The 57671-nt window shown below is 40.8% G+C and carries 60 protein-coding genes and 1 pseudogene (2 of these 61 cut by a window edge); 51 read left to right on the forward strand and 10 right to left on the reverse strand.

The annotated features are described in order from the left end of the window. A protein-coding gene (locus G587_RS0108130) for a hypothetical protein (RefSeq protein ID WP_026491831.1) crosses the window boundary here: on the reverse strand, positions 1 to 224 show its beginning. 499 nt of this gene lie to the left of the window's left edge; 224 of the gene's 723 nt are visible here — the first part of the coding sequence; the start codon lies at positions 222 to 224; the stop codon falls past the left edge of the window. Between the two features lie 187 nt (positions 225 to 411). Here G587_RS0108130 and G587_RS0108135 point away from each other — a divergent pair, with 187 nt between their 5' ends. The 4 genes from G587_RS0108135 to G587_RS21965 all read left to right on the forward strand — a co-directional run bounded on the left by G587_RS0108135 (position 412) and on the right by G587_RS21965 (position 4227). After that, positions 412 to 1752 (forward strand): MATE family efflux transporter, encoded by a 1341-nt coding sequence (locus G587_RS0108135; protein WP_026491832.1) that lies wholly within the window; start codon positions 412 to 414, stop codon positions 1750 to 1752. Between the two features lie 216 nt (positions 1753 to 1968). Then, entirely contained in the window at positions 1969 to 2103 is a 135-nt protein-coding gene (locus tag G587_RS26480; protein WP_256379310.1) for a hypothetical protein, read from the forward strand. A gap of 19 nt (positions 2104 to 2122) precedes the next feature. Next, on the forward strand, positions 2123 to 3199 hold the full coding sequence (locus tag G587_RS0108145; protein WP_026491833.1) for a zinc finger Ran-binding domain-containing protein: 1077 nt from the start codon (positions 2123 to 2125) through the stop codon (positions 3197 to 3199). 5 nt (positions 3200 to 3204) lie between these two features. Beyond that, positions 3205 to 4227: a lysozyme inhibitor LprI family protein gene (locus tag G587_RS21965; RefSeq protein ID WP_196812538.1), complete on the forward strand. Its 1023-nt coding sequence runs from the start codon at positions 3205 to 3207 to the stop codon at positions 4225 to 4227. On the opposite strand, the gene G587_RS0108155 is transcribed toward G587_RS21965, so the two are convergent. Further along, positions 4228 to 5124, reverse strand: a complete 897-nt coding sequence (locus tag G587_RS0108155; RefSeq protein ID WP_035786124.1) for an alpha-hydroxy-acid oxidizing protein — start codon at positions 5122 to 5124, stop codon at positions 4228 to 4230. Between the two features lie 348 nt (positions 5125 to 5472). Between G587_RS0108155 and G587_RS24330 the strand changes: the two genes are divergently transcribed. The 10 genes from G587_RS24330 (at position 5473) to G587_RS0108205 (ending at position 16298) form a co-directional block, all read left to right on the forward strand. Next, positions 5473 to 6606, forward strand: a complete 1134-nt coding sequence (locus G587_RS24330; protein WP_081679382.1) for a helix-turn-helix domain-containing protein — start codon at positions 5473 to 5475, stop codon at positions 6604 to 6606. A gap of 85 nt (positions 6607 to 6691) precedes the next feature. Next, complete coding sequence (locus G587_RS0108165; RefSeq protein WP_026491835.1) at positions 6692 to 8038, forward strand: serpin family protein; 1347 nt, start codon at positions 6692 to 6694, stop codon at positions 8036 to 8038. A 63-nt stretch (positions 8039 to 8101) separates the two neighbouring features. Continuing rightward, positions 8102 to 9244 carry a glycerate kinase gene (locus G587_RS0108170; RefSeq protein WP_026491836.1) on the forward strand — a complete coding sequence of 381 codons (1143 nt, stop codon included), beginning with the start codon at positions 8102 to 8104 and terminating at the stop codon, positions 9242 to 9244. 15 nt (positions 9245 to 9259) lie between these two features. Continuing rightward, positions 9260 to 10165 carry a LysR family transcriptional regulator gene (locus G587_RS0108175; RefSeq protein WP_026491837.1) on the forward strand — a complete coding sequence of 302 codons (906 nt, stop codon included), beginning with the start codon at positions 9260 to 9262 and terminating at the stop codon, positions 10163 to 10165. Positions 10166 to 10256: 91 nt separating this feature from the next. Next, on the forward strand, positions 10257 to 11372 hold the full coding sequence (locus tag G587_RS0108180) for a 5-methyltetrahydropteroyltriglutamate--homocysteine S-methyltransferase (protein WP_026491838.1): 1116 nt from the start codon (positions 10257 to 10259) through the stop codon (positions 11370 to 11372). 171 nt (positions 11373 to 11543) lie between these two features. Then, a complete protein-coding gene (locus G587_RS0108185) occupies positions 11544 to 12035 on the forward strand; it encodes an NAD(P)H-dependent oxidoreductase (protein ID WP_026491839.1) in 492 nt (163 codons plus the stop codon). Further along, entirely contained in the window at positions 12032 to 12805 is a 774-nt protein-coding gene (locus G587_RS24335) for a hypothetical protein (protein ID WP_051200901.1), read from the forward strand. Before G587_RS0108185 ends, G587_RS24335 begins: the two co-directional genes overlap by 4 nt. Next, positions 12789 to 13154, forward strand: a complete 366-nt coding sequence (locus G587_RS0108195; protein ID WP_026491840.1) for a TIGR04076 family protein — start codon at positions 12789 to 12791, stop codon at positions 13152 to 13154. The genes G587_RS24335 and G587_RS0108195 overlap by 17 nt, the downstream gene beginning before the upstream one ends. A 511-nt stretch (positions 13155 to 13665) precedes the next feature. Next, complete coding sequence (locus tag G587_RS21980; RefSeq protein WP_051200902.1) at positions 13666 to 15093, forward strand: carbon starvation CstA family protein; 1428 nt, start codon at positions 13666 to 13668, stop codon at positions 15091 to 15093. Between the two features lie 212 nt (positions 15094 to 15305). Beyond that, positions 15306 to 16298 (forward strand): hypothetical protein, encoded by a 993-nt coding sequence (locus G587_RS0108205; RefSeq protein WP_026491841.1) that lies wholly within the window; start codon positions 15306 to 15308, stop codon positions 16296 to 16298. A gap of 82 nt (positions 16299 to 16380) precedes the next feature. Here G587_RS0108205 and G587_RS0108210 read toward each other — a convergent pair whose 3' ends face one another. Beyond that, complete coding sequence (locus G587_RS0108210; protein ID WP_026491842.1) at positions 16381 to 18639, reverse strand: ABC transporter substrate-binding protein; 2259 nt, start codon at positions 18637 to 18639, stop codon at positions 16381 to 16383. A gap of 237 nt (positions 18640 to 18876) precedes the next feature. On the opposite strand from G587_RS0108210, the gene G587_RS0108215 reads away from it, so the two are divergent. The 12 genes and pseudogenes from G587_RS0108215 (at position 18877) to G587_RS0108270 (ending at position 31863) form a co-directional block, all read left to right on the forward strand. Continuing rightward, positions 18877 to 20064, forward strand: coding sequence for a glycosyltransferase (locus tag G587_RS0108215; protein WP_026491843.1), 1188 nt, complete (start codon positions 18877 to 18879; stop codon positions 20062 to 20064). Continuing rightward, positions 20051 to 20731 carry an amino acid ABC transporter permease gene (locus tag G587_RS21985; protein ID WP_051200903.1) on the forward strand — a complete coding sequence of 227 codons (681 nt, stop codon included), beginning with the start codon at positions 20051 to 20053 and terminating at the stop codon, positions 20729 to 20731. The genes G587_RS0108215 and G587_RS21985 overlap by 14 nt, the downstream gene beginning before the upstream one ends. Next, positions 20728 to 21450 (forward strand): annotated as a pseudogene (locus tag G587_RS0108225) (amino acid ABC transporter ATP-binding protein); the annotation flags it as partial. The gene G587_RS21985 and the pseudogene G587_RS0108225, both read left to right, overlap by 4 nt. 484 nt (positions 21451 to 21934) lie before the next feature. Further along, the gene (locus G587_RS0108230; RefSeq protein ID WP_026491845.1) at positions 21935 to 23668 is read left to right on the forward strand and encodes a hypothetical protein; all 1734 of its coding nucleotides are present in this window, start codon (positions 21935 to 21937) and stop codon (positions 23666 to 23668) included. A 74-nt stretch (positions 23669 to 23742) separates the two neighbouring features. After that, positions 23743 to 26355: an ATP-binding protein gene (locus tag G587_RS24340; RefSeq protein ID WP_196812539.1), complete on the forward strand. Its 2613-nt coding sequence runs from the start codon at positions 23743 to 23745 to the stop codon at positions 26353 to 26355. A gap of 36 nt (positions 26356 to 26391) precedes the next feature. Next, positions 26392 to 27690: an ABC transporter substrate-binding protein gene (locus G587_RS0108240; RefSeq protein ID WP_081673359.1), complete on the forward strand. Its 1299-nt coding sequence runs from the start codon at positions 26392 to 26394 to the stop codon at positions 27688 to 27690. Positions 27691 to 27693: 3 nt separating this feature from the next. Further along, entirely contained in the window at positions 27694 to 28653 is a 960-nt protein-coding gene (locus G587_RS0108245; protein ID WP_026491847.1) for a nucleoside hydrolase, read from the forward strand. A 132-nt stretch (positions 28654 to 28785) separates the two neighbouring features. After that, entirely contained in the window at positions 28786 to 29700 is a 915-nt protein-coding gene (locus G587_RS0108250) for an ABC transporter ATP-binding protein (RefSeq protein ID WP_026491848.1), read from the forward strand. Beyond that, positions 29700 to 30611 (forward strand): ABC transporter permease, encoded by a 912-nt coding sequence (locus G587_RS0108255; protein ID WP_026491849.1) that lies wholly within the window; start codon positions 29700 to 29702, stop codon positions 30609 to 30611. The genes G587_RS0108250 and G587_RS0108255 overlap by 1 nt, the downstream gene beginning before the upstream one ends. Then, complete coding sequence (locus G587_RS0108260; protein ID WP_026491850.1) at positions 30611 to 31060, forward strand: LytTR family DNA-binding domain-containing protein; 450 nt, start codon at positions 30611 to 30613, stop codon at positions 31058 to 31060. Before G587_RS0108255 ends, G587_RS0108260 begins: the two co-directional genes overlap by 1 nt. 22 nt (positions 31061 to 31082) lie before the next feature. Next, a complete protein-coding gene (locus G587_RS0108265; RefSeq protein WP_026491851.1) occupies positions 31083 to 31508 on the forward strand; it encodes a DUF3021 family protein in 426 nt (141 codons plus the stop codon). Positions 31509 to 31674: 166 nt separating this feature from the next. Beyond that, positions 31675 to 31863, forward strand: coding sequence for a hypothetical protein (locus G587_RS0108270; protein ID WP_026491852.1), 189 nt, complete (start codon positions 31675 to 31677; stop codon positions 31861 to 31863). A 593-nt stretch (positions 31864 to 32456) separates the two neighbouring features. On the opposite strand, the gene G587_RS0108275 is transcribed toward G587_RS0108270, so the two are convergent. Next, positions 32457 to 32888, reverse strand: a complete 432-nt coding sequence (locus G587_RS0108275; RefSeq protein WP_026491853.1) for a hypothetical protein — start codon at positions 32886 to 32888, stop codon at positions 32457 to 32459. A gap of 492 nt (positions 32889 to 33380) precedes the next feature. Between G587_RS0108275 and G587_RS0108280 the strand changes: the two genes are divergently transcribed. The 4 genes from G587_RS0108280 (at position 33381) to G587_RS25835 (ending at position 36649) form a co-directional block, all read left to right on the forward strand. Next, the gene (locus G587_RS0108280; protein WP_155829457.1) at positions 33381 to 34211 is read left to right on the forward strand and encodes a leucine-rich repeat domain-containing protein; all 831 of its coding nucleotides are present in this window, start codon (positions 33381 to 33383) and stop codon (positions 34209 to 34211) included. A gap of 26 nt (positions 34212 to 34237) precedes the next feature. Further along, on the forward strand, positions 34238 to 35290 hold the full coding sequence (locus tag G587_RS0108285; protein ID WP_155829458.1) for a hypothetical protein: 1053 nt from the start codon (positions 34238 to 34240) through the stop codon (positions 35288 to 35290). Between the two features lie 237 nt (positions 35291 to 35527). Next, positions 35528 to 36340, forward strand: coding sequence for a CPBP family intramembrane glutamic endopeptidase (locus G587_RS21995; RefSeq protein ID WP_051200905.1), 813 nt, complete (start codon positions 35528 to 35530; stop codon positions 36338 to 36340). Between the two features lie 165 nt (positions 36341 to 36505). After that, complete coding sequence (locus tag G587_RS25835) at positions 36506 to 36649, forward strand: hypothetical protein (RefSeq protein ID WP_196808798.1); 144 nt, start codon at positions 36506 to 36508, stop codon at positions 36647 to 36649. Between the two features lie 281 nt (positions 36650 to 36930). Here G587_RS25835 and G587_RS0108305 read toward each other — a convergent pair whose 3' ends face one another. From G587_RS0108305 to G587_RS0108320, 4 genes are all read right to left on the reverse strand, one after another. Beyond that, entirely contained in the window at positions 36931 to 37581 is a 651-nt protein-coding gene (locus tag G587_RS0108305; RefSeq protein ID WP_026491856.1) for a prolipoprotein diacylglyceryl transferase family protein, read from the reverse strand. A gap of 5 nt (positions 37582 to 37586) precedes the next feature. Beyond that, entirely contained in the window at positions 37587 to 38126 is a 540-nt protein-coding gene (locus tag G587_RS0108310) for a hypothetical protein (protein WP_026491857.1), read from the reverse strand. A gap of 36 nt (positions 38127 to 38162) precedes the next feature. Then, positions 38163 to 38597, reverse strand: coding sequence for a hypothetical protein (locus tag G587_RS0108315; protein ID WP_026491858.1), 435 nt, complete (start codon positions 38595 to 38597; stop codon positions 38163 to 38165). 354 nt (positions 38598 to 38951) lie between these two features. Beyond that, on the reverse strand, positions 38952 to 39518 hold the full coding sequence (locus G587_RS0108320; RefSeq protein ID WP_026491859.1) for a redoxin domain-containing protein: 567 nt from the start codon (positions 39516 to 39518) through the stop codon (positions 38952 to 38954). Positions 39519 to 39690: 172 nt separating this feature from the next. Between G587_RS0108320 and G587_RS0108325 the strand changes: the two genes are divergently transcribed. The 11 genes from G587_RS0108325 to G587_RS0108380 all read left to right on the forward strand — a co-directional run bounded on the left by G587_RS0108325 (position 39691) and on the right by G587_RS0108380 (position 45898). After that, positions 39691 to 40950 carry a hypothetical protein gene (locus G587_RS0108325; RefSeq protein ID WP_026491860.1) on the forward strand — a complete coding sequence of 420 codons (1260 nt, stop codon included), beginning with the start codon at positions 39691 to 39693 and terminating at the stop codon, positions 40948 to 40950. Between the two features lie 247 nt (positions 40951 to 41197). Next, the gene (locus tag G587_RS0108335; protein WP_196812540.1) at positions 41198 to 41422 is read left to right on the forward strand and encodes a hypothetical protein; all 225 of its coding nucleotides are present in this window, start codon (positions 41198 to 41200) and stop codon (positions 41420 to 41422) included. Positions 41423 to 41432: 10 nt separating this feature from the next. Then, entirely contained in the window at positions 41433 to 41594 is a 162-nt protein-coding gene (locus G587_RS25400) for a hypothetical protein (RefSeq protein WP_155829459.1), read from the forward strand. Between the two features lie 16 nt (positions 41595 to 41610). Further along, a complete protein-coding gene (locus G587_RS0108345) occupies positions 41611 to 42000 on the forward strand; it encodes a DUF4342 domain-containing protein (RefSeq protein WP_026491862.1) in 390 nt (129 codons plus the stop codon). 262 nt (positions 42001 to 42262) lie between these two features. Beyond that, positions 42263 to 42577, forward strand: coding sequence for a PspC domain-containing protein (locus G587_RS22000; RefSeq protein WP_035786127.1), 315 nt, complete (start codon positions 42263 to 42265; stop codon positions 42575 to 42577). A 191-nt stretch (positions 42578 to 42768) separates the two neighbouring features. Further along, a complete protein-coding gene (locus G587_RS25405) occupies positions 42769 to 42942 on the forward strand; it encodes a hypothetical protein (RefSeq protein WP_155829460.1) in 174 nt (57 codons plus the stop codon). Between the two features lie 221 nt (positions 42943 to 43163). Beyond that, positions 43164 to 43469 carry an SdpI family protein gene (locus tag G587_RS0108360; RefSeq protein WP_242830054.1) on the forward strand — a complete coding sequence of 102 codons (306 nt, stop codon included), beginning with the start codon at positions 43164 to 43166 and terminating at the stop codon, positions 43467 to 43469. Positions 43470 to 43497: 28 nt separating this feature from the next. Further along, on the forward strand, positions 43498 to 43773 hold the full coding sequence (locus tag G587_RS0108365; protein ID WP_026491864.1) for a putative signal transducing protein: 276 nt from the start codon (positions 43498 to 43500) through the stop codon (positions 43771 to 43773). Continuing rightward, on the forward strand, positions 43760 to 44302 hold the full coding sequence (locus G587_RS0108370) for an RNA 2'-phosphotransferase (protein ID WP_026491865.1): 543 nt from the start codon (positions 43760 to 43762) through the stop codon (positions 44300 to 44302). The genes G587_RS0108365 and G587_RS0108370 overlap by 14 nt, the downstream gene beginning before the upstream one ends. 83 nt (positions 44303 to 44385) lie before the next feature. Continuing rightward, the gene (locus G587_RS22005) at positions 44386 to 45183 is read left to right on the forward strand and encodes an ATP-binding cassette domain-containing protein (protein WP_051200907.1); all 798 of its coding nucleotides are present in this window, start codon (positions 44386 to 44388) and stop codon (positions 45181 to 45183) included. Further along, complete coding sequence (locus G587_RS0108380; protein WP_026491866.1) at positions 45167 to 45898, forward strand: hypothetical protein; 732 nt, start codon at positions 45167 to 45169, stop codon at positions 45896 to 45898. Before G587_RS22005 ends, G587_RS0108380 begins: the two co-directional genes overlap by 17 nt. 82 nt (positions 45899 to 45980) lie before the next feature. On the opposite strand, the gene G587_RS0108385 is transcribed toward G587_RS0108380, so the two are convergent. Further along, the gene (locus tag G587_RS0108385; RefSeq protein WP_026491867.1) at positions 45981 to 46265 is read right to left on the reverse strand and encodes a hypothetical protein; all 285 of its coding nucleotides are present in this window, start codon (positions 46263 to 46265) and stop codon (positions 45981 to 45983) included. 445 nt (positions 46266 to 46710) lie between these two features. Between G587_RS0108385 and vapB the strand changes: the two genes are divergently transcribed. The 3 genes from vapB to G587_RS25410 all read left to right on the forward strand — a co-directional run bounded on the left by vapB (position 46711) and on the right by G587_RS25410 (position 47936). Then, positions 46711 to 46941: a type II toxin-antitoxin system antitoxin VapB gene (gene vapB / locus G587_RS0108390; protein ID WP_026491868.1), complete on the forward strand. Its 231-nt coding sequence runs from the start codon at positions 46711 to 46713 to the stop codon at positions 46939 to 46941. Beyond that, positions 46938 to 47351 carry a type II toxin-antitoxin system tRNA(fMet)-specific endonuclease VapC gene (gene vapC / locus G587_RS0108395; RefSeq protein WP_026491869.1) on the forward strand — a complete coding sequence of 138 codons (414 nt, stop codon included), beginning with the start codon at positions 46938 to 46940 and terminating at the stop codon, positions 47349 to 47351. The genes vapB and vapC overlap by 4 nt, the downstream gene beginning before the upstream one ends. A gap of 417 nt (positions 47352 to 47768) precedes the next feature. Further along, a complete protein-coding gene (locus G587_RS25410) occupies positions 47769 to 47936 on the forward strand; it encodes a hypothetical protein (RefSeq protein ID WP_155829461.1) in 168 nt (55 codons plus the stop codon). Positions 47937 to 47979: 43 nt separating this feature from the next. Here G587_RS25410 and G587_RS0108405 read toward each other — a convergent pair whose 3' ends face one another. Continuing rightward, positions 47980 to 48849 carry a CPBP family glutamic-type intramembrane protease gene (locus G587_RS0108405; protein ID WP_026491870.1) on the reverse strand — a complete coding sequence of 290 codons (870 nt, stop codon included), beginning with the start codon at positions 48847 to 48849 and terminating at the stop codon, positions 47980 to 47982. 239 nt (positions 48850 to 49088) lie between these two features. Between G587_RS0108405 and G587_RS0108410 the strand changes: the two genes are divergently transcribed. From G587_RS0108410 to G587_RS0108440, 7 genes are all read left to right on the forward strand, one after another. Further along, positions 49089 to 50348 (forward strand): hypothetical protein, encoded by a 1260-nt coding sequence (locus G587_RS0108410; protein ID WP_026491871.1) that lies wholly within the window; start codon positions 49089 to 49091, stop codon positions 50346 to 50348. A gap of 149 nt (positions 50349 to 50497) precedes the next feature. Beyond that, positions 50498 to 51310, forward strand: coding sequence for an esterase/lipase family protein (locus G587_RS22010; RefSeq protein WP_035786129.1), 813 nt, complete (start codon positions 50498 to 50500; stop codon positions 51308 to 51310). A 242-nt stretch (positions 51311 to 51552) separates the two neighbouring features. Next, a complete protein-coding gene (locus G587_RS0108420) occupies positions 51553 to 52629 on the forward strand; it encodes a hypothetical protein (protein WP_026491872.1) in 1077 nt (358 codons plus the stop codon). A gap of 172 nt (positions 52630 to 52801) precedes the next feature. Continuing rightward, positions 52802 to 53653, forward strand: coding sequence for a hypothetical protein (locus G587_RS24345; RefSeq protein WP_051200908.1), 852 nt, complete (start codon positions 52802 to 52804; stop codon positions 53651 to 53653). 390 nt (positions 53654 to 54043) lie between these two features. Continuing rightward, entirely contained in the window at positions 54044 to 55747 is a 1704-nt protein-coding gene (locus G587_RS0108430) for a cache domain-containing sensor histidine kinase (RefSeq protein ID WP_026491873.1), read from the forward strand. Between the two features lie 21 nt (positions 55748 to 55768). Continuing rightward, positions 55769 to 57382 (forward strand): response regulator transcription factor, encoded by a 1614-nt coding sequence (locus tag G587_RS0108435; RefSeq protein ID WP_026491874.1) that lies wholly within the window; start codon positions 55769 to 55771, stop codon positions 57380 to 57382. 147 nt (positions 57383 to 57529) lie between these two features. Next, on the forward strand, positions 57530 to 57671 hold the 5' portion of the coding sequence (locus tag G587_RS0108440) for an ABC transporter substrate-binding protein (protein ID WP_026491875.1). Its footprint extends 1223 nt past the window's final position; the window shows 142 of its 1365 coding nt (coding positions 1-142); it begins with the start codon at positions 57530 to 57532; its stop codon lies beyond the right edge, outside the window.

Below are 57671 nucleotides of genomic sequence, written 5' to 3' on the forward strand. Positions count from 1 at the left end.
ATGAACGCCTCTATGGTGTCGAAAGGAGCGTTGTTGTCCTCGTTAAACTCGCCATATCCAGTTTCGGAAGAAATATCTGTTCCGGCGATCTCGAAGATCATATCAAAAAAGTTCTCATAGCAGCCTTCAAACTCCTCCGGTGTCAGTTCGTTGGCATTACGTCCCTTAGGACTTAAATTTATTTTATCCTTAGTAAGATTCTTTATAAAAATATCCCTGTTCATAATGTACCCCTTTTTTGCCAGTAATAAGTTTCTGTTACGTGTCAAAGCGCTTTTACAATTGTTATGATAGCAAGGTAGTTCATATAGATATATAGAGAAAATAATTATAACAGAACTATACCTATTGATTGTTGTGGTATTATAGAAAAATGGGGGAAATAATAGGGGAGCTGAAATATGGGGAAAAATGAGTAAACAAAACAATTTCACTGAAGGTCCTATACTTGGACCGCTTTTAAAATTTGCCATACCTGTGCTTTTTGCACTGTTTCTGCAGTCTCTGTACGGTGCAGTTGACCTTATGATAGTAGGAAAATTCGCTGCCGCTGCAGATGTTTCCGGTGTTTCAACGGGTTCACAGATCATGATGACACTCACTAATTTTGTGAGTGCCCTTTCCATGGGAATGACAGTATTCCTGGGCCAGAAGATAGGTGAGAAAAAAGCAGAAGAGGGCGGCGAAATAGTTGCTAACGGTATTATGCTGTTTTTCACAATAGGAATCGCATTAACGTTGCTTATTCCCGTGTTTGCGCCGGGGCTTGCATCCCTTATGAATGCGCCTGCAGAGGCCTTTGACCTTACTGTTTCATACATCAGAATATGCGGACTTGGCATCATCGTAATCATCTCATACAACCTTATCGGTAGTATTTTCAGGGGACTTGGTGATTCCATGACACCGCTTATAACCGTGCTTATTGCCTGCATTTTCAATATTGTGGGAGACCTTGCTCTGGTTGCCGGTTTTGGCATGGGCACGAAGGGTGCAGCGATTGCGACAGTAGCTGCGCAGTTTATCAGTGTAGCGATTTCATTAGTTATGATAAAAAGGAAAACTCTTCCGTTTACCATAAGCAGGAAGTGCTTTGTGCTTCGTAAGGAGCATATCGCCAAAATCCTCTTTATCGGTACACCCATTGCGCTGCAGGATTTCCTGGTTGGAATATCCTTCCTTGTAATACTGGCAATTGTTAATTCACTTGGACTTGTGGCGTCAGCGGGAGTGGGAGTTGCCCAGAAGGTATGCGGCTTCATAATGCTCATACCGTCAGCGTTTGCGCAGTCCATGTCGGCATTCGTATCACAGAATCGTGGTGCGGGCAAATTCGACAGAGCCTTCAAGGGCTTAAGATACGCCATAGGTGTTTCATTTATAGTAGCAATAGTTATGTTCTACGCGGGATTTTTCCATGGAGATCTGTTGTCAGGCATTTTTGCTAACGACACGGACGTAATTGCAGCCTCCTGGGATTATCTGAAGGCCTATGCTATCGACTGCCTGTTTACATGCTTCCTGTTCTGCTTCATTGGCTTTTTCAATGGCATGGAATATACGAAGTTTGTTATGGTTCAGGGTATAATCGGAGCTTTCCTTGTGAGGATTCCGGTTTCATACATTATGAGTAAGCAGGATCCGGTTTCGCTTTTCTACATAGGACTTGCGACGCCTTGTTCAACGGTAATGCAGATAATCATGTGCTTCGGATGTCTGTTTTATTTAAAGAAGAAATTGAATTATAATTAACAAAGACGTTTTTTGAGGGGAAAAACAAATCATGTCTACGTTTTTTACAAAATCTAAGGTAAGGGCGATGGTTGCGTCCTTATCTCTTTTGGCATCGATGAAAAGCCGCTGGAGCTTATAGAAAACATAATTCAGTCTGATATAGACAATGGATTTTCCAGTGCTCAGCTTGCGATTATAAAGGATGGAAGGCTTGTTTATCAGAATGCCTGGGGCTTGCAGAATTCCTATGATCAGAATGGGAAGCAGAAGCTCATAGACAAGGCTGAGGAGGATGCAGGAAAACCGCTTGGTGAGGATCATTCCCTGAGGGCGGCGCTGAAGGCTCTTGAGGAGGTTTCGAAAAAGTAAAAGTTGTGGAGAAATATTGATGGCAGACAAGATAGTAATGGGGTATTGGGACTGCCCTTCCTGTGGAAGTACCGGCATTCCCGGAACGACATACGATTGTCCAAACTGCGGAAGACAGCGTGGTAAGGAAACGAAATTCTATATGAAATCCGGAGAAGTTAAGTATGTTCCCGGACACAAGGTAGTAGGAGCTGACTGGTACTGCGAATACTGCGGAGCACTGAACTCAGCAGGTAGAACAAGCTGCGAAAACTGTGGCGCGCCCAAAGCGGAAAGCAAGGATGATTATTTTTCTCTTAAAGAGCCTAAGCCAAAGCCTGCAGTAAATACAGGGCAAAGCGCACAAACGAATAAGGCTGAAAACCAGTCATTTTCGGATAAAAAAAGGCATCTTCCCTTATGGATATGGATTGCGGCAGGAATCGTACTTACTATAATCATTTCGAATCTAATTTCATCTTATGTCAATAAGCCGAGGGAATACACTTTTGATGTCCAGGAGATGGCCTGGGAAAACACAATTGATATTGATGAATACAAGACCTTCCGGGAATCGGACTGGTATCTTCCGAATGGAGCCCGGCTGGCATATACTGCTACAGAGATCCGGAGCTATGAATCGGTCCTGGATCATTATGAAAGTGTGACAAAGTCCAGGCAGGTTGAGTCGGGCGGCCATTATGAGACCAGCTACTCAGATAATGGAGATGGAACATTTACAGAGCATGAAAATTATGTACCGGATTATACTACTGAGTATTACACGGAGGATGAGCCGGTTTACAGGCAGGAACCGATATATGACACCCGATATTATTACGATATAGACAGATGGGAATATGAACGGTCAGAGACCACTTCCGGGAAGGATAAAAATCCATACTGGCCAGAACCAGAGCTGAGTGAGAAGGAAAGGGAATCAGGTCGCTCTACTAAGTACACAATGAGTGGCGTATTGCATTACCGGTCATTTGGGAAAGATAAGGAAAAAACCGTGACTTATGATATTCAGGAGTCATGGTGGAAGGAAATAAAAGAGGGACAAACTATAATACTTACTTTAGAAGGAGAGGAATTAACGGGATGGGATACTTGAAAAACATGAAAAAAGGGAACTTATTTGTTGGGGCGATGCTTATCATGACGATGGCGGCTGCAGGCTGCTCTTCACAGAAGAATGTGCCTGAATCTGAGGAGGTAGTAGAAGAGCTTCCGGAAGCTACTGAGAATTGGAATAAGGAGATTGAAGAAGTAAAGGAAGAGGTAAAAGAAGAAGTAGTTCAGGAAGCTGAAGCCGGTGAAGAGGTTGATAAGGCAGATGAGGCTGAAGTCAGTACCGACGGTGTTGTTAGCATCTGCGATGAAGATACACAGTTTGACTATGATAAAGACTACTATGCAGAGATTGCAGCAGCTGTAGATAATGCAGTTCGCCAGGCAGGTTCTCTTGAAGAAGAGTTCGCAGCTATGGACGATATCCATGAAGTGATTACGAAGCGTAGAGATCCTGACCAGACACAGTATGAGATGAATGTAGCATCAAAATGGTACTATCAGGTTTGGCAGGCAGAACTGGCTAATTTGCTGGTTCGAACCTGTGATGCTGTCGATGAGGACACCAAAACCCGCTTAGAGACTGAACAGAAAAACTGGGATGCTATGCTTGGTGACGCGGCTACCCAGTTTAACGGGCCAAGTGAAGAGGGCGGAAGTATTTATCCTATTCTTTACAATGGTTATATGGAAGATGCTACTAAGAGAAGATGCTATTATCTGGCATCTATTCTTGCAGAAGCCTCAGGTTCATCATATAGCTATCCTGAGAAGGAATTCCTTGGTTCCTATATTGATGATGAGGGAACAGGTGAAGTATACAGCATTCTTGCCGTTCGAAGCGGATGGGAATCAGACTGCGAGGCAGCTATAACTCTGTATAGACTTGGAGATCTTAAAGGACCCGTAACAGAAGAATCTGATGGAACTCTCAAGTTCACCTCGGAAGATGGTCTGGTAACAGGAATCATCACCTGCAGCAACGCCGGTGCAACCTTTGAAGTTACTGAGGCTGACGCTACCAGCATTGTTGCAGCAGGAGATAAATTTGAATTCCCGATAGTATACTGATCAGTATTCGTATAAAGCAGAATCGTCGATGTCAGATACCTTTGAAAAGCCTGTGTTACTCATGATATACCGGAGCTCACTACCGATTCCTTCAAGGAATTTTACGACGCCGGGAGTACCATCCTTTTCAAGGGATGGCATCATGGATCTGCCTACAGCTGCAGCATCTGCGCCAAGAGCGAGCGCTTTATATACATCTGCGCCACTGGCGATACCGCAGTCTACAATTATGGTGATATCTTTATCCTTCAAAGCTTCTTTGATGTCAGGAAGAATCATCATTGGCGGAACTGCATAGGGAAGACGACCGTGATGGTGACTCACGATAATGCCCTTTGCACCGATTTCTGCGCATTTGAGGGCGTCCTGTACGCTTAAAACACCCTTAACAATAAAGGGAAGCTTTGTGGATTCAACATAGGAGCGGAGCATATCTGAGGTTTGAGGCGCCATTTCTTCGCCGATAACAACATCATAACCATCAGGACCAAAGATATGGTCGATATCCATGCCGATTCCGAAAGCGCCCGCTTCCTCTGCGAACTGGAACTGATCGCGAACTTTTCCGTTATCTGCATAGGGCTTTACTATTCTTACGGTTTTTGCACCGGTATCTATTATTTTCTGGAACATATCGTTTTCCATCATTCCACAGAAATTCAGGATGTTACTTTCTTTTGCTGCTAAGGAATACTCCTCAAGACCGCTTAATTCTCTGCCATTAAAGCTTTTCAGATGGGAAAATGCCGGTGTAAGTACGGGCATTGAAAAGCTCTCGCCAAACAGAGTTGTGCTGATATCAGCTTTAACTGAATCGATCAGCCTCTCTTCAATAAGTATTGAATCCATGTATCTTTCAGTGATTTCATTTGCATCAGATAGTCTTGTATAAGCCATCAAGTACCTCCTTAAGATAATTCATGTTTTATGTAAAAGAATGATAAATAAATCTTAGCAGACATATGAGACTATTCCTACTCAATATTTGATATGTCATATTTCATTTTTTGGTAGTATTGTTCTTAGGGATATTTTTGTTTAATCTTTTATTTGGAGGTTGGGGATATAAAAATGGAACCTGACATATCGTGTCCGGTAGGTAAATATGGCATTTCTCGCTTTGTGTCGTGGCACTTACAGGACAGATTTTTTATACTCTGACTATCCTGAGAGAGGAGGAAAAACTAAAGATTGGATCAGAAAAAAGCTGGCTTATTTTTTAAGCAATTAAGACACGAAAAACAAATGACACAAGAACAGCTTGCTAACGTTTTTAATGTAAGCACAAGAACTATATCCAGATGGGAAAACGGAACCAACCTACCGGATATTTCTCTTCTGGTTGAGATTGCGGATTTCTATGATGTAGATGTTAGAGAACTCATTGAAGGAGAGAGAAAAAGCGAGATGATGAATGAAGAAGTAAAAGAGGTTGCCGAAAAGATGGCGGATTATGCCGGCACCGAAAAGGGCAAGCTTTTTAAATGGGTAAGAGCGATCAGTTTAATTGGAACAATTCTGCTGACTATAGCCATAGTACTTCAGTGCATAAACTATGAGCCAAATCTAACAAGAAGCTTTGCCATTGCATTGACATTTTTAGGTCTTGTGGCACTAGCCATAACGACGCTCTATGCAAACGGTATATTAAGTAATCTCGTGAAGAAAAAAGGCTTTGTTATAAAAGTGGTAGTTCTTGTCCTCATTATTATAAGCATGCGATATATGATCATGAGTGCGCTTATTGTGGTGATTGGTATTTACGATTCCTCAAAGCCTTTTGATAAGAAAACCGGAATAGAAAACTATGATAAAAACTATTTCCTTGAAACCTACAGCGGAGACCTGGATAGCGGACTTTTTGTTTTTCCGGATGATACGGAAAATGCCCTTACTACAGAGTTCGAATCTTCCATGAAAACAGGACTTTTTGATACGGACGGAAGCATTTTTCTTACAGCTATTTATTCAGATGAGGATTTTGACAGTGAAGTAAAGCGACTGTCAGAGATAACCTGCACGGTTTTTGATACAGATTTTGAGGACAGCGATTACCATATCGGTGAGGTAAAATACGATGCGGACAGTTACAATTTTCCGGCGTATGTGACTTCGGATGGTTATAAAAATGTCTATGAATACGCCCTTATTGACGATGCTGACAACGAGATTATTTACGTATATCTGTCCTATCCCGATGTGACAAATGCAAGTCTTGCCGCACACCTGGATTATTTAAAAAAGGACAAAGCTTCATATGTTATCAAGGGTTCTACTTTGAATGAATTCTCAATTTACAGCTTCCACTTCAAGGATGATATCTGGTGCGAGTATACGCCGGGGGATGAAGAACGAGAGCTTTTAGGAAATCAGAGATAAAAGTTTAAAATTTTTGCAACATTATCCAAGGTTCATCTGTATATAAGGTATAAGGCACTTTTAGTGATAAAGGGAGATGAACATTATGAAAAAGATGATAAGCATAAAAAACATGACAATATGCTCTGTACTAACAGCTTCAATGCTCACAGGTTGTGCGGCTATGAGTAATTCCAGCTTATTGGCGCATACGGGAGATGAGATGGTGCAGAAGGTTTCCATTCAGGAAGAGGATACACCTCTTTCTGAAGCTGGGAATGATACTAAAAATAAAAAGAATACATCTGTTATGGTAAACACTGAGGCAACAGCTGACTTTGACAAGGCTCTTATGGAATTTGTTGAATCAGCAGGTTTTGCAGAAGAGAATTACATGGTTTCACCCACATCCTTCAGAGCTGCTCTGGCGCTCGCTGTAGCAGGCGCGGACACAAAAACCAAGGATGAACTGATTCATGCGATGGGCTTTATCGACATGGATGAAGTAAATGCATGGTATGCGTCTGTTTCACAGATAATTGATGATTTTGATGCAGATATCGCTGCAGACGTTAAGGAATTCAAGCAGAACCAGGAGTGGTTCCCTGAGGATGCGAAAAAGCCTGAAGGATCACTCGTTATGCTGAATTCCATCTGGCACAATACTGACCGCAACGGAAAGTTCGGTAAGGAGTATGTAAAGTATGTAGAGAAGAACTATGGTGCTAAGGCTTATGATGTAAACTCCAAAAAGATAACAGAGAAGGTAAATCAGTGGGTAAATGATGGAACGAATGGACTTATACCTTCCATATCCAATGATCTGTCAAATGTAAATGCGGTACTGATAAATACTCTTTACCTTAAGAGCTCATGGGTGAGCAGTTTTGATAAGTATTCAACCAGCTCCGACACATTTACAACTGTAAAGGGTGAAAAAGTAGAAAAGGAATTCATGAATCAGCAGGAGAGATTCAGATTCTATGAGGATACAAAGGGAAAGCTTGTTGTTCTTCCTCTAAATGGCGGCGTGGAAGCAGTGTTCGTACTCGGAGACGTAGGTAATGTTCAGGAAGCTATGAAAAAGGCCTCTTACGAGGACGTTATCGTAAAGCTTCCTAAATTCGAGACGGAAAGCTCCTTTAGTCAGAATGAGTTTATAGATTTCCTTAAGGGAAGAGGCGTGAAGCTCGCATTTGATGTGGATGCTGATTTTTCAGTAATGTGTCCCGACACTCAGTGGATGATTTCAGATATCATTCAGAAAACAAAGATAAAGGTTGATGAGGACGGCCTTGAAGCTGCAGCTGCAACAGCCATTATGATGGTTGATGGTTGCAGTCCGATAGAAGAGGAACCTAAGGAATTTGTAGCAGATCATCCTTTCAAGTTCTATATTTGCGGTGGAGAGGGCGATACGGAAGTTTTGTTCTGTGGACAGATAGTGGAGTAAAGAAGAGTTGGACTTATAATATTAAGCTTAATATTGACGTGAGAAGAAGGGTGTTGGGGAGTTATGAAAATTGTAACGGCTTTTGATTCTTTTAAAGGGAGCGTTTCTTCAATTGAGGCTGGAAATGCAGCCAAAGAAGGCTTTTCGAGAGTGAGCGGAGACGTCGAAACCATAGTTCGTCCGCTGGCGGATGGGGGCGAGGGTACCGTATATGCCCTTGTCACAGGAACTGGCGGACGTTTTGAAGATGTATCTGTCACAGGGCCACTGATGGAAAAAGTATGCTGCAGATACGGGATCATCCCAGGGAATGTCGCAGTAATAGAGATGAGCGGAGCTGCAGGAATAACACTTGTTTCTAATGAGCAGAGGAATCCGCTAAATACAACAACCTACGGCGTTGGTGAAGTCATTCTTGATGCGATAAATAAGGGCTGCAGGAAATTCATAATAGGTATAGGCGGTAGCGCTACTAATGATGGTGGAGTCGGGATGCTGACCGCTCTTGGCTTTGATTTTCTTGATTCTGAGGGAAAAAAGATTGCTCCCGGCGCAGCGGGACTTAAGGATTTAAAGACTATTTCCTGCGATAATGCATGTCCCACGCTTGCAGAGTGCGATTTCCAGGTAGCATGCGATGTGACCAATCCTCTTTGTGGCGATAACGGCTGCAGTGCAGTTTTCGGACCACAGAAGGGTGCGGACAGCAGGATGATAGAATATATGGATAAGTGGCTTGGTATCTATGCGGCCTTGGCGAAGGAGGTAATTCCTGATGCTGATCCTGACATACCGGGTAGCGGAGCCGCAGGCGGGATGGGATTTGCACTGAGGACATTTCTTGGAGCCAATCTCGAAAGTGGAATTGATATTATACTCAGGGAAACCGCCCTTGAGGATTACATAAAAGATGCAGACCTTGTTGTCACCGGTGAAGGCATGCTGGATGCCCAGACCTCTATGGGCAAAGCTCCTGCTGGTGTCGCAAAGCTTGCAAAAAAGCATGGAAAAACCGTTATAGCAATTGCCGGCGCAGTGACAGCTGATGCAGGAAGGTGTAACCAGCAGGGAATTGATGCGTTTTTCCCGGCACTCCGGAGAGCCTGCTCACTGGATGAAGCAATGGATAAGGATAATGCGATGAAAAATATCGCAGACACAGCGGAGCAGGCATTGAGACTGATATATGCTACAAAAAAAGCATAGAAAAGGAACAGACTGATGACATTACAACAACTGACATATCTTACTACGGTGGCAGAATGTGGGAATATTACGGAGGCAGCTGAAAGACTGTTCATTTCACAGCCCAGCCTTAGCACAGCAATACACAATCTTGAAAAAGAGATGGGCATCACAGCCTTTGTGCGCTCTAATAAGGGCGTTGTTGCAACACGGGAGGGTGAGGAGCTGCTGTCGTTTGCAAGACAGCTCCTGGAACAGGCAGACAATATGAAGGAGCATTTCGGAGCCGGCGGAGGAATGAGCCCTAAGTTTTCTGTTTCCTGTCAGCACTATTCCTTTGCGGTAAAGGCTTTTGTGGATTTGATCAAGGCATACGATGCAGATCAATACAGCTTCATAATCAGGGAGACTCAGACCGGCGAGATCATAGATGACGTGGCAAGCGGGAAGAGCGAGCTCGGAGTAATCTATCTTTCACAGCACAACGAAGAGATTCTCAGCAAGCTAATAAAAAAGAATAACCTTGTGTATGAAGAACTACTCGTCTCCGGGCCTCATGTTTTCATATGTAAAGACCATCCCTTGGCAAAGAAAAATATGATAAAAATGGATGACCTTAAGCCGTATCCCTATCTTGTATATGAGCAGGGGAATCGTAATTCTTTCTATTTTGCAGAAGAGTTTGTCAGCGTTCTGGATTTCCCGAAAATCATCCAGGTTCGAGACAGGGCAACACTTTTCAACCTTGTTATTGGGTTAAATGGCTTTACCGTAAGCAGCGGAATTATCGATCGGAAGCTTAATGGCAGTAGTATCATAGCCAAACCACTTGATATCGATAGGGATATGCATATTGGTATATTGAAAAAGAAGAATGCCATACTAAGCAGATACGCAGATTCATATGTTGCAGCTCTTAAAAAGCATCTCTCCATAGATTGAAACTATGAAGAAGCCAGCATTAAAAGTATTAGCTGGTATAAATAATAATTGATAGAATACCCTCCATGAGAGATGAATGGAGGATATTTTTATGAGCAGAATAACTACACCGTATAGATACGATTTTGTGGGCAGCTTTTTAAGACCGCAGGCACTGAAGGACGCCAAAGAGGCATTCCAGGCAGGAGAGATAACCAAGGAAGAATTGGACAGGGTTATCGATGAGGAAATCACAAAAGTCGTAGCGAAGCAGAAGGAGCTTGGGTTTCATGTAATCACAGACGGAGAGTTCAGGAGAACCTTCTGGCATCTTGATTTTATGTGGGGATTTGAAGGAGTGGAGCATGAGCACACAGGCAAGGGAGTGCAGTTCAACGGAGTTCTTGCGGTGCTTGATGATACATATTTAGTCGGTAAGATTAAAGCAAAGAAGCATCCTTTTGTTGAGTATTTTAAATTCCTCAAGCAGTTCGAGGATGAAAATACGGTTGCAAAATACACTATACCGGCACCTGCTCAGACATTCCAGCAGATGATCATACCTGCTAATTATGAAACCACAAGGAAATTCTATCCTACAAATGAGGAGCTCATTGAGGATATAGGCAAAGCATATCAGGATGTTATAAAGCAGTTCTATGATGCAGGCTGCAGGAATCTTCAGCTGGATGACTGCACATGGGGTGCGATAGTTGGAGATGCTGCAAAGCAGAGATATAAGGCATTGGGAATTGATCTTGAGGAAGTTAAGGCGCAGCTTTTGAAGGTAAATAATCTCGCTTTGGAAGCAAAACCTGATGATATGATAATCACATCCCATATCTGCAGGGGAAATTATAACTCTGCGTATTTTACGAGTGGAGCATACGATACGGTGGCAGACTATGTTTTCGCGCAAGAGAACGTGGATGCTCTTTTCCTTGAATATGATGACGAGCGCTCCGGAGGATTTATTCCACTTGGAAAGGTTTCAGAGGATAAGAAGGTTGTGCTGGGACTTATCACAACTAAGACACCGGAACTTGAGGATAAAGAGGCCGTCATTGCCAGAATCAGGGAGGCGGCGCAGTATATCCCGCTCGAGAGACTGTGCTTAAGCCCGCAATGCGGCTTTGCATCCTGTGAGATTGGCAATAAGCTTACTGAAGAAGAGCAGTGGGAGAAGCTCAGACTGGTAAAAGAGATAGCGGAAGAGGTGTGGAATTAAAAAATTGAAAACAGGTTTTTTATACGACTGGTTCTGAGGCCAATTCAGTGTAAAGCAGTTCATTATCTGTGAAAACAGAAGGAACTGCTTTCTTTGTGTGTTACTATAAATACAGAAAAATGAATTATAAAGGCAAAAATTGTTTGGAAAATAGTGAGGAAGAGGAGACGCATGAAAATAGTAATCCACGATCTTGATGAGAACTTCCATAATAGGGTTAGTGCTCGATTTTCAGATGTTATATGGGCTGATGGGAAATATGCACCCTGTCAGGGATGCTTTGATTGTTGGACCAGACATCCTGCGACCTGCGGTATGAAGGACTCCCTGCACCAGATATGCAGGGTTATCGGACAGACAGATGATCTCGTGCTGATAACTGAGAATTATTACGGCGGCTACAGCACAGCAGTTAAGAACATACTGGACAGGGCTATTGGAGCTTCGACACCTATGAGCACCTATCGCGGATGGGAGATGCATCATGCTCTCAGGTATGGCAAAAAGGGCGTTTTTAAGGTAATAGTCTACGGCGATATCAATGATAAAGAGAAAAGTACGTGGAAATTGATGGTCGAGAGAAACCGTTTAAATCATGGATATCAGTCTGCCGAGCTAGAATTTGTGCCTGATATCACTGCTCTGGAGGTATCAAAGATATGAAGACGGTTTTTATAGATTGCAGTCCTAAGAAAAGACTTTCAGCATCAGGTTTTGTAGCTGCCATGACAGGTCTTTTCGTTTTTGGAAGCAAAAAGATGATGAAGCTTCGCACAAAAGCGGACTACGACAATATTTTAAAGGAGCTTGAGGACGCGGATGCAGTAGTATTTACAATGCCGTTATACGTAGACGGTGTCCCTTCACATGTACTTCCTTTTCTGAAAAAGATGGAGACCTGGTGTAAAAATCTCAATCCTGAAATCAATGTATATGTTATCGCAAATAACGGCTTCATTGAAGGCAGACAGAATGAGCCGCTTATGCAGATCATGGAGAACTTTTGCATAAGGTGCGGAATAAAGTGGTGCGGCGGCCTGGGAATAGGCGGTGGAGTCATGATGAACGTGATGCGTATCATGATTGTTGTGATTTTCGCACTCGCGATATTGAATCTTCTGCTTACAGGCATCAGAACAGGAAACTTTCTGGACAACGGTATTCTTACAAATCTGCTTAAAGACGTGGCAGAGGCCCTGTTCTTTGGTTGTGGAATAATAACGTTTGATATTTGGATTGCAACCTGCATCAATCGCAGGAAGGAATATGGAAAGCACTATACAAGAATAATGCTTCCTTCATTCTTGTTCATCCTTGGAGCAGATATGTTTTTCACGGTTGTTTCCATCATAAAGGGCGGTATATTCCGCGGATGGTTTTCAAAGAAAAAACCTGATGAAGGAGGTTATAAAGAATATGAAAAAGTGGTATGACGAAGAATATGAATTCACAGTTGAAGTGACAGGATTCCTGCATGGTGACACTACTGAGCATTATTGCCGAAACGGTGAAGAAATCGGTGATGTTTACAAATGCACCTATGGTTGTCCCGTTAATAAGGATGGTTATGGCATCTGCTCCAAGACCATGATGATGCTCTTTCCGCTAATGGAAGCCGTTAGAAGTGGCGGAGATCTCGAAAATGTGGGTGGTGACGGCAAGTATAGCAAAACTGTAGTCTGCCCCGATGGCTGCGTAATGTTCAAACTGACAGCTAAACCTTTGGGTAACGAGAACTTCTATAAGGGTAAGTTTTGGAGTTATCCCGATGAGACAGTATAAGCTGGTATCTACTTGACCCAGCTTTGAATTTCAATATATGACACGTAGTTTTTGGCTCATTTTATGCCCTTCACTACGTGTCTTTTCTATATCTGAGCAAAAGTCGCTTAATCGATGCCTCCGTAGGGACATTTTCTACGTGAAAAATCTATGGATGATAGTAATGTCGCGGAAATTCTACCAGAAGGACATTTTTGGCTACTTGACTTTTCATAATTTGATAAAAATATCTAGTAAAGCCCAAAGCCCAAAGTCCAAAGCCCAAAGCCCAAAGACCATCACTGCAGGAATTCAGGAATCCCCAAACATAATTTGATCAAAATTTGCCCCCAAACAATATTTAGTCTCCAAAATCCTTCTCCCCACAGCATAGTCTTTATACTTTTTTTACAAAAGAAATAAACGCAAAATGATAAAATAATACTATGCTGCAATACCTAAAGGATGTGCGCAATGCACATGAAAAGGCAGGCATCAACAAAACAGGGACACCCACCTGTAGGAGGGATATATGATTTCTTTACTTTTGTCTTTTGCGGTGCTCATTATTGGATATTTTGTGTACGGACATATAGTAGAAAAAGTATTTAAGCCTGATGACAGGGAAACACCGGCTTACGCGAAGAAGGATGGTGTGGATTTCATTCCGATGCCCACCTGGAAGGTATTTCTGGTGCAGCTTCTTAATATTGCCGGCACGGGGCCGATTTTCGGTGCGCTTATGGGAGCGTGCTTTGGGCCGGTGGTTTTCCTATGGATAATATTCGGATCAGTTCTTGGTGGTGGAGTTCATGATTACATGAGCGGAATGATCTCCGAGAGAAATAATGGTGCGTCGATCGCTAATCTGAGCGGTATTTATCTGGGAACCTTCGCAAAGTGGAGTATGCGTATTTTCTCTATTGTTCTGCTTGTTCTTACAGGAACGGTATTTGTCACTTCCCCGGCGGCTCTCCTTACAAAGCTGACACCGCCTATGTTTGGCAATCCGTTCTGGTATATTGTGATCCTTGGTTATTATGTTCTTGCGACCATGTTTCCAATCGATAAAATAATCGGTAAAATCTATCCGGTTTTTGGAGTAATGCTCATTATCATGGCAGTGGGCATCATGGGCGGAATTATTGTAGGCGGTTATAAAATTCCGGAAATAACATTTCAGAATCTGCACCCGGAGGGGCTTCCGGTCTGGCCGTTTATGTTTGTAACGGTTGCCTGTGGAGCTATCTCAGGCTTTCATTCCACGCAGTCACCACTGGTGGCTAAGTGCATAACCTCTGAAAAGCACGGACGAAAAGTGTTCTATGGAGCCATGCTCTCAGAAGCTGTAATTGCCCTTATCTGGGCTGCAGGCGGCGTGGCCTTTTATGGAACAACCGGTGGGCTTCAGGCTGCTATTTCAGAGATGGGGCAGTCCGGAGTGGTTTATGATATTGCGACCGGATTACTTGGAAAGGTTGGAGGAGTACTGGCGATTGTAGGAGTTGTAGCATGTCCTATCACATCAGGTGATACTGCGTTCCGCTCTGCCAGACTTATTCTTGCTGAGATAACCAAACTGGATCAAAAGAAGATAAGATGCCGTCTTGACATCACCTTACCGTTGCTGGGACTTGGAGGCTTTCTGACCCAGCTTGATTTCAATGTTCTCTGGAGATATTTTTCATGGAGTAATCAGACTCTGGCGATGATATCACTCTGGGTCGCAACAGCATATCTGCTTAGAGAAAACAAAAATAAATTAGCCAGCCTTCTTACCGCGCTTCCTGCAACCTTTATGACAGCGGTAAGCGTAACCTACATATTTATGGCAGACGAGGGACTCGGATTAAGCGCAGCTATTGGTTATAATACGGGAGTAGTTACTGCCTTTGCATTTTTTGTTTTCTATTTTTACCACGTTATCGCGTATAATAAGAAGAGCGTTAACAAGAATTAAAAAGACTGAAAAATATTACGGGAGATATAAGCATGCGACAGTCTAGTAAGCTGCTTTCACTCATGCAGCATTGTAATTCTCAGGTAACTGCGAAGTTTCAGTAAATAAGATAAAATCCTGACTGTTAAACACCCCAGCCTGCACTTTTAAAAGCGTGGTCTGGGGTGTTACTATATATAATATCCAAGAAAAAAGTTAGGGGGAACGGGGCCATGATGTTAATTGATTTCCATATTGTAGCGTTTTTCTTTCAGATTTTACTTCCGGCAATGTTGATTTCCGGCGGTATTGCCATCCTTACATGGATTATCATTTTGCTGGCAAGAAGCAAATGGTTCAAGGGGAAATATTTGAAATGGACTCTCCTGGGAATTGCGCTTGTGATAGCCGCTTCTGTGGGGATATATCATTTTAAGGAAAGCGCTCGTCAGAAAGCTCTGGGACGATATCCGGATATAGTTTTCACAGGAACAAAGACTGTAAATAATAAAGAAACCAAAGTGGTGAACGGTCGCTGGGACAGTAGCAGTAATACCTATGAGAAGATCAGTGAAGTCAGTGAAGAGGATGCGCAGGATGAATCCTATAAGTTCATTGATACCGATACCGGCGAAGAAATACATGTATCCAGGTATTGTTATAACCCGGATAAAACGGCTATCTATTATTCAAATGGAGGAAATATATATAAGTACATTCCCGATGAAGACACCTATAAAAAAGTCGGAAATGCTGAGGGTTCAAATGATTTACTGTTAAGCAAAATGGTTTTTACAGCTGATGAGAGGAATGCCTATTTTTTCGGTACGGGTTATCATGATGGAAAAATAAGGAGAAATCTGTACTGGTTTAATATTCCTTTGGGAAGGGCTACAGTCATCGATGTAACAATAAATAAGTTTTATGATCTGGCGCTGTCGCCTGATGAAAAGTCCATCATCTTTATCGGAGATGGAAAAATCATGAAATATGATCTTGAAACCAAAAGGTATACTGCGCTTTTAACTGAGGCAAATCCTGATAAGTTATGGGGCCAGGGAAATTATAATGTGAAGGTTTCAGAGGATGGCAGATATATTATGTATTACTTAAGACAAATGCTGAAGAATTCATGGGTTTATGTCTATGATACCCAAACGGGAAAAACCGAAAAGGTTATAAATACCGATATGTGCAGAATATCTGACGCGGACTGGGCAAAGTAAAATAGAGAGCAAAAATATAGGACTGTGGCATGATTGCCACAGTCCTATTTGGTTATTATGGGAAAAGCAATGGATATTCTGTTTAAAAATTCTCACTAAGATATAAAGAAACTCTGCTTTGGATTACATCCGCAACTTCCTGGGCTGATTTCTGGTCTTCATAAAAGGCGCCGGCTTCTTCGGAAATAATGTCGTTTACCTTCAACTCATAGCTCTCGATATCTGTAACCGATTCAATAAAATCTACAACCTGCTGAGTTTCTTCCTTGGAGAGCTCGGTTATCTCAACTTCAATATCACCTATACCCCAAACACTACCACCTTCTACCTTTTTGCCATCTTCATCGATATAGTAGGGTTTTTCCTGAGCCTTGGCAGCAAGTGCATCAAGCGCGCTTCGTCTTATGGGTAAGCCCCATTCAACATTATTCTGATAATCATCCAGTATAAAGGATCTCATGAACTCCCAGGCAGCCTCTTTGTTCTTGGAATCGTGATTCATCGCCAGTCTGACAAAGGGTCTGATGAAGGACTTTCCGCCATCTGCAGTGGGGAAGCCGTTGAATTCCACATCTGTTCCAAAGTATCCCTTTTTCAGGACCTGATAATCTTCAAAGGAAGTGAGGAAGTACTCATATAGTAACGACTTCTTTTCTCTGTAAAAGGTTTCAAAATCTTCATACTCAAAGCCTGTTTCCTCGGAAGTAGCAGGGAACTGCTTTACAAACTGCAAAAAGCTTATGAAGTCATCGGAATCGAAGCTGCAGGTGCCCTGTGCGTAATCGACAAAGGTATTGCCGATGGTGGAGTACAGGGATACAGCCATCTCTCTGGTCTGAGAGCCCATTCCCAGCTGGGGATCCATGCCATTGCTCTTACAAATGTCCTCATAATTAGAGAGGGTAACTGTCTGATCGCCTACGACATCCTTTGATACTACGCAGGTGTCGATTCCATAAAGTGGCAAAATAGAGTACATCTTGCCATCAATCTTTGTGGAGTCCAGTATATTCTGTAAAAAGTCCTGGGTATTGAGCTCTGGATCGTTATCAAAATATGAATCCAATGGCTCGATAGCACCTTTTTCCACATAGCTCTCGAGGGGCATATCGAAATCAACGACAAGCATGTCCGGACCGCAGCCCTGGGTGAGATCGAGACCTATGCGCTTTAAAACCTCATCATATGCTGCTACAGTATCCTCAGTTAAGGATTCACCATAATCGATTATCTGAATCTTGTATTTATCGCTCTTTTTATTGAACTTCACGACCTGACTTCTGACAGAATCAGGTACATAGACTACGCCCAGAGTCAGTGTTTCCTTGTCCTTTACATCAGACGCGTTAACCTTGGTCATGCATCCAAGGGCTGAGTCGCCGTTGTCATCACGATTAACTATAAAAAAGGTTCCATCAGGCGCTTCACAGATATAATTCATGTAGCAGGAGAGGATATCAGAGGATGTGTAGTCACATACAAGGGTTGTTTCCTCATCCCCCAAGTTGAAGGCTACGATTTTGGCATAGTCCTCGTAGTAAAAATCGTAGGATTCTCCGGGATATATATTGCTGCCATAAACACCATTAGGAAGCAAAAACTCCTCATCAAACTCCATTTTTTCCGGATTGTATTTTTTAACACGATATCTATTATCGTCACTGGAATCATCCTCTGACAGATATACATCGCCAGTCTTGGAGGCAAAAAGTGATCCGTAATAATATTCTTCGCCGTTATCCTTCTTAATAACAACACGGCCCTCACCTGTATTCTCGTCATAGAGGGAAATGTTACCCTCGGCGCAGGTCATTATTCCTTTATCCTTAAGGTAAGCTACTGACTGGACGTAATTATTTAGGTCCTCCTCTGTCAGCGGAGCTTCCCAGATCGGTTCCCCTTCAGAGGAAAGCTTTACGATTGAACCTTTCTTTTTACCATCGGATTCTTCGCTATTTTCAACTTTAAAAATATAGACATTGTCATTCTGATCACCGGCTAAATTGTCTATGTCCTCATTTTTTCCAAGAACAAAAGGAATCTCGGAGACCTCTCCGGTTGACAGTGACACCTTGAATAGCTGTCTGTTCACGTTCTCTGTCTCATACATGTTGGCAGTAAGGAAGAGGTAATCCTTTCCTCTGCCCATGTAGTTTATGCTGTATTTCCCGGTGATAGGAAGCTCGATATTCTCAAGGTTATAGATATGCTCTTTATCAGCTTCTGCAGTTGCCGGACTGGTACTGATAACCGATGCGTCATTCTTTTTTCCACATGCACATAAAAAGACCGCGGAACACATGAATATGGCTATTACTCTGAACAAATTCTCTTTTTTCATAACTATCTCCTTAATTGCGTGTTACGTGTACTAGATGAACTAGTACACTTGTAGCATAAACAGAGATAATTGTCAACTGCCGTTCATTTACGGATATTAGCTCTGTTTATACATATTTAAGATTATCGAATAACGAAATGTTGTATCATTAAGTATGAGGGACATTTTCGCAAAAAACGTTAAGAAGCTTATTTAATACCAATCTTAGATGGGAATGAAATTCGAGGGGGATTGCATATGAACCGTCTAAAGGTCTTAATTACTTCCGATGGGTACAGAGATGAGATAAACGGCGTTGCCCAGATCGCAGCCATCTGTGCTGATGAGATGAGAAGACGCAGAATCGACGTCAGGGTCCTTACTTTATCGGATAAGAAGTTCAACTATAAAAATGGCGATGACTATTATCTGCAATCGTACAGATCAGCTTTTTGGCCGGAATGGAAAAAGAGCTTTGTTCGAAAGCATGCATTTATAGATGAAATAGTCGCATGGAAGCCTGATATTATTCATGCTCATACAGAGGGCTCCACCGGGATCATTGCAAATATGATCTCGGATGCTTGTGGTGCGCCCTTAGTCATGACATCTCACACAGATTATGCAAAATATGTTTTTGGCAGATTTCATAATACATTTCCATTAACCATAGCCTCGATAGTATGGGGATATTTTGCATATAAGCACGCAAGTCGTGTCATACTGCCGTCTGAAAAAGCGCTGACATTCGATCAGCATAAATTCATAAAGGACAAAGCTACAGTTTTAAATAATGGAATAAATTTGCATAAGCTTCAAAAGAGCGTTCCGCCAGGTGAGCGCAGGGAATTAATGAGAAAATACGGTATCCGGGACAATAAGAAGATTCTTCTTGTAGTAGCAAGACTTGCTAAGGAAAAGAAAATAACAGACATTCTGGAATGGACGAAAAAGCTTCTGGAAAAGGATCCGGATATTCAGCTTGTTATTGTAGGCGATGGTTTATATAGGCAAAAGCTGGAGAAACAGGCTGAAAAATTAAAAATAAAGGATGCGGTAACCTTCACGGGAAGAGTTTCTCCTGAACGGGTTTATCGATTTTATAATATCGGGACGCTCTTTGTTTCGGCATCGGATTTCGAGGTGAACAGCCTCTCATATATTGAGGCCATGGCCTGCGGACTTCCTATTATCTGCCGAAATGATCCGTGCCTTAAGGGCATCCTTGAAAACGGAGTAAATGGATATTCCTTCGAAAATGGTGATGAGTATGGCAGACATGTAATGCAGCTTCTTGAAAATGAGGATATGCGCCTGGAAATGGGAGAAAATGCCAGGGAAATGTCAGCACGCTTTAGCGACAGACATTTTGTGGACAGTATGCTGGAAATATATGGCGAGATCATCACCAAACAGGTGGAGGTCTTGTACAATGACTCTTTATGAAAAATTAGACAAAATTTTAATTGCGGGAGATTCGTGGAAGACCATACTGGCCGGACTTTTGGTAACTGTGCAGATATCGTTTGCTGCGCTGGTTTTGGGAACCGTGCTGGGAGCTGTGGTATGTCTTTTTAGAACGCGTAAAAATCCCATAATCAGAGGGATTGCCTCCGGATATATTGCAATCCTGAGAGGAACGCCGGTGCTGATGCTTCTGCTGCTTTTGTATTATGGAGTTTTTGCAAAAGCAGGGCTAAAGCCTCTCACAGTAGCTATCATCACCTTTGCACTTAATGTGTCGGCACATGTGGCAGAGCTCCTGCGCTCAGCGCTTCTTGCAGCTGACAAGGGACAGGCAGAGGCAGCGAGAACACTGGGATTTTCAGCGTGGGCGACCTTCCGCCTTGTGACACTTCCACAGGTTCTCCGTATTGCAAAGCCCGTCTATCAGTCCACGATAGTTAACCTCATTCAGTGGACCAGCGTTGTTGGATACGTTACGATCACTGATCTTACAAGGGTTATTAACAATACTGCGGCCAGAACGATGCAGCCGCTTCTTACGATTTCCATTGGTATGCTGATATACCTTGCCTTTTCTTACGTCGTGTTTGGCTTTTTCACACTGACAGATAAGATAAGTGAAAAGAAAAGGGGGCCTGCCGTATGAGCCTTATAGAAGTTAAGGGATTAAGAAAATCCTTTGGCCCCAATGAGGTTTTAAAGGGAATAGATCTGACAGTTGAACGTGGTGACAGAATCGCCATAATCGGTGGCTCCGGATGTGGAAAAAGCGTGCTCCTAAGGTCACTGACACTGCTGGAAAAGCCAAGCGCCGGGCAGATTTTCATAGATGGCCGCGAGATCACTGAACAAGGGGCAAATGTGGATGAAATCAGGCAGAGCATGGGAATGGTATTCCAGAAATTCCACCTTTTTTCAGAGATGGATGTGATGGATAACCTCTGTCTTGCTCCTGTGAAGCTAAAGGGCATGTCCAGAAAGGATGCTGAAGAAAAGGCAATGGAGCTGCTTTCTCAGGTGGGCTTAGCTTCTCGAGCACACAGATGGCCTGAGGCGCTGTCAGGTGGTCAGCAGCAGAGAATAGCGATATGCCGTTGCCTGATGATGGAGCCCAAGGTTCTGTTATTCGACGAACCGACAAGTGCCCTTGATCCGCCGATGGTGGGCGAGGTTCTTGCGGTTATACGAATGCTTGCAAAGCGCGATATGAGCATGCTTATTGTAACCCACGAAATGAATTTTGCCAGAGAGGTTGCGAACAGGGTGCTGTTCCTTGCGGATGGTGGTATTTATGAGCAGGGGACGCCCACAGAGATATTTGATAGCCCGAAGCGTGAAAAGACCATAGCATTCATCCAGAAGATCAAGTATTTCAACTATGAGATAAAAGAGCGTGGGTTTGATCTGATGGCACTTCAGGGCGGAATACAATCGTTTGGAGAAAAATACGGTCTTAGTCAGAAGCAGATTTACAGACTTCAGATTTGCTCAGAGGAGCTCATATACGAAATGCTGGGTGGCTGCTATGAGAAAAGCGATGAAGTGGATATAAATATAGATATTTCGTATTCGGAAGCAAATTGTACAACGGAGCTGGCCATTACCTCCGGAGGAAAAGAGTTTGATCCCTTCGGGCAGGAGGATGATGGACTTGGAGTAACAATTCTTAAAAAGATGGCTAAGAGCATAAGGTGTCAAAGAGAGGGCGACAGGAACCGGATCAGGATAGAGCTGTAAAGCAAGAAATGAAATGTCACCAATTTTAAGGGTGAGCAGAGTCGTACGGAAGCACATATTAACATATAGTATAATAAAAAAGATAATATAATAAAAAAGTTGAGGGAGTACTATGTATAAAAGGAATCAGAAATTTATCAGAAGCATCGGGGTATTTATGCTCACGGCAGCAATTCTTACAGGCTTCTCGGAAAAAGTATCTGCCGGTAAGACAGTTTCAGCTAAAGCAACAAGTGAAGCAGATGCAATCCCGGGTAATGGGAGACACTTTGTCCAATATAACGGACACGTTTATTTCAGAATTCCAAGTGAAGATGACATGAAAAAATCTGCAATCTGGGGTAATTATGCGGATATTCCAAACAGTAAAGGCACGATTGTTGCTATGGATTGCAAAACCTTAGAAACAGAGCCGCTTTTCGAGGATATGTCGCAGGGGCGTATTGTTATATCCGGTGGTCGCTTAATACTAAGCTCTAACAGTCCTGCCGGACAGAACAACGTTCGCTCAGTTTCATTGGATGGATCTGATACAAAGGAGCTTCCGGGAACAAATATTTATGGCACACAGCCTTCAGGAAAATACTTTGTTACAGGTGGCTTTAATTCAAAAGACCATAAATTGCATTTATATATCTGTGATGAGGATGGTGGCTACAAGGAACCTGTTACATCAAGTAAGTTATATGATTATGCAGGAATAGGTAAGACACAGCTTTTTTGTATTACAAAGGAAAAAGAAGGCTACGGTAGTCTTTCAGGATTTGACTTAGAAACAGGTGAAGAAACAGTTTACGGAGAACTTCCGGAGCTGCAGGGAACTAAAAAAACGCCCGGCAGTGTAAGCAGATGTATGGAAGAAGACGGATATGTTTATTTACAGCTTGTCTTTTACGAGGGCTCAAGCTATATCTATAAAGGTTCAAATTGTGTAAAAGTAAAAGTGGGTAAAGCAGGCAGCCTTGAAGAAATCATTCCTGAAGAAACGAAGAAAAAAGATGGAGAAGAGCGATATTCCCGTACTGTCATGGTAAAGGATGGCAAGCTTCTTTATGTTGAAGGAAGGCCCAATACTGCATCACTTGATCCTCATGGGAACATTGGCTTTTATAATGATGATGCCGAATTTGTAAAGGTAGCTTCCGGATATGAAACAGAGTTAACCGGTGAGAAGGATACCAGATTGTCGGTTGAGACTGTTGAAGCCGTTGATGGTTATATCTACGTTATCCAAAACAAAGAGCGCAGGGCTCAGAAGGATGATGACGGTCTACGATATGCGTATAAAAGAGTGGAAACGTCGTTTATCCGTCTTGATGAAAAAACAGGTAATAAGGTAACTATCAGTCACTGTGAAAATCCTGATATTAATAACCAGGACAGTGATCAGGCTAAAGACTCTGACGACGATAAAATTCCGAACAATGATCCTCTCAAAGGCCTTGTGAGAGGTGATATTCTCAAAAGGTTCCGCGCATCCAACCCCTACAGAGAGGGTAATGGTGTCCAGGAGGAAGCACGCAGGCTTGGAAACTGGGTGAAGGACTCTATTAAAAATCATATGCCGGATAGCTTAAAAGAGCAGGGAGAATCAATTGGCCGGAAATATGAGTTTTATTTCGGAACAGACATAGGGAACAATTTAAATAATAATTTCCCTTACATCTATATGGCTTATTTCACTCTCAAGGATTATTACTTCAATGGCAGAAATGTAGAATTTTACAATAGTCTTATTGAAGATGATTCATATCTGGGTAGTGGAGATCCGGAAACCATAGATCAGATGTATAAGGATATGCAGGCATTCATCACTGAATGCAATAACTACATAAGGAGAAAATAATCAAAAAGAGCGGGAAACATCTATGCGCTTTTATCGATTTAAAGAAACATTGACCGGAAGCCGGAGGCCAGAGGGTGAAAAGAGGGCTGATAATAACAATAAATCTCTTAATAATGGGAGTTATCCTGTTCTTTATCATCAGGTATGCGAATACTAAGGCGGAAGAGAGCAATAAAAATGAGATCATCGCCTTTGAAAAGATGACCATGACCACAAATCAGATCATCGCCAATTACCTTGAGGATGAGCAGCATCTCTGTGATATTTGGGCGAACTATATCAATCGTTCAGCGGAGGATGGCGCCCCGATGACGGCAGAGGACGCTGTATCCTTTATCAGAAAGGCCAAGATTTCATCAGAGATTGAGGGACATCTGATCTTTCTTGACAGTCCTGACAGGGAAGGCATTTCCACGACAGCCAGGGTGTCTGACCCCAGTGTTTATACGGTTTCTTACAAGAATCTAAAAATTTTTGACAATATTAGTGTAAGCGATACGTCCGATGTCGTTAATCTCACCAGAGCCTACACAAATCCTATGAATGGTGTGCAGTCCATTGCGTTCTTAAACAATGTGACTGTGCTTGACAAAGAAAGTGGTGAGCAAAAGAAGGGCCTTCTGATGCGTGTTGTTCCTTTGAGCCGTCTTGAGCAAAAGTTGGTTTTCCTCAAAGGTGAATACGAGAATGTCGAGATAAGTCTCGTGGACAAGGAAGGTAATTACGTTGTCCACGGTAAGTCCTTTAAGAACAGTAATTTTTTTGAGTACTACAAGTCCTATAATGCGGCTACGTCTGAGGAATATGAGCGCGTGATCAAGGAGATAGCCGGTGGGACCGGTACCATGACGATCAAAAACTTCAAGAAAGAGGACTGTATTTTATCCTACACGCCTCTTGAGACTATGACGACATGGTTTCTGCTTGCCTATATACCTGTGAATGATCTGGTGGCAAGCAGGTCCATAGACTGGCAGCTTCTTGGAATAGCTACAGTTGGCTTTTTGATTCTTCTGATATTTAATTCGATTGTAATGATGAATTACAATCGCGAGCTGTCAGAGGCTGCGAAGCAGGCAAATCAGGCCAATGAGGCCAAATCCAGCTTTCTGTCCACCATGTCCCATGATATCCGCACGCCTATGAACGCGATACTGGGCTTGAACGAGATGATACTTCGTGAGACCAGGGACGATAATATCAGAATGCACTCGGAGAGCATAAAAACGGCGGGAAGCACGCTCCTTGGCATCATCAACGATATTCTGGATTTCTCCAAGATAGAAGCCGGAAAAATGGAAATAATAAACGTTGATTACAGTTTTGCTTCCCTCCTCAATGATCTTGTAAATATGGTGCAAAAGAAAGCGGAAGACAAGGGGCTTTCTTTTAACCTGAATATAGACAAAAATATCCCCATGGTCCTTAACGGAGATGAGATCAGGATTAAGCAGGTAATCATTAATATCCTCTCGAACGCCGTTAAATATACCAAACAGGGGGGCATAACCTTTTCCATACATGCAGATAAGATGCAGGATAAGCCGGATAGGGTCAGGCTTAAAGTAAGTGTTGCAGACACCGGTATAGGAATAAAACCTGAGGATCTTGATAAGCTGTTCGTTGCCTTTGAGCGAATTGAGGAAAAAAGAAACAGGAACATCGAGGGCACAGGTCTTGGTATGACTATTGTCCAGAGATTTCTTGACATGATGGGCAGTCATCTTGAGGTCCAGAGCGAATATGGCAAGGGCTCGGTATTTTCCTTTGAACTTGAGCAGAAGGTCGTTAAATGGGATCCCATTGGAGATTTCGAGGAGGCCTTCAGACGTTCAACAAGTGAGAGGGCAAACTACCATGAGAAGTTCACAGCTCCTGAGGCAAGGGTGCTTGTGGTTGATGATACTCCTGTTAATCTCACGGTGTTTGTAAATCTGCTTAAGAGAACAGGACTACAGATCGATACGGCGGAAAGTGGTGATGAATGCATATCGCTTTTTGCCAAGAAAAGTTATGATGCCATTTTCCTGGATCACATGATGCCGGATAAAGATGGTATAGAGACCCTTAATGAGATGAAGGACATAACGGATACTCCGAATAAAGAGACACCGGTAATCTGTCTTACCGCCAATGCGATATCGGGTATGCGTGAGATGTATACGAAAGCCGGATTTGATGACTATCTCACCAAGCCGATCGATGCAGAACGTCTTGAGATGATGTTATTACAGTATCTTCCTGAGGATAAGGTGACTATTGTATCCGATAAGGAGGACACCACATCCGATAACAATGACACTGACGAGTATGTGCTTCCGGATTTTCTGCGTGATATTAAGGAGCTTGATATAGACTCAGGGCTGGATTATTGCGGCGACTGCGAGGATTATTTGATGGCTCTTGAGACATACCTTGGCAGTGCGGAGAAGAAGGCGGAAGAAATCGAGAAATACTGGGCCGAAAGAGATATAAAAAATACAACAATAAAGGTACATGCGCTTAAGAGCACTTCACGATCGATAGGCGCACTGGAGCTGGGAGAATTCGCCGCAAGGCTTGAGAAGGCCGGAAACAGCGGTGATCAGGAAATACTGGAAAAAGAACTTGGCGAACTAATTTCCAGGTACAGACAGCTTGCGAAGGATCTTGAACCACTAAAGGACCTGGAGGAATCGGATAAATAGGATAGTCTTAGCAGATAATGACTGGAGGTAATTCTTATGAGGAAATCCTTTAAAACGCTATTGTCTTTAGGTATGGCTACTATGCTTCTTTTGCCGGGCTGTGGCAATGGAAAAAAAGAGGAAGCTGCCTTTGTTCCAAAGTATGACAAGGATACGGAGTTTTCTTTGACTGTTGCGGGCAGTTACGGTAACTTTGAATCGCTTGAAGCAGAGTTTGAGCGCTTTTATGAGTATTATCCCAATGCCAATTTAGAGTATGTAACCATGGATGATTACAATAACGTCATCTCAAGCGCCCTTGTAAATAACGAGCCGCCGGATATCTTTACGACTAGCAGCTGGATGGTCGGCAATGAAATGTATGATGCTATGTTTGATGCCTGCGAGGTTTTGTCCGATTCTTCTTCCGGTATCGATTATTCCTGCATCAGGGAGTCACTGATAAGGACTACGGATTCTGGAGATGTTGTAATGCTTCCGATTTTTACAACCTCATATGGAATGCTTGTGAACATGGATATCTTTGAAAAAGAAGGCTTAAAGGTTCCGACAAATTTCAAAGAGCTTATGGAGGTCTGCACAAAGCTAAAAAATGCAGGCTATGAATCTCCTATGATGGGTGCGGACAGGTTCAGCGGATCCGGTTTGTTTAACTGCTTCGTTTATCCGATGTTTGCATATAATGTCACAAAGAACAGCGATAAAATCGACGCCCTCAATAACTTCGAGCCGTCATCGGGAGAGCTGATGCGTCCTGCTTTGGAGAGACTTAACGAATTTGTGAACTCTGATTGCATCGATGTAGCAAAATGCCAGGAGGAGATCGTGGACGAATACGACTCGGTAATCATGAGATTTTTCGAGGGTGATGTGCCGATGATGTTCGCTACAGGTGATGTGGTTTCAGGCACAGCCAAGAGAGAGAGCAAGTCCGATGCCTTTACCGCGAATCCCTTTAAATATAAATTCTTTACCGCACCTGCAGGTGACGACGGCGGTTATTTCATCAATTCAATTAGTATTTGCTTTTCCGTTAATAAAAACAGCAGAAATATAGACATGGCCAATGAATTTATGCGCTTTCTTATCAGCAAGAAGGAGCTTGGCAACATGGCAGGCTTAAAGAGACTGATTCCACCTGTTGACGATTTTTCGTCTGATGAAATCTATTCTGCCCTGGCTGATATACCTGCTGACAGGAGCTTTAGCGACAAGGAAACCGGTCTTTTGGATCCTGCGGTCAGACAATTCAGAGCTGCTATTTATGCTGTTGGAAATGGCGAGATGACAGTGGATGAGGCTGTTGCTGCTTACGGAAGTATTCCGGAGGAATAGAGTTTGAAGTATGTTGTTACCAGACTGGCGTTATTGCTGTCATTCGTGATAGGACTCAGTTTTTTTAGTATTGATGTAAAAGCTGACGATAATGCCACACTTATGATACTTGATGTGGATATGTGCGAGGATGCGGATGATATTATGGCTATCCGCCTTGCTGAAGTATATGATGCCCAGAATAAAGTGAAGCTTCTAGCCGTTACAAGTAATGTAATGGGTAATGAAGATGCAATAGCTGGGATGCTTACAAAAGAAGGCTTTGGAGATGTTCCTGTAGGAGTTAGTCCGTACCCGAACGATACCAGTCACCCGGCATATTGGGATAAGCTTTCTGAAACCGCATCAAGTAATGAGAAGATAGATGCTGTTAAGTTACTAAGAAGGACACTTGCCGAAGCAGATGCACCGGTATCTATTGTCACCACAGGCTATCTTACAAATATTTATGAGCTTATGATCTCACAAGGAGATGAGTACAGCCCTCTTAGCGGGATGGAGCTTATAAGAGAAAAGGTAAAGGAATTACACGTGACCGGCGGTGTTTACCCCGCGGGCGTGGATTTTAATTATGCCTATGTGCCATTTGCACCTGTTAGTGCCGGATATGTATTTGAAAAATGGGGCAGCGCTGTGCCGCTTTTCATATATACATACGACCTTGGCGGCCCGCTTATGTGCGGCGGCAATCTTCAGGACATGGCTGAAACCGACTATCTTGCATGGGCATTGAAGAACAGAGGCGCTGAAAATGGAACGCCATCCTGGGATGCTTTTACAGTGTTTGTTTGTGCTAATTTTATAGATGCTGAAATTCATGGGATAACATGTGAAAAATGTAATATCGAAATTGATCAGGACGGAGCTGATATTATAGAGGACTGTCCAGAGGGGAAATTCTACAGAATCAGGAAAAGTAAGGATAATGAGTATTATAGGGACCTTATAAATGCTGATCTGTGATTGAGATGATACTATCAAATTTGCAACTTACCCCTTTAAAAATACAACTTACTTCATAATCCGTTTTCCAATTTCAGTTTGTGCCGTATTATCCGATTAACAGATAACCACAGATAAATCGGGGAGGCACAAATGAATTCAATAGAGATAAAAAATCTTACAAAAAGATACGGAAAATTCTTTGCGGTTGATAATCTCAGTTTTGAAATAAAGCAGGGCGATTTCGTTGGATTTCTGGGCGTAAACGGAGCAGGAAAATCCACGACGGTTAACATGCTTTCAACCATACTTACTCCGGATGGCGGAGATGCATATCTTTGTGGCTATAAGCTTGGCAAGGAAGATATGGAAATCCGCCAGTCAATCGGAGTTGTCTATCAATCAAATGTCTTAGATGACTTGTTTACTGTTAAAGAAAACATTGTCACACGCTCAAAAATGCTTGGGTTGGACGACAGTACAATAAACAAGCGTCTTTCAGATCTTTCAGATATTCTGAAACTCTCAGATATTATGAATAAGCGATACAGAGTTCTCTCGGGAGGACAAAAGAGGCGATGTGAAATTGCTTTTGCTCTCATGCATTCGCCTAAAATTCTTTTCCTGGATGAACCCACAACCGGCCTTGATCCTGCGACCCGCGTTGATGTCTGGGACGCAGTTGAGAAGCTTAGGGCCAATACTGATATGACAGTTTTCCTGACGACTCACTACATGGAAGAAGCGCAGTCAGCAGACAAGATCATAATCATTAGTAAGGGAAAAAAGCTGGCGGAAGGAACTCCCTTTGAATTAAAGGAGAGATTTGCCAAAGACAGTTTAAAGCTGTATTTCAGCGAGAATAACAGAGACAAGGTCCTGGATATTATAGGAAAAGACAGGCTTATCACAACATCCTATGGCGGATGTGTTGAATCGAAAAATCCCTTTGCTGCAGCAGAAACAGCGGGCAAATTAAAGGGAATCGTTGATGGATTTGAAATAATACAGGGCAAGATGGACGACGTATTTTTGAATGTCACTAATGAATATGGGAGGGCAGTATAATGAGAAGCTTTTTTGCGATAAATAAGAGAAACATAGGTTTATATTTTAGAGATTACTCAGCTGTATTTTTTTCACTTCTTTCAATGATAATCATCATTGTTCTGATGGTGTTTTTCCTTGGAGATATCAACAACGGCGAGCTTCTTGATGCAATAAAGCTGGTTCCGGGAAGAGGCACAGACAGTGATGTCAAAACAATAGAGCAGTTCAGTTTTCTCTGGACCTGCGCAGGAATACTGACAATAAATGCATCAACAGTCACTCATGCATTTTTCTCAAATATGATTAAGGACAGAACAGGAAACCGCTTGAATTCACTGCTTGTAATGCCTGTTAAAAGACCTGTATTCGTACTTGGATATATTTCAGGTGCCTGGATCAGCGGTGTCATCATGAGCATAATAACCTTTGCTTTTACAGAGGCTATAGGCGTAGTAAAGGGGATGGAAGTTCTTCCTTTTGAGGTACACGTTAAGCTTCTTCTTTTGATAATGCTTAATAACTTTGTATATTCAGCTGTAATGTTCCTTCTTGCATCAATCATCAAGAGCCAGAGTGCATGGAGCGGAATCGGAATTATTCTTGGTACACTTTCAGGCTTCCTTGGCGGAATTTATTTCCCCATTGGGTCCATGAGCAGCACAATGCAGCATGTTGTTAAGCTTTTTCCCTTCATTTACGGAACCTCTCTTTTCAGAAAGGTAATGATGGCTCCTCTCGAAAACACCTTCTTCGACGGAATGCCCGAAGTAGTACGAACGGAGGTTGACCGCACTATGGGCATGGACATTTTCATTAACAACAATCAATTGTCTGAGCCGGGAAAAGTGGGTATACTTATTGCTGTAGGGGTAGTCTTTATCATCATTTCCACTATTTTCCTAACAATAAGCAAGAAGAAAGACAGATAATGAAAATTACTATTGAGTCACCGTTACCCGGTGAAGAAGATGAAATCATCATAAAGATGGCAGAATTGGACGACGAGGTTCTTAAAGTAATCCGTCGTCTCAAGGACGGCGTAAGCAAGGACACTATGGCTGTTTATGCAAACGAGAGCATTCTTATGGTTCCCATCAGGGATATCCTGTATTTCGATGCAACAGATAACCGCGTATTTGCTTACACCAGGGATAACTGCTTTGAAACCAGGAAGAAGCTCTTTGAAATAGAAGAGCTTCTTGCCAATTCTTCATTTTTGAGAATATCCAAAAATGCCATCGTTAACATAAAATCCATCGATCATCTAAGCCCTGAATTTAACGGAAGATTCATCGCCAGCTTAAAAAACGGCGAAGATATTATCATTTCAAGGGGCTATGTCCCCGAGCTTAAGAAAAAGCTCGGTATCGGGAAATAAAACGGAGGACTACTAATATATTATGAGAGCATTTTTATCTGAATTTTTAAAATGGTTTTTGATCATAAATACAGGCATAATGGTCATCGTCTGGATCAATATTTTTAAATACGATACTATCTGGACAGCTATCATTCCGCAGATTTTCGGGGCAAGCTTTTTGACATCACTGGTAACGGCTGCTTATTTTTCATACAATCCCAGAAAGCCTATCAGCGTGCCTGTCAGAATATTACTTACCATCGCACATTACCTGATCCTATGCGTGATCATAATGACTCTTGGCACACGATTTAACTGGTTTGAGCTCACATTGCAGGGCGGCCTTGCCGTAACCTTAAGCGTGGCCGGTGTTTATATCATTTCAGCTGTGATTTCGTATATGCTGTCAAAGGGAGAAGCAGATGAAATGACAGATGCGCTTAAAAAATATAAAGAAGAGGATTAAAATACGGTATGCAAGGGTACATCTTCTCATGCATTTCTAAATCATGAAGGACGACCTATAAGAATGAAGCAGGAACAACCAGAGTTGTTTGCGGCATTCAGTAGTTTAGTTGTGGAGAAGTAGTATAATTATGGCAGTAATATAGCAGAAAGAAGGAGGCTTTGATATGAAAATCGAACTTGGAATGAAAGTAAGGATTAAGGAGACTTGTGAGGTTAATGCGGGTTATACAGGAGTAGTGGAAAGTATTCTGCGCAATAGAGAGGACCATAATATTGGTGTTGATATAGATGGAGACCACGAAAATCCCACACCGTATTACTACAGTGAGACTGATCTTGAAGTTTTAGAATAAAAAACACTTACACCAAAAATAATTATCTGCTATGATCTGTTACAATATTTAGCTTAATGTTGGTGGTCTTCAGAACTTTGTGTTCGTTGCTGATCTTTGTTCAGCACTATTGTTTTTTATTTAGCACCACCGATCTGCAGCTTAGCCCCACTAAGGGGGGTTATACTTAATAATACAAACTGACATTATCTTGCTGTTTAATGAATTAGTGGGGATGAAAAGTGTAACTACACGTCGAACGCCACAAAGCAAATAAGGTCAAGTAGCCTAAATTGCCATTCGGGCAATAACTACGTGAAAAATGGTTAAGCAGGGATTTCTCGCGTAGGAAATGGCCACCTAAAAGCAATCGACTACGTGAAAATTGCTTAGGAATAGATAAGACTCGTAGGAAAGAGTTAATACTAAGGCAGAAACTACTTGATAAATACTAAAACCCAGGCTGGGACAAGTAGAAAAGACAATATTGCTGCTAAATCCTACGCGAAAATAGTCGAAAGTAAGAATTTTTCAAGTAATATCGACCTTCCGGGAATGTTTCCCAAAAGAGTTATAGATGGAAATAATTTCGGGATATAATGTTTCAAAGCCTCTTACTCTAAGTCTTCCTCTTCAACTCTGATGAATTCTACCCAATTGTTATCGTCCATATTTACATAAATGGAGTCACCTTCAATTGTGAATTCCCTGCGGTTGTTCCAGGTGGAATCCATGAAAAACTGGGAACTGCCCCAATAGAAATCAACTTCATCCTGCATTTCCATTTTTCCTGTGTGATCAGGATTAAGTGTGATTGTATCAGTAACTAACTGAACCTGCCCATCTACTGCTTCGTCATACACGTGTTGGTAGGTTCCGAGATAGTTGGAAAACTCTGTCTGGGGAGCGAAGTGATCAAAGTCCAGAGTATCGTACACCATTGATAAGTTGTAACTGATTTGGGAATTCATACGGTCATTATTTCCCATGGTCTGATAAATCTCAACAAGGAAAACCTTTCCATTATATTCTGCTGCTTCATACATCTCATATACAGGTACTTTTCCTTCTGTGGGATTAAGACGTCTGATATATGACCAGTTATCTCCATAGAAAAACCCTTCACTTCTTATCGTATCATCAGGGTTCCAGTTCTCTGTCTTTTTGCCAAGAACTTCAGTGGGAGATTTTCCATCGATTACGTTAAAGCCTACATAGCAGGTTCCTGCACAGTCACCAGTATATACAAAGTATGCACCGTCTCGTGTCTCATTTACTTCGAAAAGCTTTTTTTCATCAAAACTTATGTATGAATCATATAAGAGGGAATATCACACAATTATCACACGTATGGGTTGGCATTCATTAGCTGGTATTTGTTTTTTGATTGACACAGGTGTTGGCTGCCAGGTGGGACAGTCTATTAAAAAAATAAATATAGAAAATATAATGGAATTATGCAGATTGAAATATTAGAATACTAATGGGGGAGCTAATTGTTTTCAATCAACAAAAATCAAAAGGAGAAGGGAATCATTATGAAAAAAGTTTTTAAGTCTCTCTACGCGCTGGCAATCGCTTTGTGCGTAATTTCAGTTGCAAAAATAAGTGTATGTGCATCAGAGCATCTTCCGGAGGGTGCTACATTTTATTCTGAAAAGTATAAGTATGTAGTGACGAAGGCATGTACCATAGAGCCCGAAACTGCTAGCGGTGATTTTGGACAGGTTTTGATCGCAGGTTTTAATCCGACATTTTATAAAAAGGCAAAGAAAATAGCGATGTCATCATCCTCGTTCCTTGTTGGCACGGATAAAGCAGGTATCACCTTAGATGTAACTTGCGATAGAACAAGAGAGCAGTTCCATATTACAGGATTCACTTCCGGTGCATTTAAAAATTGCAAAAAAATTGTTTCAGTTGATGTGCCTGCATTTTCAACGGATCGCATTAGCTATGGTTCAAAGGATAAATATCTGTTAGATATCCCGGATAACTGCTTTGCAGGATGTACGGGGTTAACTAAAGTTACATTGGGAACAAACCTGACATCCTCATCTGAAACTCGTATAGGGAAAAATGCTTTTAAGGGATGTAAGAAACTGATTCAGATCGATCTGAATACAACGCCTGTTTTTATAGGAAAAAATTGCTTTAAAAACTGTAAGAAATTACACACCATTGTTTGGAATAACATTTCAAACACATTACCTCCCGTTGATGTTCAGGCAAATGCATTTAAAAATGTCAAAAAGGTGACTATCCAATCCACATTAAGTGATGCTTCCAAGGATCTTGCTATCAAGATGAAGCGCCGCGGTGCTAAAAAGGTGTATTACTATTATGACCACATAAAGAAAAAAGCATGATAACCAGTAAAAAGAGATTTAGAGAATTGAAAAGAAGAATTATAACCTTGACTTTATTCATGACTTTTATAATTGCAGGATGCAGTAAACAAGAAGAAGCCCCGGTAGAAACACCAGCTGAAAAGACAGATGAAATAGCTGAAGAAGAACCTCAAAAAGAGAAATTTTTACCGGCTGAATACATTTGGAGCACCTATGAAAAATCTGATGTTTTAATAAAATTGGATTACCCTTATGAAGATGGGAAGCATGAACTGTATGTACCTAAGATTTCAGAAGATGCCAAAATGGAATACCGAAAGGACGGAGAACTCATTTGCACTATCAATGATACCTTGCCACTCACAATTAAGGAAGTTACGGCTTGTGATTATACATTTGACGGAATTATTGACCTGATCATAGTCGGGAAGGGCCGTAGAAATAATGAGACCTTTTGGCTTTACAAAGGAAGATCTCCTGAATCTGATAGGGGTAGCTTTTGGTTTAGTGCTGATAATGAGACCAGGGACTCTGTCCGGGACGAAATAGGCGATGAGTATAGTGCAGACAAGATTGAAAACTTCCTTACCGGTGGGCTTGAAACAGGAAAGATCAGTTCTTATGCTGAGGCTTATAAGGCTTTGATCCGTCTACATGAGCTTGGTAAAACGGATTACACATATAATCTGATCTATCTGGACGATGACGATATTCCGGAACTGGTTGAAGATGCCGGATATTTAAATATTTACAGTTTCTCTGATGGAAAAGTAACTCATCCGCTTATCGATTGTGCTTATGGAGTAGGAGGATGCGTATATTATGAATATGCGCCATATAAGAGCACACTTCGCTCTTTCGGACACGATATGGAAGAGTATGGCAATACAATATATTCGATAAAAGACAATATGCTTACTACTTTATATGACGAGATAGGCTTCTACGAATCTACGGAGACAAAATATATCAATCATACTGATGAAGCTTTATCCGACGAAGAGCTTAAAGATAGAATCGATGAGCTGAATTCATATTCTTATATAGAGATATATGGTGAATATCAAAAAGAAGAAATTCTGGATATGCTCGATTAATGATTAAGCTACGTTAGCAGAAGGGCATTTGCACCATAGTAAGCGAGTGTGTGAAAGTTTTTCTGTAAATAAGATATCCTAAGATAATTGACGAGCTGTATGGCGGTAAGATTACCGTTGTCCAGCTCGTTTTGACTATACCTAATCCCATTGATTTCGTCAAGAATCATGATAAAATTTGTATAGAATTTGCTCCTGTATGTTGGAGTGTGTTCTAGTCTGGTAAAACTTGTGGTTATGCTTATTGATCCCCTTCTTGTTAGCGGTGGCGTCAGTGAAGCTTTGATTTTTATAATAGAAAACTATCTGGTTCGTATAATACCTTTTATTGGGATAATCCTCTTTACCGGACTTGTAAAAGGCAACAGGTTTATTTACAACTCATTTGCGATGAATTATGAAAATAATGGTTTTAAGGCGCTGTTTTTAGGATTGCTGATCGGATTTTTTATGAATGGAGTATGTGTTCTTGCAGCGGTAATTCATGGTGATATAAAACTGTCCTTTGGATTTACCTTATCACAGCTTCCAATTATTCTTTTTGCGCTGGTATGTGTGTTTATTCAGAGTGCATCAGAGGAAATGTGGTATCGCGGATTTCTTTATGAACGCATCCATGCAAACTATCCGCTCTGGCTTGCTATCATTATGAGCGGTCTGATTTTTGGTTTTGGACATATGTTTAATAATGGAGTCTCCATTTTGGCAGTTATCAACATCATGGTCATCGGATTGGCATTTGCCATGGCAAAATGGCAGAGCAGAAGCATCTGGCTGGTATTTGGTATTCACACCGGTTGGAATTTTATGCAGAACTTCTTCTTTGGCCTGCCAAACAGCGGTGTTGTTTCCGTGGTGTCAGTATTCGGGCTGGATGCTGTAAATACTTCTGGCAAGCTCTTTTACGATACTACCTTTGGAATTGAAGGAGCAGTATCATTGCTGATAATAGGATTATTACTGGCCTTGGTATCTTTTGCCCTGGCCTTCAAATCTGGCAGGCTGGCAGAACTGAGGGAGCGCTCTTGCCAGCCAACCAATAAGGCTTAATCAGCAGATTCACAGTGAAGTCGTTATCTGTATCCGGTAGGTATAAACAGTCCCACTGACTGCATTTTGCTCAAAAATACCCAATAGTCGAAAAACCACAATTTTGAGTGTTTATATACGATAATTGGCATAAACCGATTATCATATGCGACAAGGAGGAACAATATGTCTTTTACCGAATCAATCAAATCAGTTCTTACAAATTTCAAAGACTTCAAGGGAAGAGCAAGAAGAAGTGAATTCTGGTGGTTCCTCAAGGATTCACAGCCGGGCGAGAACCAATGGGGGCCTAATCCGAAGGGCGTGTAAAGGACAGTATCTGTGAAAGAAAAAGCAAGATCGTTAAGAAGACCTTCCGGTAAATAGATTAGAAGTTTTCTTTTAGGACCATACTATGAAATCTTTTATGATGAGGCGACCGCACAAAGCCGCTACGAAGAGCTCTTTACAGAACTTGAAAGCGCAGATGTGATTAGTTTTCAGACTGTGGGTGGAGAATCATAAGTCATGTCACACCCCCGTATAGAAGCAATCTTGTCTTTAAAAATGCTGCAAAAGAAGCCCTTGAGAAAGTAAAGGTTATGGTTGTTTTAAACAGTTTCTTTATTAATCCCATAGTTTCCCCTAAACCTTACCACCAGAAGCAGCACTATAACTACCGCGCACATGATCTGGTTTTCACTTACAATCTTATCTGCATGTGAAGCTCTCAAAAAATCAAGCATTATCTTAACCAGGCTGTATATGATGGCAGCCTTTAACGGGTCAAAACGGTTCCTAAAATACACAAAAGCTGACATGGCAAATATCAGAAGAAATACGGATGCTTCTAAGATCTGGACAGGAAAAACGTCGCCTTCCTGCGTGTGTATATGGCATATTCCGTTATATGAAATTCCCCCGCAGCATCCGGCAAATGCGCAGCCAACTTTTCCAAGTCCGTACATAAGGGGAAGTACCAGCGTATAGGCATCCCAAAAAGCTTCCTTATTCTGCGGCGTTATAAACGAAAATATGAATGCCCCCAGGAGCATTCCCACAGCTCCTCCCGTACTATTTAGTCCATATCCGCCCATACCGGAGAGAAGATAAGTCGCAATAATAGAGAGATAAACGCAGAGCAAAAGCTCCAAAGCAAGCGACATCACGATTATCCTGGAAGGAATCTTTTTCCTTCTGAGAAGATATGCTGACATTGTTATTCCAATAATAAAGGATGTAAGAATCATTATCCTGTACATAGTTATCACCCTATATTAAAACAGCCTTTATATCCGCCAAAACATGATGACAGGATAGTAGCACATGCTATTATCGCAATGACTGCTACAATAACCATAAATACTATCTCGATGACATAAATGACAAGAAGTACCTTGGCAAAGGTGTTCTTCGGATACTTTACAAGGGCAATCACTACAAATACATATCCAGCTATAAGAAATAACCCTGTAGAAGGCTGCAGGATTTTGTCATATACCACACCTAACAAATCATGCAGCATGTTTTCAAAATAAAATAGGAAATTTGAGAAAAGCCAGCAAGCAAGTGAAGCGATACACAGATATCTGCATTCACTGCTGTTATTATCCTGTATCTTTTTCTGCTGCTTTATCATTTCATTGTAGACATGCTCAGGCATAGGCGCGTTGTACTGATTCTGGTAAGGATTCTGCCTATTTAAAGGCTGACCCGTAACAGGGTCAAAGTTCCAGTTACTTGGATTAGAGCCTCCTGCACCTACGCTGCTTTGTGCCTGTTCATTATTCTGATTGTTTTGTTCCATTTCCCCTGACTCCCCGCTTTAGATTTGTTCCCGGTTTTAACCCATTATTGCCCATTCACCATTAAGACAGGACATACATGTATCGACCACAACGATATAAAATATGATCCCTAATAATATATCAAGGCCATACAGACATATAAGAATTGTTGCAAACTCATTTTTAGGATATTTTGCTGAAGTTAACATTGCGATAACATAGCCTGCAACAAGCACAACGCCGGCAACTATGGCAACAGGTGTAAATAAAAGCAAAGTTCCGATAATTAAGCAGCATAGGGATACTATGCACATTTTCTGGCCACCATCACCATTATTCTCATTTTGAATGTTCCCTACATTGTTCTGGGTTCCATATGTTTTTGGCCCATTATAAGGCTTACCGGTAACAGGATCATAGTTCCCGTTCTTCTGATCACCGTTTTCTGTTAATTCCCCGCCTATCTGGTCATTCTGATTAGTATTTTCCATTGTTATTTCCCCAAATTCCCCTTATTTTTAGTTCACCGTGAATAGCACGATTAATATATCAATCAGCATTATACCATTAAGGATACGTTCATAGAACTAAAACTCCAGATAGAAGATAACAAGATACTCGTTATTTATGGTCGGCACATCAATGGCTATTTCATAGCGCTGCCTGGGCACATTATCAGCTGCGAGGCGTTATCCCCTGATGAAGTTGAAAGAAACACATATTACCTGTCACAGGCTGGGCTTCGCAGTGATTATGCCAGTATCATATGTAGTGCCATAAATGACTACGCAGAAGGGAGATAAGAATGTCTAAAGAAAGATACATCTGGACGATGGCTCCTTTTCTTACTTTAATGCTGCCTTAAGACCATATGTGTCCTGGGAGTAGCTCCAATATTTGATCTTATGCTTTTTGTTTAAAACAAAAGTCGCTGGAAGAGTAACATTTCTCCTGTAATAGCCTGCATAGCGAAGCAGTGTCCACATATGCCGGTTGTTATACGGGTAGTTTAAGGATGTTATGACCTTTGGATACTTCTTCCGAAGATAATACAGTCCGCTGTCATATCTGTCCACATCCAGAAATACAACCTTTATTGACTTGCCCTTTTTCCTTAGCTTTTCAGCTGTTTTAAGGGTATTCATAGTAAGGCTGCAGCCGGTCCTTCCAAAGAGCAAAACAACATATTTTGTCTTGATCTTCTTTATTTTGTACGTCTTGTTCTTGCCGCTCTTATTCTTCTGGGCAACGATCTTCATGGACTTTACATACTTATTGATGTTCTTTTTCGCGGTCTTACTCATGTATTTGGAAGTATATGCATTTGCCTCAATAGAAGCACAGCTAAAGGAAAATACCATGACCATAGCTAAAAGAATGCTCAAGAAACAAACCCTCACACTTTTTTTCATATCATCCCCCTTGTTATGAATGCGCTGATACAGCTTTCACCAACCACTTTTAAAGTACCACGGGCAGTAGACATTAACAACTGTATTTGTGCAATTTTATCCATATTTGTTGACGTAATATGGTAGAATTTTATAGTAATAATAGTCAGTTTACAGCATGAGGAGACATGTGATGAAAAAGAGATTGGTAAGCCTAATAATTGCATCCTTTATGGCAGCACAGCTTGTTGCGTGCGGTTCAAATACCAAAGGAGAGGTAAGTACTAATACTGGAAGCGACCTCTCCAAGACTGAATCTGAGCAAAAAGAGGATGAGAGCAGCGAAACAGCTTCTGAAAGCAGTGAAGAATCAGCAACTAATGAAGAAAATACAGGCATGGCAAATCCTTGGAGAGACTGCACAGAGGATGAAGCAAAATCATCCTGTCCACGCCTGTTTAAAGCGCCCGAGGGCAGTAAGGTAACAGGCTGGAGCATGATGGGGGAAAAGAGCGATGATCCCGGAGCCCAGGGTCCACTGATACAGCTGGATTTTAGTATGGATGATATGGATTTTACTGCAAGAGCCCAGTATGGAGCCGATGAATATGCAGATATTTCCGGCATGTACTATGAATGGACTACTACAGATGATGTAACCCTAGCTAACTGGGGTGAAGGGCATATGGAGGGCAAGGTCAGCCGCTATGTCGGTGATGATGGCATGGTCGATCTTTGTACTTGGTACGATATTGAAATTGGAATAGCGTATTCATTATCTGTTGAAGCTTCTGATCTTGACGGATTTGATATACAAGCTGTTGCAGAGCAGATGTATTGCTCTGAGAATGAGCCATCAAGAGGCGATGACTCTGATACAGAAAATGGAGCGCAAGGTTCTTATGCTCCTGCAGACTTTAACCCGGAAGATGTATATGTAGCAACTGACCAGGGATCAACCATAGATATTTCCGGATGTGATACATTCACACAGATTGTTGATAAGCTTGAAGACGGCATGGGCTATGCAAATGCCACCATCGGAGATTCCGATGTACTTCTGGCATCAAGCGGAACATACGAATGGGAAGCCGGAGTCTATGCAGCAACTGATTCTGAGATTTTCTACTATAAAGACGGAGTTCCTACATATCTCGCTACAGTTTCGTCAAGCGGCACAGCAGATCCACTGAAAATAAAGGATGGAAATCTCTATGTTGCAGGACATCACTTCATATTTAAATATCTGATAGATAGTGGTTCCCTTATCGAAACCGAAGAAGCATATGAAGAATATGATGAGAATGGTAATGAAATATACTATTACAAGACCTGCAACAGCCAGTTCGAAGATTATGACGCACAGACTGCGAAAAGCCGCTACGAGGAGCTCTTTAAAGAGCTTGAAGGTGCAGAGGTTATAAGTTTTGATAATGTAGGTGGAAACTCCTAATGCAGGAAAAACTCATGATTAGTACCGGCGGCAGAATTATCTATGGTTCTTTTTTTGTAAAATACTCTTTTCTACTTGCAATAAATGGGAATGGTCATGGGATGGGATATTAGAACCATATTTCTCCCAGAAGGAAAAATATAAGATTACTTTTTGCTCTACTTGATATGTAACAGATTCATCTTTTTGCATACAATATGACCATAGAGATGAAACATAAGTTGTTGGTACATATAGAAGGATGGTGATGATAATGTTACTGACAATGCTTTTTATGGTTTGTATGTTTGGTTTTATAGGAAAGCTCATAGGATTTGCTTTTAAGTTCTCATGGAGCATGATCAAGGTTGTATTTTTCCTTGTGTTCCTGCCCTTTACTTTAATAGCATTGGTAGTCGGAGGACTGCTTTATATAGCACTTCCTGTACTTATAGTTGCAATGATTGCTGGTCTTTTGTTTAAGGAGGCTTAAGGAATTAGACATGATGATTGATACAGCAAAAGCAGAAATTATAGAGTTTCTTGGTAAAGGATCAAAAGAAGAGATCCTTTTAAAGAAAATAGCGGCTACTGGTCTTGTAATGATCTTTATATACAGAATCGGATACGTAGCCGGTGCAGCACTTTGTCATATGGTTTATTGATAGGAGGGAGAATATTATGAAAATCACACTTGAAGAAATCGAAAAGGTAATGAATCAGGCAGGAGTAGATTATAAGGCCGCAAAGGAAGCGCTTTTAAAGGCAAGCGGCGATGCAGAGAAGGCTATCAAGGATCTTCAGCCGAAGGTTTGCGAGCTTGAAGAGGATGTGCAGAAGCTCCTTGATAAGGTTAAGGCTGTTGTTGCTGAAGGAAATGCAGACAGAGTCCAGATCCTTAAGGATGATGAGATCGTGTTCAGCGTACCTGTTAATGTAGGTATCGTTGGCGGTATCCTTGGAATTGCCGCCACTCCCTGGGCACTTATCGCAGGAGCTGTTGCAGCATTCGGTCTTGGATGCAGACTAGTTGTAGTAAAAAAGGATGGAACTAAGGACGAGGTTAAGTAAAGAGGTATAAATATCATTTGGGCAAAGCAGGTCGGTATCTATTTGAGAGGACCTGCTTTTAATATGGGAGGATATGAAGGGAAAATATTCCCTAATAGAAAAATAGACACGCCGTTTTTGCCTAAATGAACATTTATTGTAAGAACCTGGAATCATAGAATAATCTCATAAACAATGAGTTGCTTCAAAGGAAGCGATGTGCAGACCACTTGGCGAGGTTTTTTCGAGCCTAGTGGAATGTCATACAGAGTAGGGAAAGGTTATGAGAGAAATGAGACTACGAAAAAGTGCAGATCAGAAGGTTTGTGGTGTATGCGGAGGACTCGGTGAGTATTTTGGGATTGACCCTACGATCATAAGAGTCATCTATATGATCCTCTTATTTACAACCGGTATCGGAATCCTTCCGTATATCATCCTTGCTATTGTAATGGATGAAGCACCTGAAAGCGAAAAGACCACCAGGAACAATAAAACAGCATACAGTTACTCGGCAAATGATTATTATGAATCCAGTGAACCTGTTGGTTTTAAGCCTTTTACAGATGATTCTGAGATAAGAGGTTTTAGCATCTGATAAAGAAATGGGGGAATACGGATGAATAAGGAAATATCATAGATCAGTATCCGTCATGAACGGGTTATTGATATAGCACGATAAAAGAGGAGTATCCGGATATCCGGTTGGATATGCAGGGCTGTTCTAAAAAAGCAGGATAATCTCTTTCTACTGACACATTTAATACTTGAAGAAAAAGGAGATTAAACATGATTAAAATGACATCAAGATCAAGAGTAGTATTGGGAATAGTTTTTGCAGTGAGCGGACTTATGTGCCTCGTTGGAGGAAATGCTCTTATGTCTGGTGTATGGTTTCTTTGCACAGCAGCTCATTTCTTTGAGGCTTACAGACTTCATTGCAAGGAAAAAGAAGAAATCTGATTGACACAAAAGTTGTTAACGGAATAAAATGTAATTAATAAGCGTAATAACAAACATAACTACACGTTACATCTATCAGAACGAGCTGATCCCCATTCAGCTCGTTTCTGCATTAGGCATTTCCAGATTATTTTAAAAGGATGGTTATTATGTTTTTCTTTGTGACAATGTTTATTTGTAATTTGCTTGTTCCAATAATTTTGATAGGCTTTGGCTACTTTATGTATAAGTACCCACCGAAGCAGATCAATGGAATAATTGGCTATAGAACCAAGATGTCCAGGAAAAGTATGGAGACATGGATATTCGCCCAGAAGTATTGTGGAAGGTTATGGCTGAAGATTGGATTTCTGATGATAATTCCAACCATTTTGGTACAGATTCCATTTATCCATTCATCTGTAGATGCGATAGGAACGGCTACTTTTATCATTGAGATGGTACAGGTAGCGATTGTGCTCCTCACAATTGTTCCGGTGGAATTGGCATTAAGAAGAGTTTTTGATGAAAATGGTATTAGAAAATAACATGCAGTGGGAGAGGGAATGAAAACCTATGAGCAACCAAGAGCTATCTATTTTCAAAACGTATGACTCGTTTGAAGCAGAAAGAGTCGCTGCGCTTCTTGAAGCGGAAGGCATCCCCTCATTTAAACGCGAACATGGTGCAGGGCAGTATCTTTCCATTCTGTTTGGAACAAACACCACGCAGTGTATAGAAATAATAATTCCTGAAGATTGTGCAGAAGAAGCACTTCATGCACTTGAAGGTGCTGGATTCATAGATGCCCCAGCATCAGATATGGACGGAGATAATAATGGGAAACAATAAGATAAACATAAGCAAATATATATCACTTATTCTAAGACATAAACCAGAAGAAATAGGGATTACGCTGGATGAGCATGGCTGGGCAAATGTGTCAGAACTCATAAAAGGGATCTCTAAATCTCATGAGTTCAACATGGATATGCTTGAAGATATCGTTGCTACTGATAACAAGCAGCGGTATTCATTTAATGAAGATCATACACTCATCAGAGCTAATCAGGGGCATTCCATACCGGTTGATGTAGAACTTGAAGAAGTCATACCACCGGAGATTCTCTATCATGGAACAGGCGAAAAATATGTTGCATCTATAGACCAGCAAGGGCTTATTCCTAAATCTAGGCTATATGTGCATCTTTCCGGAGATAAAGAAACTGCAGTCAAAGTAGGGCAGCGACATGGTAAATCTGTTATATACATCGTAAAAAGTGGAGAAATGAACAGAGATGGCATTGCATTTTATCGTTCTGTTAATGGCGTCTGGCTAACGCAGGCTGTACCTGCTAAATATTTGAAAAAGATGTCATAATTGGGATTCAATGATGTTGGTGAATGTTATTTGTATGACCAGGACTTTTTGTGCTATGAAAAAGAATTATAATTAAAAACAAAATGAAAACAAACGAAAAATTGATTACATTAAACAATGTCACAAAAAATTACGGAGTCAAAACCATCATTGACAGTGTTTCTCACACCTTTTACAAGGGGGAATCCATCGCGTTTTACGGGCATAATGGATGCGGAAAGAGCACGATGCTTAAGCTCATCTCAGGTATTATTCCGATTAGCGGCGGTAATCTACAGTACCATGAAAAGCTGCGTTTTTCCTATGTTCCTGAGAAATTCGTGGGCATGGAGATTGAGATGATTGATTACCTTCGCGGTGTGGAGCGGATGGAGGGCGTGGACTCTGCTGTAACGGACAGGCTGATAGAGGATTTTTTCCTGGAGTCCATGATTCACACGAGAATGGACAAGCTTTCCAAAGGGAGCCTTCAAAAAGTTGGCGTAATTCAGGCGCTCATGGCGCCGCACCAGGTCATTCTGCTCGACGAGCCACTTTCTGGCCAGGATGCTGAATCCCAAAAAGTTTTCCTAGATAAGATGAACGAGTTGCGAGATCGCGGAATCACAATTTTCATGTCCTGCCATGAGAAGAAGCTGATAGATGAACTTTCCGACAGAGTTTACACAATTGAGCAGGGTAAGCTTTTGGAGATAGGCGCCCCGGGAGAAGCAGTCTACTCAGTATATGTGAAGAAAAATCCCGCTTTGATAATGCGGCCTGATATGAGAAATAACGGTTGCAACTACGAGTTGACGGCAGAGGAGGAGGCGCTTAAGTCGACTGTGCTTGGACTATATGAAGAAGGATGGGAGATAGTAGGGATTGAAAAACACGCTTGAATTATACAAACTACGGCGAAAACTCATAAAAAAAGGGCAGGTACTGATCGTACCGGTAGTTGCCACTGCACTTTTTATAGGAATCATGTATTCCATGGCTCCTATCGGTGTTACCAGCAGTTTCCTGCTGTCAGCGGCTTTCCTGTATTTTGTATGCGTCTTCATCTCCATGACTTTGAACGGGAAAGAGAATGATGTGTTCGAAGAAACGCTGATGATGCACTGCGAAAAGCCTCTTAATTACTACGTTTCAAGGGAGATGCTGCTAATCACGCAGTGTTTTGGTTATGCGCTTATTTTGACTGTGTTTCCGGCGATGCTATTTTTGCTTAGAAGTTCCATGTTCATTAGACCCATGGGAATAATAGATGTTATTTTGGGTGGCCTGTATATATTTTTTAGCGGACTTTGCGGTATGGCCACCGGAGATTTTTTTCATCCGCGATTTTTACAGAGGAGAAAAGACGGAATACTCGGCGCACTCATGATTTCAGTGCTCGCGATATGTAAAGAAGGGCTGATTGAGCTCTTAATGCCTTTGGCGGTCTTGAATTTTGTGCTTCCACCTTTTCTTGACGGGTTTAAGTTAGTTGGAAGCTCAGATATCTTCGAACTGCGAGGAATGGTGCTGATTTTTCTGCACATGGCAGCGTATGCTGTGGTAGTGGTGTGCCTGAAGGTCTGGGTACTTGAGAAGAGAAGATTCAGATATTGATGGTTGGTCCTAGGGGACTGGGTTAGTGGTTCATTTTCATTATGGACCACTAACCCAGTCCCCTAGGACCATTTATATCAAATTACAAAACTACATGTTCGATCATTTCGTAGGAATAATCATAAACTCCGTTTTTATAGACATCAACGATGATGTTTGAATCCACTTTTTTTACCTGCAGGAAGGTTAGCTCAAAATCTCTGTAGCCTTCCATAGAGTCGGGATCGAAGATCAGATAGGTATTCACATCAACCATGAAAAGTAGTGCGGAATACTTTCCTTCGCCTCCGAAATAATAATTTATATATCCGCATTCATCGCCTATATCGAAGTGATCTCTGTCATTATATATGTCGATTGCATACATCTCATCGCTATGATCCTCCTGTTACAAAGAATTCCATGAATACCTTATAGGCCAAAATCATCCAAATGCTGGGTATATTTTCCATAATATAATTATCTCCCAAACAGTTTTAGTATATGGCTTCGACCATGGTCGAATGCAAGCACTTTTTTTAAAAATTTCAAATTTATTTAATGCGTATTTTGAATGAGAAAATACATATTTAGAATCTGTTCATAAAAACATCTGATTTCGTGGACATTTTTTGAGAGAAATCCGGGGCCGTATTCATGCGGTTTGATAGAGCTGCTTTGTTCATATATTCAACACACCTTTTAATTAACACAAAGGCATGAAAATGACCCAAAATGGATTGCCTTCGTTACAGAATAGCATTGACATGGTATATACCGTAGTATATACTAATTTTAGCAAACAAGTTCCGATTATTCATGGAGGTATTGTTATGACAACTGCAAAGCTATTTGAGAACGGAAGAAGCCAAGCCGTAAGACTTCCAAAAGAATGTCGCTTTGAGGGATCTGAGGTCAATGTACATAAGATTGGTAATATCGTATTCCTAATTTCTCCTGAAGATGAGTGGGCTGGGTTGGATGCTGCCATCGCTATGATGGGAGAAGATTTCATGGAAGATGGAAGAGCAGATGATATTGTCCAGGAGCGCGAAGAATTATGAAGTACATGCTTGATACTAACATATGTATTTATGTACTTCGTAACAAGGACAATCAGGCTGAGAATGTCATAAAGAATATCAAAGCTCATAAGGCTGAGGATATCTGCATATCCTCTATAACTTATGCTGAGCTGATGCATGGGGTAGAAAAGAATGTAAATCCCAGCAAAAAACGGCTTGGTCTTATGCTGTTCTTATCAAATATATCAGTCCTTGATTTTGACCAGAAAGCTGCTGAAGAGTATGGAAAGATAAGAGTAGCCCTTGAAAAATATCGTAACATAATCGGTCCTATGGATATACTGATTGCTGCTCATGGTAAATCCTTAGGAATGACGATTGTAACAAACAACACCAGAGAATTTGAAAGAGTAGAAGGCTTGAAGGTGGAAGACTGGTCGCAAGAATGAGGCTTGGATCAGGGTATTAAGTTTATCATTTTTGTACAACCTGGTGTCAGTTGAGTTGAACGAGGGTCACATTTGTGACTATCGTATTTGTATCACATTTTGTATCTGAATAAAACATAGATACAAAATATTGCTTTTACTCTGATACAAGATGTGTTTGTCATGGCACAATTATAACATTATAGGGCAGTTTCTTCCGACTGTTTTTTCTTGATAGGCTACTTCTCTCGAAAGAAGATATATACTGCCATACTACAATCCGGCTATTTGCATATTGTCAATACTGATTATTGTCATAATTCTGTATTAAATTTAATGTATGGCAATTATGTACCAAATATATTACATACGGGGAGCAAAACGATATATATTTCAAGTAGTAAATCTAACGAACATTAAATTTATGAGGATTCATACATGAAATATAGCGATGAAGAAGTAAAAAAAGCAGCGGAGATATTATTTCCAGAATGTAGGAAGTATGAGGTAAGCATTAGCTGCAGCGAGAATATTTTAGGTACTAATGATGATGAAATCTATAGCTATGATAACTTTCGAGATAAATCAAATATAAATAAATGTTGACAGGTACGCCCCCGCATTACTGCGAGGGCGCATTTATTGAAATTTAATTCATGGCTTCAAGACTATCTTTATATAATCTTGTTCTGGTAATGATTACAAAAAATACTATATCAAGTACAATTGAAACCGGATTAACCAGTGTTTTGTAAACATCACTGAATGGATAGATCATTGCTCCTGTAAGAACGATATTTTCAAACATATGTAAAAAGAATATTGGAAAGACTTTTCTGTGTGAAATAACATATATCGAACTATATACAAGGGAATTTGTTACACACATAAGTACAAAGCATACCGCTAAAAGCATGTTCGAATGAGCCCATTCATACTGAATCTGAGCAGGATAAAAGAACAGTGGTAAATGCCATATTCCCCAGATTAATCCAATAATTATCGAACCTTTTACAACATTCTTTTTATTGATTACCATATCTGAGAGAAAGCCTCTCCAGCCAAACTCTTCAGAGAATGGTCCTGATATCAGCCCCCAAAACAGGAAATAGAAAAACATTAATGGATTTCCCGCAATAAGTTTTAGCCCCTCAAATCCGAGATTTTCTCCTCCATTCATCTTGGATATTGTCTGTGTGACAAAGCACTCAATACATATGAGAAGCAAGCTGATAAATATAGCTAAAATACTTCTTTTATCCGGTACAAGACATCTTTTGAAGAAATCTTTAATATTCTCTTTTTTGTATAAAACAGCGACAAAAATGCCTCCTAAAAGTGATGGAAGCATACCCCCGATAACAAAAAAGATAGATGCAAAGTCAAATGAAGATACCGAAGTCTCTTCTACATTCATTTGTAATACTATTGGCGTAAATTGAAAGAGCCACGTTAATAAAAGTGTAACTATAACGAAAATAACAGCTACCTTTTTCTTGCTTAAATTCTCATTTTTCATGCACTACCCCCATCCCCGTAACAATTTTTTATAATACAGTTCAATATTTTATCAGTTTATATGGCTGTTATCTACGCATTTAGTGCTAATTTTAATAAGGGGCTGTCGCACTAAGCAATTTAAAGTACGGGCAGTAGACATTAACAACTGTATTTGTGCAATTTTATCCATATTTGTTGCCGTAATATGGTAGAATTTCATAGTAATAATAGTCAGTTTACAGCATGAGGAGACATGTGATGAAAAAGAGATTGGTAAGCCTAATAATTGCATCCTTTATGGCAGCACAGCTTGTTGCGTGCGGTACAAATACCAAAGGAGAGGTAAGTACTAATGCTGGAAGCGACCTCTCCAAGACTGAATCTGCGCAAAAAGAGGAGGAGAGCAGCGAGAAAACTTCTGAAAGCAGTGAAGAATCAGCAACTAATGAAGAAAATACAGGCATGGCAAATCCCTGGAGAGACTGCACAGAGGATGAAGCAAAATCATCCTGTCCACGCCTGTTTAAAGCGCCCGAGGGCAGTAAGGTAACAGGCTGGAGCATGATGGGGGAAAAGAGCGATGATCCCGGAGCCCAGGGTCCACTGATACAGCTGGATTTTAGTATGGATGATATGGATTTTACTGCAAGAGCCCAGTATGGAGCCGATGAATATGCAGATATTTCCGGCATGTACTATGAATGGACTACTACAGATGATGTAACCCTAGCTAACTGGGGTGAAGGGCATATGGAGGGCAAGGTCAGCCGCTATGTAGGAGATGACGGCATGGTCGACCTTTGTACCTGGTACGATATTGAAATTGGAATAGCGTATTCCCTGTCTGTCGAAGCTTCTGACCTTGACGGATTTGACATCCAGGCAGTTGCTGAGCAGATGTATAGCCAAGAGAACGAGCCCGGAGTAGATGGTGAATCTGATTCAGAGGACGGCGCAGAGGGTTCATATGCTCCTGCGGACTTTAACCCTGCAGATATATATGTGGCAACAGCTGAGAAGTCTTCCATAGATATTTCCGGATGTGATACATTCACACAGATTGTTGATAAGCTTGAAGATGGCATGGGCTATGCAAATGCCACCATCGGAGATTCCGATGTACTTCTGGTATCAAGCGGAACATACGAATGGGAATCCGGAGTTTATGCAGCAATAGATTCTGAAATTTTCTACTATAAAGACGGAGTTCCTACATATCTCGCTACAGTTTCGTCGAGCGGCACAGCAGATCCACTGAAAATAAAGGATGGAAATCTTTATGTTGCCGGACACCATTTCATATTCAAATATCTGATAGATAGCGGTTGTCTTATCGAGACTGAGGAAGCATATGAAGAATATGATGATAATGGTAATGAAATATACTATTACAAGACCTGCAACAGCCAGTTCGAAGATTATGACGCACCGACTGCAAAAAGCCGCTACGAGGAGCTCTTTACAGAGCTTGAAGGTGCAGAGGTTATAAGTTTTAATACTGTAGGTGGAAACTCCTAAATAGACCCGGCGGCAGAAATGCCGCCGTTTTTTATTGTTTATTGTTCTTTTTTTGTAAAAAACTCTTTTCTATTTGCAATAAATGGGAATGGTCATGGGATGGAGATAGGTGTATTGTGGTAGAAACAAAAGCATTTGGGGGAATTATTATGGAGAAACAATTAAAATATCCTATTCTCATGGTTCACGGGATGGGATTTAGGGATCGTAAATATCTAAACTACTGGGGCAGAATACCAGCTGCTCTTGAATCAGCAGGCTGTCAGATATTCTATGGAAATCAGGACAGCAACGCTTCTATTGAGACAAATGCGCTGGTACTTCGTGACAAAATATTTGAAATTCTTGAAAAGACCGGGGCTGATAAAGTTAACGTCATAGCCCATTCTAAAGGAGGCCTTGATATCAGATGCGCAATAGCAAAGTATGGACTGGGAGATAAGGTTGCATCAGTAACCACCATGAGTACTCCACACAACGGATCCGTCACGGTTGATAAGCTTTTAAAGCTCCCGGATTTTCTTGTCCGTATAGCCGGAAAGTGCACGGATATTGTTTTCAGAGTTCTTGGTGACAAACAGCCTGATTCCTACAGCGTATTCAAATCGTTCACTACAGATGGGGCAGCAAAGTTTAATGCTGAGTATCCCGATGCTCCAGAAACCTATTACCAGAGCTACGCATTTGCCATGAAAAGTCCATTCAGTGATATTTTCCTATGGTTCCCAAGTCTGGTCGTATGGCTCGTTGAAGGAGTAAACGATGGACTCCTTACACCTGAGTCTGTGAAGTGGACTAACTTTAAGGGAATTGTCCGAAGTAATTCAAGGCGCGGAATTTCTCACTGCGACGAAGTAGACATGCGCCGTATAAGGCTTACAAGAAAGCAGGGTGAAGGAGTGTCTGATATAACGGAGTTTTACATTGGTGTTGCTAATGATCTGATGCTGATGGGATATTAAAAACCATATTTCTTCCAGAAGGAAAAATATAAGATTACTTTTTGCTCTACATGATATGTAACAGATTCATCTTTTTGTTAAGTATACATACATACCAGCTAAAATGGGCGGTACAGCTGTAGCTACTCATATAAAATCTGTAAATAGTTGTAATTCTATATCTGCGTTGTAAATACTTGTATAGAAGTGTAAATAGGTGTATTATTGTATTAATCATGTAAATAGTTGTATTGGAGGGCATTATGAAAAATCCATTTACACATACACCTGGAAGAGTTGGTGATGCGAATATTACCACCACTTTGGAAGAAAAAGTCTACGAAAATTTCTTGTATCCACAGCCATCTGAGAGTGTATACAAGATAACTGGAATACGAGGATCAGGGAAAACCGTTATCTTTGGAAATATCCTTAGACATTATAAAACTGTGGACATGAAAGCTGAAGGATGGCTGGTTTACGATGTCTCATCTGCAAGAAATCAGATAAGCACATTGATATCTTATCTATTGCTTGAGCCGGAAGTTAAAAAAGCGCTGCTGGCAGAAAAAACTAATTTGAGCATTTCAATACCTTTTATTGGAATAAATGCTGGTGTTGATACAAAAACGGATTATGATGATGAAGTGCGTCTTGAGCAACTTATTGGTATTTTAGTCAAGGCGAAAAAGAAGATTATGATTGGTATCGATGATATAGCAAAGACCGACGCAATGACTGAATTCTGCTCAGTATATGCGAAGCTGATAAGAAATACTTTGGAGGATGAAATAGCAGCGCCATGGCCTGTTTATCTTATTTGCTCTGGGGTTTATCAGAATTTCTATGAGTTGGGCGAAGTTCCAAATCTTACTTTCTTTAAGAGGGCGGCCGAACTGAGAACAGAGCCATTTCCTATGCCTGCAATGGCAATCAAGTATGAAGATATGGCACAGATGGATGAAGACAAAGCTATTTCTTTTGCCAAGATGACTAAAGGCTTTGCCTATGCTTATCAGGTGTTTGGAAGTGCATACTTCGAACACAAAGACAAGGGCGAAGAATATGTGCTAAAGCAGGCAAAGAGTGAGCTGTTCGCTCAATGCTATGAGAAGATATGGAGAGAACTCCCTGAAGGAGAACGGGAAATCCTCAGAATAGTTTCTTCAGGTCCCAAAAAGAGAAAAGAAGTTCTAGAGGAATTGGATGGTAAGGGGAGCTATCAGGTAAACAGTACTGCGCTGAAAAAAAAGGGGTTACTCCTTGATAGCTCAGAGTCTTATGGTGTAGCGGAGATCACATTGCCATTTTTCGGTGAGTATATTCAGAAATATTGTTGATTGTTTATGGTGTAGAATTACCATGAAATATCACATGCTATGATTTGGCTTATAACGAAAATATGCTATTGTATTTACATACACATTCAATTTACTTAAGAATATCTATTTCATATTTTATCAATTGTTCTATTTTGAATAGCACAACATATAACAATATCAGGAGGCACAAATGTTACATATCATAGTTCTCAGCAAGGGGTATTTCCCTGAAAAATTAAGCACAAAGGATACTGCAAAGGACAGGGTAATTGTAATAGCTTCAGCAAACGATTCCATACCAGTGTCTGCATATCAGAATGCGATGTTAAGGAATATGGAGGTAAAACTCCTTCCTGAGATAAAGGATACTTCTGCAGAAGGAAAGAATATTCTGCGCATTGCCCAGGCTATGCTCATAGGTCAGCTCACAGCAGCCGAGAAGGAATATGAACTTTATACAGATGATGATGTTCTAAAGAAAGGACTCGCTCCTTCTTCAGGAGCAAAAGCTTCTTCTAAAAAGCAGCCACGCAAAAAAGTGAGCATAGAAGTTGAAGTAAAAGAGAAGAAGTCTGAACCTGCTGGGGAGAAGGCTCCAAAGAAGCAGATAGAAAAGAAAAAAGCAGCTTCTGAGAAACAGACAGTAAAAGCCTCGGATAAGGAAGCAAAGGCTGAAACAGGTGAGAAAGAAACAAAGTCAGCACCAACAAAGAAAAGACCCATGATCACAAACAAGATGGCAGACTTTGCGCCAAAGCAGGAAAGCGTGCCTGAAAAGAAGGAGAAAAAAACAGCTAAGGCTCCGGCAAAGAAGAAGGAAGCTGTAAAGATTCCAACTCTTGCACAGATAAAAAAGGTGCTGGGAGCTGCAAACAGCGGCTATGCTAAGACAGTACTTGAAGTGTGTAAGAATTCTAATCAGATAACATTTGAGATGAATGCTAGAATGGAACTTGCCAAGGCAGGACTTGGTTCAGGCGCATGTCAGGAGATTGCAAAAACTCTTAACGACGAGTTTGGAAAACAGCTTCCACCGGCATAAGACAAAACAAAAAAACCGCAAATCATCGATTATTTGATGGTTTGCGGTTTTAGTTTGCGCTAAAGATCAGTTATCCAGATTATCTACATATGATTCATTGCTAAATCATCGCAGAGATAGAGGTTTGATTTTGAATTTCTATCAGTTTGAGGTAAAATACCCCTGTAATTGTATTATACAAAGCGGAGTTTGAAAGGATTATAAATATGAAAAACGCATTATCTTGGCTGTTAATTTTGTTAAATGTGATATGAAGAACCACATAATTTTTATACCATTGAGCTATAAAACTCTTGGGAATTATCCATCCCCAATCGCAATTTGAGCGAATGGTTCTATTCCGGAATTATCGCGAAAGGTTATGGAAAAAATTACGGAGGCAGACCCTGAATGGGACAAGCGAAGTATTTATCGATTAGAGCTAAAGTGTTTATTTCATATGTTATTGTACAGCTTTTGCTAATTTGTGTAGTATCTGCTACGGTATACTATTTTGTAGGGAAAAGAATGACAAAACAGGTTATCTCATACAGTAAGCAGATGACAGAGCAGATGGCGGAAAATATGTCAAAAAATCTGCAAACGCTTGAAGAGAGAGTAGTTTATGTCTTAAAAGATAGCAATATTTTTTCCTATCAGGACAATATAGACCTGGCATCAAAACATGACGTAAGCCATAGGTTAAAAGGGCTTGGCGTTATGCTCGATTCAGTCCATTTACCGACGCATTCGTTATATTTATATGATCCTTTTGGATGTTCATTTTACTATGACAAAAATGGATTAAGCTTAGAAGATTTCAAATCCTTCGATATATACAGATACATTAAAGAAAACAAGGATGAACTGATCTCACATAAAGGGAAAACAATATGGCTGGCCTTGGATGAGGAAGCAGATACATTATATATGGTCAAAACAGTATTAGACCCCGAGGATTGTAAATATAAGGGAATATTGTGCGTAGAGGTTGGAAAAGAATACTTAATTGACCAGTGTGCAAGTATCGAAAAGGATCTAAATAATAATATTGTTATTTATGATAAGGAAAATAATCTTCTTACATGTGGAAAGGGTTTTATAAACGTAGCAAAGGCATACGTTCCTAATTCAGGAACTACAGTAAAAGATTATTATGTTACTGAGGCGAAGATTAAATCAAAATCATGGACGCTTGCGACATTTATTGCCGGTGATGTTCTGGACAGTGCTATTCATGAATTCATGAGAACATTTATGTTGGTTGAAGTCGCCATAATAATAATAATGGGCATGATAACATATGGTTTATCTGCTACTATGACTGGCAATATTACGTCAATAATAAAAAATTTTGAGCGCATAAAGATTGGGGAGAAAGCAGAAGATATAATCCCGCGTGCTAATGATGAAACAACAATTCTCTGTGAGAAATTTAATGAGATGAACAGAGAGCTTAATAATTATATAAATAAGCTTGCTGAGAGCACAGTCCTTACTGAACGGTCTGAACTAAATGCTCTTGTAGCACAGATGAATCCGCATTTTTTATATAATACGCTGGAAAGTATAAATTCAATAGCAAAATTGCATGGTGAGGATGAGATATCTAAATGTATCACAAAGCTTGCAAGGATTTTAAGAACATCCATATATGGAGAAAATCAGGAAATAACACTTTTGGATGAGACGACTTATATTGAACAGTATCTGTCATTGCAAAATATGATAATGGGCGACAGAATTGACTGGGTAATTGAAGTAGATGATACAGTAAAAGATGCGCTTGTTCCGAAGCTTATTTTGCAGCCTATAGTGGAGAATTCCATAAAATACGGTTTGGAAGAAAAACTCAGGGACGGATTTCTTTGCATAATAGGGAGTCGGGAGGGTAATAATCTTATTATAAAAATCTCAGATAATGGAAATGGTATGTCCGAAGAAACTTTGTCGGAGATTCTAAACAATTCAAGAGATTATGAGAAGTATCACATAGGGTTAAATAGCGTAAAGAGAAGGTTACAGATTTTATATGGAGATGAATATGGCATAGATATCGAAAGCACTTTGGAGGAAGGTACAAATGTTGTTCTGAGAATGCCATATCATATTTAGTGTCTTTTGGTGGGAAAAAGTATGAAATATAGGGTATATATAGCAGATGATAATGAACTGTTTAAGCAATCATTAGTAAAAAGTTTTCCTTGGGAGGAATATGATTGCGAAATAGTTGGTGAAGCGGGAGACGGCGATAAAGCTTTAAAGGACATATTGTTATTACAGCCTGACATGGCATTTTTGGATATTCGCATGCCCGGATTTTCCGGAATTGAGATAACTAAAAAGATAAAGGAAAAAGGGATATTATGCAGAACAGTCATAATTACCGGGTATGATGAATTTGATTATGTTAAGGAATGCATTCATTTGGGTGTGAGTGATTATCTGCTTAAACCTGTTGAATCACAGGAAGTAGTAGATGTAATCAGGAAGATACAAAGGGAACTTGTTTTCATACATGAAAGAAAAGAGGCAATATCTACACTGCAGGAAAAGAAAGAGGAGCTGCTAAAAGAGAAACAGGAAGCTTCTTTAAAATATATGAAGAACCTTCTTTTGGACTCAGTGAGCGGATATAACAAGTCTGCAGTTGAATTAGATGAACTGATTCATGAAAATTACGGTAGCTACTCGGGCTTTTTCATTTTTCAGATAAGCAGGATGGATGACAATTCTGACCTGAACATGTTTGTTGAGGTTTCAAAAAAGGCATTGAAACGAATAATAGACCAGCAGACAAGGTTGGTCTATGCAATTATGGACAAGACAATAATTGTCCTGGTACTTCATAAAGGGGTACTTTTAAATAAAGAATATGATACGCATTCTATTTATTTGGCCAACTGCATTCGCGACATGGTAATCAGGGAAAGTGACGATATAATTATTTGTATCAGTAGCTTTCACAAACAGATTTCTGATATATGCAAAGCATACGAAGAGGCTGAGCTGACTTTTAATACAAGGTTTTTCGTAGAAAACAAAAACATAATTCATCATGATTTTTTTGAGAGTAAAAGTTTTTCTAATGATCATAATCTGATATCTGAAATAGACCATTTTTACGGTTGCCTGAAGAACGAACCGGAGGCAGCGTATGATTCTCTTGATAGGGTATATGAACAGATTATTACATCGGATTATTATGATACTGAATACGTAAAAACATTGTTCATACATGCCTGCATCATGGTTAACAGTGTATGCTCCGCAAACCATTTTGATTATGATTATTCTTTTATGAAATCAATAAATGAGATAAGCAGGGATATCACAGAAGCCAGAAGTATTAAGGAAGTATATGAATATTGTGTTGAATATGTAAGGTCATATATTAGTTTTATTAAGGCTAAAGAGAAGACAATGTATTCACCTAATGTAATTCATGTATTGGATTATCTAAACAGTCACTACATGGAGAAAATCACTTTGCAGGATGTGGCTGATGCTGTTGATATTTCATCGATACACATATGCAGAATTTTGAAAAAAGAAATGAGTGAAACATTTACAAATATACTGAACAAGATTCGGATAAAGCAGGCAATTATTTTATTAAAAGAAGGTAAGCTAAAAGTTTATGAAATCGCTGAATTGACCGGGTTTAGCAATTATGCATATTTCTATCAGCTGTTTAAGAAAGAGACCGGGATATCTCCAACGGATTATTTTTCAAAAGACAGTATATAAAACAGATGCTAAGATTTTGATATGTTTTGTTAAAATCTTAGCATCTTTATTTTATATAAACTGATTAGATTATGGAATTTATTATCATTTAAAAGCAGATTAACATCATATATGTAATTGATATATTTCATAAACAGGAGGGATGATATGAAAAAGAAACTAATTAGTATTTTGTGCTGCTCGGCTATGACTGTAAGCCTGTTAGCGGGATGCGGCCAGACAGGTGGGGAGAGTGCCGAGGCACAGCCGGATAACAGTTCCGACAAAGCCACTGAAGAGGTATCTGAAG

Source organism: Butyrivibrio sp. XPD2002, assembly GCF_000423945.1.
Taxonomy (GTDB): domain Bacteria; phylum Bacillota; class Clostridia; order Lachnospirales; family Lachnospiraceae; genus Butyrivibrio.

Excerpts from the sequence above, each read along its gene's own strand:
- G587_RS0108255 (WP_026491849.1), top strand. The coding sequence starts at position 29,700 with ATGAGAAGCTTTTTTGCGATAAATAAGAGAAACATAGGTTTATATTTT.
- G587_RS0108360 (WP_242830054.1), top strand. The coding sequence starts at position 43,164 with ATGTATAAGTACCCACCGAAGCAGATCAATGGAATAATTGGCTATAGA.
- G587_RS0108210 (WP_026491842.1), bottom strand. The coding sequence starts at position 18,639 with ATGAAAAAAGAGAATTTGTTCAGAGTAATAGCCATATTCATGTGTTCC.
- G587_RS0108145 (WP_026491833.1), top strand. The coding sequence starts at position 2,123 with ATGGCAGACAAGATAGTAATGGGGTATTGGGACTGCCCTTCCTGTGGA.
- G587_RS0108265 (WP_026491851.1), top strand. The coding sequence starts at position 31,083 with ATGAGAGCATTTTTATCTGAATTTTTAAAATGGTTTTTGATCATAAAT.
- G587_RS24330 (WP_081679382.1), top strand. The coding sequence starts at position 5,473 with ATGACACAAGAACAGCTTGCTAACGTTTTTAATGTAAGCACAAGAACT.
- G587_RS0108430 (WP_026491873.1), top strand. The coding sequence starts at position 54,044 with ATGGGACAAGCGAAGTATTTATCGATTAGAGCTAAAGTGTTTATTTCA.
- G587_RS21965 (WP_196812538.1), top strand. The coding sequence starts at position 3,205 with ATGAAAAAAGGGAACTTATTTGTTGGGGCGATGCTTATCATGACGATG.
- G587_RS0108435 (WP_026491874.1), top strand. The coding sequence starts at position 55,769 with ATGAAATATAGGGTATATATAGCAGATGATAATGAACTGTTTAAGCAA.
- G587_RS21995 (WP_051200905.1), top strand. The coding sequence starts at position 35,528 with ATGCTTATTGATCCCCTTCTTGTTAGCGGTGGCGTCAGTGAAGCTTTG.
- G587_RS25835 (WP_196808798.1), top strand. The coding sequence starts at position 36,506 with ATGTCTTTTACCGAATCAATCAAATCAGTTCTTACAAATTTCAAAGAC.
- G587_RS0108155 (WP_035786124.1), bottom strand. The coding sequence starts at position 5,124 with ATGGCTTATACAAGACTATCTGATGCAAATGAAATCACTGAAAGATAC.
- G587_RS0108275 (WP_026491853.1), bottom strand. The coding sequence starts at position 32,888 with ATGTATGAAGCAGCAGAATATAATGGAAAGGTTTTCCTTGTTGAGATT.
- G587_RS0108250 (WP_026491848.1), top strand. The coding sequence starts at position 28,786 with ATGAATTCAATAGAGATAAAAAATCTTACAAAAAGATACGGAAAATTC.
- G587_RS0108185 (WP_026491839.1), top strand. The coding sequence starts at position 11,544 with ATGAAAATAGTAATCCACGATCTTGATGAGAACTTCCATAATAGGGTT.
- G587_RS0108325 (WP_026491860.1), top strand. The coding sequence starts at position 39,691 with ATGAAAAAGAGATTGGTAAGCCTAATAATTGCATCCTTTATGGCAGCA.
- G587_RS0108135 (WP_026491832.1), top strand. The coding sequence starts at position 412 with ATGAGTAAACAAAACAATTTCACTGAAGGTCCTATACTTGGACCGCTT.
- G587_RS21985 (WP_051200903.1), top strand. The coding sequence starts at position 20,051 with ATGACTCTTTATGAAAAATTAGACAAAATTTTAATTGCGGGAGATTCG.
- G587_RS0108315 (WP_026491858.1), bottom strand. The coding sequence starts at position 38,597 with ATGGAAAATACTAATCAGAATGACCAGATAGGCGGGGAATTAACAGAA.
- G587_RS24345 (WP_051200908.1), top strand. The coding sequence starts at position 52,802 with ATGTTACATATCATAGTTCTCAGCAAGGGGTATTTCCCTGAAAAATTA.
- G587_RS0108240 (WP_081673359.1), top strand. The coding sequence starts at position 26,392 with ATGAGGAAATCCTTTAAAACGCTATTGTCTTTAGGTATGGCTACTATG.
- G587_RS0108385 (WP_026491867.1), bottom strand. The coding sequence starts at position 46,265 with ATGTATGCAATCGACATATATAATGACAGAGATCACTTCGATATAGGC.
- G587_RS0108195 (WP_026491840.1), top strand. The coding sequence starts at position 12,789 with ATGAAAAAGTGGTATGACGAAGAATATGAATTCACAGTTGAAGTGACA.
- G587_RS0108305 (WP_026491856.1), bottom strand. The coding sequence starts at position 37,581 with ATGTACAGGATAATGATTCTTACATCCTTTATTATTGGAATAACAATG.
- G587_RS0108320 (WP_026491859.1), bottom strand. The coding sequence starts at position 39,518 with ATGAAAAAAAGTGTGAGGGTTTGTTTCTTGAGCATTCTTTTAGCTATG.
- vapC (WP_026491869.1), top strand. The coding sequence starts at position 46,938 with ATGAAGTACATGCTTGATACTAACATATGTATTTATGTACTTCGTAAC.
- vapB (WP_026491868.1), top strand. The coding sequence starts at position 46,711 with ATGACAACTGCAAAGCTATTTGAGAACGGAAGAAGCCAAGCCGTAAGA.
- G587_RS0108370 (WP_026491865.1), top strand. The coding sequence starts at position 43,760 with ATGGGAAACAATAAGATAAACATAAGCAAATATATATCACTTATTCTA.
- G587_RS0108405 (WP_026491870.1), bottom strand. The coding sequence starts at position 48,849 with ATGAAAAATGAGAATTTAAGCAAGAAAAAGGTAGCTGTTATTTTCGTT.
- G587_RS0108270 (WP_026491852.1), top strand. The coding sequence starts at position 31,675 with ATGAAAATCGAACTTGGAATGAAAGTAAGGATTAAGGAGACTTGTGAG.
- G587_RS0108345 (WP_026491862.1), top strand. The coding sequence starts at position 41,611 with ATGAAAATCACACTTGAAGAAATCGAAAAGGTAATGAATCAGGCAGGA.
- G587_RS25405 (WP_155829460.1), top strand. The coding sequence starts at position 42,769 with ATGATTAAAATGACATCAAGATCAAGAGTAGTATTGGGAATAGTTTTT.
- G587_RS0108335 (WP_196812540.1), top strand. The coding sequence starts at position 41,198 with ATGATAATGTTACTGACAATGCTTTTTATGGTTTGTATGTTTGGTTTT.
- G587_RS0108260 (WP_026491850.1), top strand. The coding sequence starts at position 30,611 with ATGAAAATTACTATTGAGTCACCGTTACCCGGTGAAGAAGATGAAATC.
- G587_RS24335 (WP_051200901.1), top strand. The coding sequence starts at position 12,032 with ATGAAGACGGTTTTTATAGATTGCAGTCCTAAGAAAAGACTTTCAGCA.
- G587_RS0108175 (WP_026491837.1), top strand. The coding sequence starts at position 9,260 with ATGACATTACAACAACTGACATATCTTACTACGGTGGCAGAATGTGGG.
- G587_RS21980 (WP_051200902.1), top strand. The coding sequence starts at position 13,666 with ATGATTTCTTTACTTTTGTCTTTTGCGGTGCTCATTATTGGATATTTT.
- G587_RS22010 (WP_035786129.1), top strand. The coding sequence starts at position 50,498 with ATGGAGAAACAATTAAAATATCCTATTCTCATGGTTCACGGGATGGGA.
- G587_RS0108165 (WP_026491835.1), top strand. The coding sequence starts at position 6,692 with ATGAAAAAGATGATAAGCATAAAAAACATGACAATATGCTCTGTACTA.
- G587_RS0108310 (WP_026491857.1), bottom strand. The coding sequence starts at position 38,126 with ATGGAACAAAACAATCAGAATAATGAACAGGCACAAAGCAGCGTAGGT.
- G587_RS0108365 (WP_026491864.1), top strand. The coding sequence starts at position 43,498 with ATGAGCAACCAAGAGCTATCTATTTTCAAAACGTATGACTCGTTTGAA.
- G587_RS0108215 (WP_026491843.1), top strand. The coding sequence starts at position 18,877 with ATGAACCGTCTAAAGGTCTTAATTACTTCCGATGGGTACAGAGATGAG.
- G587_RS0108180 (WP_026491838.1), top strand. The coding sequence starts at position 10,257 with ATGAGCAGAATAACTACACCGTATAGATACGATTTTGTGGGCAGCTTT.
- G587_RS22005 (WP_051200907.1), top strand. The coding sequence starts at position 44,386 with ATGAAAACAAACGAAAAATTGATTACATTAAACAATGTCACAAAAAAT.
- G587_RS0108230 (WP_026491845.1), top strand. The coding sequence starts at position 21,935 with ATGTATAAAAGGAATCAGAAATTTATCAGAAGCATCGGGGTATTTATG.
- G587_RS22000 (WP_035786127.1), top strand. The coding sequence starts at position 42,263 with ATGAGAGAAATGAGACTACGAAAAAGTGCAGATCAGAAGGTTTGTGGT.
- G587_RS0108410 (WP_026491871.1), top strand. The coding sequence starts at position 49,089 with ATGAAAAAGAGATTGGTAAGCCTAATAATTGCATCCTTTATGGCAGCA.
- G587_RS25400 (WP_155829459.1), top strand. The coding sequence starts at position 41,433 with ATGATGATTGATACAGCAAAAGCAGAAATTATAGAGTTTCTTGGTAAA.
- G587_RS25410 (WP_155829461.1), top strand. The coding sequence starts at position 47,769 with ATGAAATATAGCGATGAAGAAGTAAAAAAAGCAGCGGAGATATTATTT.
- G587_RS0108280 (WP_155829457.1), top strand. The coding sequence starts at position 33,381 with ATGAAAAAAGTTTTTAAGTCTCTCTACGCGCTGGCAATCGCTTTGTGC.
- G587_RS0108420 (WP_026491872.1), top strand. The coding sequence starts at position 51,553 with ATGAAAAATCCATTTACACATACACCTGGAAGAGTTGGTGATGCGAAT.
- G587_RS0108170 (WP_026491836.1), top strand. The coding sequence starts at position 8,102 with ATGAAAATTGTAACGGCTTTTGATTCTTTTAAAGGGAGCGTTTCTTCA.
- G587_RS0108205 (WP_026491841.1), top strand. The coding sequence starts at position 15,306 with ATGATGTTAATTGATTTCCATATTGTAGCGTTTTTCTTTCAGATTTTA.